We start from the raw sequence: 51,237 nt of genomic DNA, 5'->3' as shown, positions 1-51,237 counted from the left end.
TCGGCCAGGAGCAGTCGGTCACAACGGGCAGATATCGGTTGTGGATTAAACCCGCTATGACCGCTTCTCCACCTGGCTTATCAGCCAGCCGTACCCCTGATCTCGCATCTCGTCCAAAGGAATAAACTTGAGCGCTGCCGAGTTCATGCAGTAGCGCAGTCCGGTAGGCGCTGGACCATCGTCAAACACGTGACCCAGGTGTGAGTCTGCATATCGGCTACGGATCTCAGTTCGGACCGAAAAAAGCCCTCTATCCTCGTTCTCCACCACCCAGTCAGATTGAATTGGTTGGGTAAAGCTCGGCCAACCCGTACCAGAATCATACTTGTCACGGGATGAGAACAGCGGCTCACCGGACACGATGTCGACATAAATTCCTGCTCGACTCTCATCGTCGTATGCGTTTTTATAGGCCGGCTCAGTGCCATCCTTCTGGGTAACGCTATATTGCTCTTCCGTTAACCGGGCCCTGAGCATCTCGTCACTCGGCTTCTTGAAGGTGTCGGGATCAAAGCCATTTACCATGTCTTGCTGCCCGGGAGACTCGTCGCCTTTTGCCGGGCTATACTCGGAAAAATCCACGGCCAGATCCTCGCCCCAGACCTCTTCGATAAACTGATAGCGCCCCGAATTAAAGGTATAGAACTTATAGCGAAGCGGGTTTTTCGTGTAGTAATCCTGGTGATAATCCTCAGCATCATAAAAGGTTTCGAAGGGCACTATCTCGACCACCACTGGCTTGTCATACCGGCCAGAGTCTTCCAGCGCTGCCACAGAGGTTTCCGCAGCCCGTTTTTCAATGTCGTTGTTATAAAAAATGGCTGGCCGGTATTGCGCACCCCTATCCACATACTGACCGTCGGCGTCAGTTGGGTTGGCGGTACGCCACAGCGCCTGGAGCAAGCCGTCGTAGGTAATAACCGTTGGGTCATAATAGACTTGAACTGCCTCTGTATGGCCCGTACGCCCGCTGGAAACCTGTTGGTAGTCCGGCTTGACCTCATCGCCGCCGCTGTAACCGGACACTGCTTCTACCACGCCGGGGATGTTTTCAAAGGCGGCCTCAACGCACCAGAAGCAGCCACCCGCAAACGTAGCAATCGCTAGCTTAGAATCAGCCGGCGCGTATTTTGAAGTCATTTTAGAATTCAAGTCGCTGGCAGCGTTAAGCTGGAACACAGTTAGGGTAATAACGATTGCTGCGGATATCGGTACTAGATAGCGTTTCATGATTGTGTCCTTATGCTGTTTGAATGCTCCCAGTTTGAGTGGGATTGATCACAGCAAAATCCTCGAATTATCACAATTTAGAAACGTTATTTCAGTCTGAGTTGTACATCGGTAGCCGGATGCAAAAAACGGCACCACCACAGACGCGGTTTTCAACACTAATATCCCCGCCCTGTAGCACCATTATTCTGCGCGCAATCGCAAGCCCAAGCCCGGCATGGCCGGCCCCGTCAGAGACTTGGCCGCGATAGAAAGGATCGAAGATATGCTCCAAATCCCGCGTTGGGATGCCCGGACCGCTGTCTTGTACGCACACCTGTGGCAGACCGTCCACCTGACCAACCACCACCTCAATGCGTCCCCCGGCCGGACTGTAAGCAATAGCGTTGCCGATCAGGTTATCCAGTACACGCTCGGTCATGGCCAGGTCCGCGAAGGCAATCGGCATGGTGGGGTCGCCGCTCAGCGTAAGCTCTAGCTGAGTATCGCGCGCTACCTGCCCATGCTTCTGAACAACATCGTGCACCAGTTCGGCAAGTGGAAACGGCTCCGGCGCGGGTTGTTTCTCTCGAGCTTCCAGTGCGGCCAGCTCAAAAAGTTCTTCTACCAAACGGCTGAGACGCCGGCCCTCCCTGAGGGCGATGTCGAGATAACGGTCCTGCTCGTATGGGCTGAGGCGCTCGCGACGCAGTCGCAAGCTTTCGATATAACCCTGCATCGCAGCCAACGGCGTGCGCAGATCATGGGATACCTGGGCCACTAGCTGGCGGCGCTGGACATCTTTTTCGGTCAATTGCTCGATCTGTAACGCAATTCGACTGGCCATGTCGTCGAAGCTCACGCCTAGATAATCAATTTCGTCACGTACTAATGGTCGCCTGTCACGCCACGTCACGCGCGGACTCAGACTCATATTGTTGCTCTCAAACTCCTGCACCAGGCGTGTCAAGGAAGTTAGACGGTGCGTCAGCAATCGGAAAATAACCAGTCCGGTAACCATAGCCACCGCCAGACTGATCAGCAACGCCCAAGCGCTCAATGCCACTAACTGGCTACCCCGAGCCATGGTTTCGGCGTTATCGTATTCCTCTCCGCGCAACACCACATAGAGGTACCCCTCAGGGTCTTCTGCGGTAGGCACAGGCGTGACGGAAAAAACTTTTCGCCGGTCATGGCTGCGGGGATCGTCGCCCAATACCGGATAAAGGCCGACGTTGTTCGTTAGTTGGCGTATGGGATCGAGCGAGACCTGATTGCGCTTGATTTTCGACGGGTCCGCCGAATAAGAGAGGATGCGTCCATCCGGGTCCAGGAGGTAAATTTCGATGCTGGGGTTGATGGTCATATAGAGCGCGAACAACTTCTCAACGGCAACTCTATCGAGTTTGCCCTCGCGGACCAGATTCCTTTCTGATACCAGATTAGTTGCCAGGTCGCGATGCAATGTCTGATTGACTGAGGCACTGTATTCGCGCAACGAGTACAAACTAATAAAAGTATAGAGCAACCCGACGGACAGCAGCAGCACAAAAAGCCCGGCAGCTAGGCGGGTATAGAGTGTTCTCAACATGGATCATTCGAGGAAGCGATAGCCCACCCCCCAGACGGTCTGAATAAACGCCGGCTGAGCTGGGTCTGTTTCAATCTTGCCGCGCAGACGGTTTATGTGCGTATTAACGGTATGTTCGTAACCTTCATGGTTGTAACCCCACACCGAGTCCAGCAGCTGAGCACGACTGAACACTCGCCCGGGATGCCGCGCAAAGTGCCAGAGTAAGTCAAATTCGCGCGCGGTGAGATCAACCGCCTTGTCCCCAACTAACACCCGACGGCGCATTGGGTCGATACGCAGACCGCCCGCGACCAGCTCTTCATCGCAGGCTTCTAGCATCGGCGCCGACGCCATAGCATCCACCCGCCGGAGCAAAGCCTTAACACGTGCAGACAATTCGGCGACACTGAAAGGCTTAGTCAGGTAGTCGTCGGCACCCATTTCCAAACCCAGCACCCGATCCAGTTCGGTACTTTTAGCTGTCAAAATCAATACCGGAACATAACCCGGCCCAGAGCGAATTTCACGGCATACCGACAGACCATCCAACCCGGGCAACATCAGATCAAGCACCACCAGATCGATGCCTCCAGCACGAAAACGGTCTAGCCCTGTATTACCCCGATCACACAGAATCGGATTCAGGCCAAGCTCGGCCACATGAATGCAGACGAGCTCACCAATCTCTAGATTGTCTTCAACGATCAATACGTTTCGTGTCATAGACTAAAGGTACCAGACAAGCGCTCCATTAATTCATGGAGTCCGATTTCTGCATGTCCTCGTGATCCATATCGTCGTCCATCTTTTTATCCATGCTGTCTTTCATCGTGTCTTCCATAACCATGCCTTTATGTTCCATATCAGGCTCTGTGGCGTCCGGCATGTCATCATTCATCATCTTTTGATGATCCATCGACTTCTTCATGTCGTCCTTCATCATACCGTCATCGGATGCCATGTCAGCTGCCTGACTAACGCTTGCCATCAGTCCTAACAGGCACATTGCCGCGATTCTTGTCATGTTGTTCATAGTAATTACTCCAAGGATGAACGCTTGCCGATATGACAGGCTCGGTATCATCTTCTGCGTCCATCCTTACGAGACAATCACCGGTTAATAAAGAATGTATCTCGAAAACTTCACGAATGTGTCACGGACGATGGCTGCCCCTTATCACGATGCAGAGCTGAGTTACACCGATGCTCGCGTGTGAGTTGATATCAAGCAAACCCTGTGAATCACATCTGGTTTCATAGACACATTGACTGTCCGCTCCTGGCCGATAGCAGCCAGTACCGAATGGCAGGTAACGAAAGTAGACCTTTAACGCCGGTGGATGTCATAGATGCGAGTAATGACTCGGCGCCATCAGAATTGTGACAGCGCTGAATCAAGCTTGTCCGGCTATTAGAGAGGCTGCCAGTTAAATCACTGAGCCATTATCGCGTTGTATTGTTTCGTGTACTCAGCGTAGGGAAGATTTCTTTTAGAAAGTTCTTCCACTTGCATTTGCTTGTACTGGTCTTTGGACATGGGTGCAGGCGCAAGGGGCGAAATGAACTGGTTGGACTTGTTAGCATCAAGATTGCCCAGACATTGATACTTGGTCACCATCTGGCCGCGCAAACAAGAACCGTATCCATCTCTAGCGTAACAATTCTCGACTTGACCTCCGAACGGTTCAGCGGCGCCATACCCCCAGACCTTACATTTCTGATTCGCAATTTGTTTTGCTTGATTAGTGTCGACAATGGCCTTTTCCATGAACGCGATATCGTAAGCCATATCTACCGTGCCATCAGCCCGGCTTCCACCTGTAGCGTAATACGGTTTCTTTACCGCGCAGCCCGCTACCACGAGCAATCCCAAAATCAGTACGAGAGTTTTTTTCATAATATTCCCTTAATAGACGATGCAGTCCTGTGCGACTGAGGAGAAGTCTACCTCGCAGTTTCTACGAAGGAAACCGTGGATGGGATTTAGCTGTTCCTTATCCGCGCCTGGTCACGGCCATTCCTTTTGGGTGCACCCATCAGCCATCTCGACCAAGCTATCTTTGGGCGCTTTATTGATCCACGAGGGTGGACGGTAAAAAGCCCTATCCTGTCGTTGAAAAAATAGGACCCAAATATGTTCCCCGCAAAGTCATTCTGTCGAAGCTGTAGACATGGGCATAGGGGCTTTCAACACAACGGCCTACAAGGGGATACTTCTGGTCTGGTTTGCCGGGTCGAAGTTCGACGTTGCTTCCACAGATAGGGCAGTCAGTTGAAAACCGAACAAGCCTTGTCCATCGATACTTTTCTTGTCTGAACATCTCCAGCTCGCATCCATCCTCTCTCAACGCTGTGACCCAAAGCGGTGCTTTGACGATGCAGTCGTCTATGACCTGAAACCAAGGGGCGTAAACCTGTTTCCAAATGAACACAAAGCCCATCAGTGTGACGGCGAGGGTGATGAGGCTCGCCATGGTGATAGGTCCTTCGCTTAGGCTGAGACTGAGCAGCATGACCCCAAGCATGGCCACCGAAATTACGCTACCGAGCAGGATGGTACTGAGAAAGGTGATTCCTCTAACGCTAAGGTTGGGCATCATTCCGTCGCGCAGAAACAACCGGGCGGCGAATGACGGCTTTATTGATCCATTTTCGGAGCGGCGGTAGACCACGGTCGATGAGGGAGCCGATTCTTCTTGTGCTGAGATGTTCGCGGGTAACAGTTCGAGCCAGTAGAGACTGACAACACCTCTTCCACCACCAGGCATGTAACCCATACGAAGACGAGGTTCATCTGCCGGTTGAGCGAGTCTCAATGCTCTGTTTAGGACTTTGATGTTGGGAATCCAGTCTTTGGCCCCTTTGTCCCTTTCGGCGAACGTGCCGCAGCTTTTGAGCAGCGCGTCGGCCTCGAAGGTTAACTTTTCGTCTGAATCAGGCCGTTCCAGGGATGAATTCACCATAAACAGCAGGATTTCGTAAGCGCGTCCTCTTGCTGGATTTTCTATGAGATGAGATTTGAGGCGCTGGAGTGCTTCGATCATGCAATTCCCTATGCTAATGATAAATATAGACTTTTTAACCTGAATTACCGGATTTCGGCGGTTATTGGAGGTTTTCTTCTCCGCATATTATCAATCTTGAGGCCTTCTTAACTCCAGAGGAAAGCCTAATGACTATGACAGTTGCAGTAGATGCCAATGGACGAGTAGTTTCGATAATCGAAGTAGTGCGCGGTTTGGGTTGCAAATGCCGATGTATTGAATGCGACGAAACCGTGATTGCGCGTAAAGGCCAGCAACGGATCCACCATTTCTCACATGCTTCGCAGAAAATTCCCTGTGAGGTGACGCCCGAGAGTTTCTTGCATCGATACGCCAAGCAGGTTGTAAAAGAAAGTTTGGGGTTGCAGTTGCCCCCGCAGCCAGGACATGTTCCTGACTCTGAAGATCAAAGCTCTTGGTGGGATTTTGAGTCGGTCAAAGAGGAGGTCTGGATGGGTGATTTCAGACTTGACCTGATCGCAGAGCTGTCAGATGGCCCATTGCTAATCGAGTTCGCATGTACCTCTTTCGTTCTGGATGAAAAGCAGGTGCGGATCGAGCGTGCTGGCATTCGTGCAATCGAGATCGATCTGAGTGGCTTGTGCGTTCAACCTTCATCAGAGGGGATGCTAGGGCTCAAAAATGCGATTCTGCATGACACTGACTTGAAGCGGTGGCTTTACCCACTAGCTCCAGCAATTGACCTGGTTTGTGAATCCCCGCTGTCGTTTACGGAAACCATCGTGGAGTATGATCGGATCCCAAAATTTCCCGAGCGAGTGAGATTCACAATTCAGGGTTTGTGGGTGGATCTTCGGGTCCTTGAGCATGGGTCTGTAGTGTTGAGGTCTGTCGCATACAGTCCATTGATCGTTGACCTGCTCAAGCGGCTTGCTCGGCAATACAGCGGCCACTATGTAGCCAAGTACAGGAACTGGATGTTCCCCTCTTGGGCGAGAGGACTACTTCAGCAGGCGCTTGAGGCTTTGGCTGATAGTGACAACTCCATTCCCGCACAAGCGCTCACCCTCCGTCATGACGAGCCGCTCGTGAATGGCGCTCAGCTTGGAATCAGCCGTTACCTGGATGGTCGGTTGGTTCTTAAGCAATACCAGACAGGCCATGCACCAGCGTGCCTGCCTACAGGTGAGTTTCGAATTCGGCATTTCGGTACCGACTTGGACTGCGAGACACTGGAAGGCTTTTTCGAGGCCAGTGCAGTTGAACTTCTCTGTGTTGAGGTACTCCAGATACAGGGACAGGCAGATTTCGTTTACAAAGTTCGCCGTTGATTAGTGATTAAACCTTACTAGAGGGGCTCGTTGAGAGCGGCACCGTTTCGTAAACGATTGGTAGTCTGGGGATGGCTGATCCCGCTTTGTGTAATATTGGTAACGTCCTACATCGAATTGTTGGGACCATGAACATGGACGTACCACAGCCTTACGACTTCGTCAGCGACATTCTGAATCGCTCCAGGTTCAGTAGACACATGCTGAGTGCAGGCCAATTCAATGCCTGGGCTTGTCATGCATAGTGGGGGAAGTCCAGCATTGATAACCGGCTAGTTATCAAATAAATGTGATGCTGACATACTCGGTCTTGCGTTTGCCACACAAGGAGGTGCCGATGAGCCTACATGAACAGCAGGCACGCTTCAGGCGATTGCTCTCGGAGCATGCTGCATGGCGTCTGCTACACGCAGAAAATGCGCCCATTATCCTCGCCTTCATTAATGATCTCTTTGCTCAAGACAGCGAAGTGCCATTCGGCAAGGCACGTGTGGCGTTAGAGGCTGAACTGCCGACCTGGCAGGAGATTTTTGGCTTACATGACAACGCAGGCACATATCTGCGCCAGTGGATTCAAGCTGGGTGGTTACGCGAACTGGATGACAAGCTCACTCGAACCGATGCCTTCGAGTTGGCATTGCGTTTTGCCCAGAGTTTGGATCAGCGAGATAGCAATGCTACGGCTTCGCACCTGCGTATTGTGCAGGACGCCGTACGGGGTTTGGCTGTCGCACTGAGCCCAAACCCGCAAGAGCGAATCACCCTGCTAACCGCCCGGCGCCTGGAACTCGACCTGGAGATCGAGCGATTGCAGATGGGTGATGTGCCGGAACTAAGCGTGCCAGAGCAGCGTGAACGCATTCGGGGCCTGTATCAGTTGACATCCGTGCTCACAGGCGACTTTCGCCGGCTGGAAGACGAGATTCGTCAGCTAGATCAGCGCATGCGAGTCCGCATGATCGAGTCGGAGTCTGGGCGTGGTGAGGTAGTGAAAGCGTTGATGGAACATGAAGGCGCGCTACTCCTGACCGATGCGGGACAGGCCTTCGATGGCTTCTATCAATTGCTCTGTGATCAGAATCGAATCACTGAATTTCGTGAGCAAATCCGCTCGATATTGGCTCGTCCGGCATCCCAGCATCTGAAGTCGGACGAGCTTCGTTATCTATCTCATCTGGTCCGCGAACTAGGCAAGGAAAGCGAACGGGTATTCCAGGTTCGACGCCGAACCGAGGAAAACCTTCGGGCTTTTGTGGAAAGCGGCGCTCAACAGGAACGCCGTGCAGTTGAACGCCTGCTTCGGCAGTTAGAACGGTTGGCGGTGAAATTTAAGGACCAGGAGCTAAATCTTCGCGAGCCTTTAGCAGTGGATTTACCAACGGGCAGTCTTCGCATTCGCTCACCGTCCAGTATTCATTTACGACTTCCAGAAGAGCGCCTGGATACTCGCCAAGTGGCCGCGAACACTAATAGTAATGTCGCCAGTCTCGGCATGCTGGATCACCTCAATACGGTCAAGGTGCTTGAGGTTGCGCAGGATATGAAGCGATTACTCACTGAGCATGGCCCCATGACGGTGGCGAGTGTTGTTCGCCACCGTCCTATCTCGGGAGGGATTGAGGAGTTAGTAGCCCATGTTCGGGTCGCTAAGGCGATCAGGGCTGTGATGCTAGAAAGCTCAGAAAGCCTAGTGGTCTTGGATCGGACCGGCAATTGGATTCGAGCCAATATTCCCTCATTGCTGATGTCCGCCGAGCAGTTTCCTGCGGATCTGGAGGAACTCGCTTTATGACCGAGGAAGAGCAACATTCCCAGCAGGCCCCTGCCCTATTCGATCAGCACCGAACGAGTCTTCCTGAGGATTCGACAAGCCATGGCGAGGTGGAGTCCTTTGAAGAATTCCCGACTGAACTACCTGCTGATGAGGCTTCCGAAGTTGGCATGCCATTTGAGGCACGGCGCGCTCTGGTGTTGCTGCTTCGGCAAGGGGTGGTGATGGCCGATAGCAAACGTTTGGCATTCGAAGCGCTGTGCCGACACGAGGGCCTAATCGCAGAGCATTTGGGCAACATGTTCATGCGCATGTTACTGGACATGAAAGGCGGTATCGCCATCCTGCTCCAGCAAGACGCAGTGGAGCAGGACGAGGAGACGGACGAAGCGTCACACTTGATCAACAAGCGCACGCTCAGCCTCTACGACACGCTCCTGTTACTGGTGCTGCGTAAGTACTACCAGGAGCGCGAAACTGCGGGCGAGCAGAAAATCATCATTGATAGCGAGCGGATCGAGGCACTGATGACACCCTTTTTGCCGCTGACTTACAGCTCCCGCTCCGAGCGGAGGACGCTCAATGGTGCACTTGCCTTGTTGAAAGACAAGCGTCTTATCAGTGCGGTCCGTGGGGATGACGAGCGATTTGAGATCACCTCGGTGATCCGCTATGTCGTCAATGCAGATTTTCTTGAGCGCCTATTGAAAGAGTATGAGCGGCTAGCCAGTGACTCGGGCGCCAAAGCAGATGAGGGGGTGCAGGATGCTTGAGGCAGGCGAGGTAAGTCTGAGTGAGCTGTTCAGTACCGGCCAGATCCGTCTAGCCCAGCTGTCGGTATACAATTGGGGTTCCTTCCATGGGCTCCATTCCGCGAAGATTGATCCCGATGGCACCCTCATTACCGGTGACAACGGAGCGGGCAAGTCCACTCTCATCGATGGGTTGATGGCACTCTTGCTGCCCTCCAATAAGGCATCGTTCAATATCGCGGCTGCTCAAGGTGATCGTACGGATCGCACGCTGATGTCGTATGTGCGAGGCAACTATGGCAAGGCCCATGATGGTAGTGAGACGGCTACATTGCTTAAGCGCCCAGGGGCCACCGCAACGGGGCTTAGGGCGCTTTACCAAGCGGAGGATGGTTCGAAGGTCACCTTGGCTGCCCTATATTGGATTACTCAGGCCAGTAATTCACTCGACCACCTCAAGCGTCTTTTTGTTGTGGGTAAGCGCGATGTGCGTTTGGAGGAGCTGTTGCATCTCTTTGGGGAGGGCAATGCTCGTGTGCTGAAGCAGCACCTCAGGGAGGACCCGCAGGTCGAGGCATTCGATTCGTTTACTGAATATCAAGAGACCTATGCTCGCCTTCTGCGCATGGAGAACCGCAATGCTCCCGCCCTTCTTTCCCGAGCGTTGGGTTTGAAGAAGATTGATGACCTCACCAGCTTGATTCGTGACCTGGTACTGGAGCCCAGTCAGGTCAAGGAGTATGCGAAGCATGCTGTGAGTGAGTTTGATGACTTGGTAGGTGTCCATAACGAACTTGATGATGCTCGCCGCCAACGAGATGCATTGATCGAATTACCAGAGACAAGCCAGGCGCTGAATCAAGCCAGGGAGGAGATGCGACGGACTTCAGGTGAGCTAGCCGGTCTGCCAATCTACTTTGGTGAACAGTGCTCCCGGCTTTGGGGGCTTCGCCTGAAGCAATCCGAGGCGGAGCTGTCTCAGTTGGCAGAGGAGATGACCCGTCTTGGAGCATTGGAGGAGCAAGCATCGGGAAGGGTACAGGCACTGTTCCATGCTTACCAGTCGCAAGGTGGTGAGCGGCTGGAGGGATTGCGGAATGATCTGAACTCAGCGACCAAGACTCATGATGACAGCGTACGCGATGCGCGCCTGTATCAGATGGATACACGAGTTCTAAGTTTGCCTGACACATTGTCGCTTGATGCATTCAAACAAAATCAGGTGAAAGCGCAAATGGAGCTGGCTGATATGCCGGCGCTGCGCAAGGCGCGCCAGGATCAGTTCGCCTCCTCGGCAGCGGACCTTTCCAGTGGGCAAACACAGCTCAAGGAGCTGGCAGATGAAATCAAAGACATGGAGTCGCGACCTGACTCCAACATTGATCCCTCCTATCAGAAGCTTCGTGACCAACTGGTAGGGAGCTTGTCGCTTGATCCTGCGGAAGTTGTTTTCGTCGGTGAGCTGATTGATGTCCTGGAGGAGCATCGACCCTGGCAAGGCGCCATTGAGCGGGCGCTGGGTGGGCACCGCACCACGCTGCTGGTGCCTGATGAGCGATATCGCTTGGTGACCAAGTGGTTGAACACTCGCCATACAGGGCTCCATGTAAGGGTGCAGGTCGTCCGGCTGAACCAGCATCCGCAAATTGCTGAGTTTCTACAAGATGGCTTCCTAAAGATGCTTGGTTGGAAACCGCACCCTTATCGTGATTGGCTGAAGAAGCACCTCTCGCGTTTCGACCTGCACTGTGTGGCGTCGACCGAAATACTGGACCAGACTGACTTCTCGATGACCATTCAGGGGCTGGTGCACCTGGATAAAGGGCGATTTGAGAAGAAGGATCAGCAGCGCATTGATAACCCTCGCTTCTGGTGTTTGGGATTCAGTAACAAGGGACGTCTGTCGGCGTTAAGGAGGGACCATATTGAGCTTGAGGTCGAGACCAGAAACCTGGCCCAGCTTACAGCGGATGCGCGGAACGCCATGGACGACCTCGAAAAGCATCTTCGGGTTTGGGAGCGCATTGCCCATCTCACATGGGCGGCAATTGATATCCAGGCAGCTCAAGATCGGATGCAGTCTCTTAAGGACGATCTGGACGCGCTTGAACGACCGAATAGCGAGCTTGGGGTGGCGAAGGCGCGCTGGGAGCAGGCAGGAGCTGAACTGAGGGGGATTCAAGGCCAGAAAGAACAAGTCAACAAGAAGGTCGGGAGACTGGAGGGTGACAAAATCAAGGCAAATCAAGAACAGGCGCTGGCGTTAGATGCTGCTCGGGCCGGTTTGCCGGATGAGGTCAGAGAGTTGCTTTCTAAGCGTGCGGGGCAGCTCAATCTTGAAGATTTGGAGATCGTTTCGGAGCTTGCGAATCGTCACCGTGCTGATCTAGAGGATGCCCGCAAGGGGACTCACAGCCGAGAAATTAAAGCATCAACTAAAGCCAGTGGGATCGTTTCCGAGTTCAAAATAAAATGGCCTATCATCGCAAATGATTGGCTCGCAGGCGCTGATGCTCTGGAAGAGTATGTCGATCACCTCGCCCACTTGGAGCAGGAGGGGCTGCCAGATCTAGTCGAGCGGTTCCGGGAGCGCTTGAACCGTAACGCAACCCAATCGCTTGCCCGAATCAGTCAAACGATTCAGTCCGAACGTGAGGACATCAGGGATCGTATTGAGACGATCAACAATGTTTTGGAGCGTACGGAATTCAGACAAGGAACTTACCTCCGATTGGGAAGCCGGGCAGAAAACTTTGATCATGTGAAAGCGTTCAATGGGCAGCTAATGCGTGTGCTGGCGAGAGCTGGTAGTGACGATCATGACGCTCGATTTGTCGATCTGAAGGAGCTGATCGAGAAACTGGAAAAGGCTACCAACCCTGCAAGTTCGGGCAATTTGGAGAGTTTGCGACTGCTGGACTCGCGCTACCAGCTTTCCTTCTTCGCTGAGGAAGTAGAGAAAGGCAGCAAAAAAATACGCGATGTACTGGAATCTTCCAGCGGTAAGTCAGGCGGGGAAAAAGAGTCGTTTGCCGGCACCATCGTGGCTGCTAGCTTGGCTTACGTGCTGACGCCCGATGGCAGTGACCGTCCGCTCTACTGCACCGTCTTTCTGGATGAAGCGTTCTCTAATACCGCTGAGGCGGTGAGTCGCCGGGTGCTCAAGGTCTTCCGAGAACTGAAAATCCACGTGAATCTGATAACGCCCTACAAAAACCTTAACCTTGCGCGTGAATCGGCGCGTTCACTATTAATTGCTGAGCGGGATCAGGACACGCATGAGAGCCGGCTCTGCGAGGTCACCTGGGCGGAAATTGACGAGCAGCTGGCACGTCATGAACAGCAGGGGATACAAAAGGCAGCTAGCTCGCTGGGCATTGAAGTGGACCGAGCGTTGTGAGGGATTGGGGACGACTTCCAGGTGATGCTATTGAGGACCTGCGCCGGCTGGAATGGGAGCACACAGGCCGGCTGCGGGAGCGACTCTTGGGTAGGCGACCCTTTCCAATCCCATGCTTGCTGAAGCCTCCTACCGGTAATCAGGCGCTTGAGGATCTTGACCATTTCCATGGCTACATCGCGGCCTGGCGCAAATGGCCGTGGCCGCATCAAGTTACTTGGGTGACGAAACGATTTCGACAACTGGGTCAATTTGAGGTCCCGGTCAGGCTGGAGATCGAGTCAACGCAAGCCCTCATCGCTGCGCTGGGGGATGAGGCTGTTGAAAGAAGCAGGGGCTGGGCTGAGCGAATGGAACCATTGCTCTCGTTGGATAAGGCTCTATTCACTACCCTCATCAATCGGCTTGAGGAGCTGGACAGGCTCTCCATGACTGATATTCACTTATTGGCCAGCGTATTGCCACAACTCCAGCGTGGAATGGGCCGCCGTCGATACTTGCGGGCCCTACCACTCCAGAAGGTGGATACTAAGTTCGTGGAGCTGAACCAGAGCCTAATTACCGCTCTGCTGGATGTAATACATGGTCAAGAGGTTTCCGTCCATGGTGGGTTAGAGGCTTGGTTGGAGTGCCGCGTCACGCCATCTAACTGGCTTCATGTGAAGCCACTATGTCCTGAAGTGAAAGGTCGTTTGGCTGGGCTTGACCTTGTTCGACTGTGCTTTGAGCAACTGACGACCTATTCGTTGCCAGCTAGCAACGTGCTGGTGATTGAGAACCTCCAGGCTGGCTACGGGCTTCCTGAGTTGCCAGACACGATTGCGGTGTTCGGTGGAGGAGCCAATACGGCCTGGCTTCAAGCCGAATGGTTAAAAGACAGGCGGGTAGGCTACTGGGGTGATATCGATACATGGGGACTGAAGTTTCTCGCCGATGCGCGACTCAGGCAGCCCCATGTTGAGGCCGTGATGATGGATCTGAAGACGCTGCTCACCCATGTGGAGAGAGGAGTAGACGAAGACCGATTAGCTGGGTTACCAGCATACGGTTTGACCCCTGCCGAGCGGAGCCTTTTTGACGAACTACGCTTCGGTCGGCACGGGGTTGGCCGACTAGAACAGGAGCGTTTGTCTCAAGATTACGTAGAGCAGGGACTTGCCGAATGGATTCAAGCTTCTGCTGCGGTATAGTTATAAATGACTACGCACCTGAACCCCAAAATACGGTGTCGTGATGTGGTCTATAAGGGAATTTACAGGCAGGAGGCTAGCGAATGGACGAAAGAGATGAACTCTTCGCATCTATGTATCCAGCTCTTCAAGAACCAAAAGACCATCAGCCTGCCCTGTTCTAATGCCCAAGAAAAATTGACGGCAGTTACGGGGTAGAGCCCGTCAGTGATAAGCGGCAAACAGCAGATCAAGCTCGATAGTCTCAATTGCACAGTTTGAGTCTCTCATTATGGACGAAATCACTACCCTGCCTTCGGAAGCTATACTTGATCTGCAACGAACCGTGCAGCGTAAGCTGGGGCGTTGCATGTTGCAGTTGCAGCAGTACGAGCTACTGCTCAAAGCGATAGTGGCTCATAGCGAACTGAGTGGCACTACGGAACGTCTTCAGGCTGTTCGCGATGATAGGGTTGCCTGTGCCCATAAGAAAACTCTTGGCGCCTTGGTGGGGATGCTGACTGAGAGCTATCTGAAGCCCCCAAACTCATCCGATGAGCCGCAACAAGCAGAGGATGAACCGAGTGACCGGGTATGGTTTAGCGTCCGATATCAGATGGAGTTGCCTGAGGAGCGCTATGCCGAGACCAAGATTGCTCTCAAGGAGCTCGTCAACCTACGTAACGAGTTAGTGCACCATTTCCTTCAGCGCTTCAATCTCTGGTGTTTGGATGGCTGTATCGCCGCTGAAATGTACCTTGATGAGAGTTATGAAACCATCGACGGGCACTATCTAACGCTGAGTCAGTGGGCTAAGTCCATGGACGATGCTCGGCGGCTTATGGTGTCCTTTATGCAAACCCAAGAATATAGAGATCTCGTTATTCACGGTATTGTGCCAGGCGGCACCATACATTGGCCTAGCAGTGGAATAGTTGCCTGCTTGCGTGAAGCAGAAATCAATCTGGCTCAAGCGGGCTGGACACCTCTTTTCGACTCGATTCACTGGATTACCAAGACCTACCCAGAGCATACGCCTAAGCGCTATGGGTGTGGCAGCTGGCGTCACGTCATCCATGAGTCACAGCAGTTTGAAGTTCGAAAGCAAAGCCAATCCGATAATGGCCCCACAGTGGTTTGGTATCGTAGTCGCCAGAGCGGAGCCTTGAAGGAACACGACTAAGCAATGAACCAGTCGCTGGAGAAGCGCGGTTTCGAGCCGCCGCCAGTAATTAGGTGAGTAGCTCCTGGTTTCGTAGCCACCCCCATGCCTGATGATCTAGGTAGCCAAGAGGTTCAAATGAGCAATCCCCAGAAAATGACATTTATTGCGTTTATTTCGCAGTAGAATGTCATTTAATGTGGCGCAGTCATGACATTAATCGTTTCCCCTAATCTCGGAAACGCCCTATTTACGGGGGGGGCTGAATGACACTTATAGTGCCCATCGACATCGCCCAGTTCGATATTACAGCTAGCTTGAAACAGACCCCCAGTAGCGACATGTTACTGGGGGTTTCTTTTTATTATCAATGGCTTAGGGCGTCTTTTGCGGTGTCCGAGTCCTTTGGTCAAATTGACGGTTTGGTGATCGATGACTAGGTTGTATGCAACCAACAGATAAAGGAGTCGATGCATGTCCAGTCCGGAACACAAGCAAAAAATATGGAATATGATCAAGGGTATCAAGACAGGAATGCTCAACACCCGACATGGTAAGGAGTTGCGCTCGCGCCCGATGACCCTCGTGCAGCAAGAGTACGACGGTACTCTCTGGTTCTTCACCGACCTTGATTCGGAAAAGGTCTTTGAAGTAGAAGGCGATAACGATGTCTGCGTCTCTTTTGCCGATACGCAGAACGATACGTACGTCTGCCTGACCGGTGTAGGTAGGGCGATGAAGGACAAGAACCTGATCGACAAATATTGGAATGGCTTTGTCAGCGTCTGGTTTCCCGAGGGTAAGGAGTCGCCCAACGTGGGTATGCTGGAGATCAAGGTGCAGAAAGGCGAGCACTGGGATGCGGACACCAGCACCATGGTCAAAAGTTATAAAATGGCAAAGGCCAAACTCAAGGGCGAGCTGCCTGATATCGGTGAGCATGAGAAATTCGGCTCATAAAATAGCCGTTGAGAGATTTGAGGCTGCGGCGTGTCATACACGGCCGCAGTGTTAAATGTGATTAACGGAAGTCGTCGGTCAGGTCCGAGTCGAAAGACGTTGATGGCACCGACTCAGCCGATTCAGCCGGCTTGGCCTGGGCTGGGGCCAGATTGGCAGTTGGAGCAGGTTTCGCAGCGGCCGTAGCGGTGCCGGAAGTCTCCATCCGTGTACGTAGAATCAGGTCGTTGCGCGAATCTGCCAGGCGCACCGCCTCTTTCAGAGTGATCGCCTTTTCGGTAACCAACTGGAATAAGTGCTGGTCATAGGTTTGCAGCGCCTTGTCGTCGGTCGCACGTGTCATTGCATCGCGTATGTCCTGGATTTCACCCCGGGCAATCAGGTTGACGATATAGGGCGTTCTGATCAGCACCTCTACAACCGGTAGGCGGGGTTTGTCGATGCCTTTTGCCAGACGCTGACCGATGATTGCTGCAAGGTTCATCGAGATATCAGCGAGCAACTGCTGGCGGGCATCCTCCGGGAACATATTTGCCATCCGGTCCACAGCCTGCACCGTATTGGTTGCGTGCATTGTCGCCAGCACAAGGTGACCGGTTTCGCTGTAGTGCAGCGCATGCTGCATGGTTTCCCGGTCACGAATCTCGCCGATCATGATGACGTTCGGCGCTTCGCGTAGCACATTGTGCAGCGCATCCTTGAAACTGTGGGTATCGAGCCCGACCTCCCGCTGGTCGATGATCGATTCCTTGTGGTGATGCAGAAATTCGATCGGATCTTCGATGCAGACAATATGGCCCGCCCGGTTTGTGTTGCGATAATCCAGCATCGCCGCAAGGGTAGTGGACTTGCCCGACCCGGTTGAGCCGGTCACCAGAATCAGCCCCCTGTCGAGCATGACGAGCTTTTCCAGCACCGCAGGCAGACCCAGGTCGGCAAAGCTGGGAATCTGATCGTTGATGTAACGTACGACCATGGCTACTTCGCCGCGCTGCAGGTATACATTGGCGCGGAAACGCCCCGTGCCGGCGATGCCGACAGCCAAATTCATCTCCAGGTCGCGCTCGAACTCGTGCACCTGGCGTTCGCTCATAAGCTCGTAGGCCATGACCTTCACGGCGCCCTTGCCCAGTGGCTCAGACCCCAGGCGGACATATGAGCCGTCGCATTTTGCCGTGGGAGGTGCGCCTACGCTGAGAAACAGGTCGGAGCCCTTGAGGTCAGCCAGGCGACGCAGATAGTCATTGATACCCATGGTTTAAGGCCTCCTGGCAGCAGTCTTCCGAAGAGCGGTCAGCTTTGAACTACCGTCGCGAGGGCCTGATTGATCCAGGCTTCGGTTTGTTTGTTGAGCTCCACAATAGCACGGGGATCCTTGCCCTTGGGATACAGCGCGGGTCCGATCATGACGCGGATGGTTCCTGGTTTCTTGCCCCACCCCACCTTGGGCCAGAACTCACCGGCGTTGTGTGCAACGGGAACCACCGGTGCGTCGTTCATGCAGGCCAGCGCTGCACCACCGCGGGAAAACTTGACCGGCTCGCCCGGCAACTTGCGGGTACCTTCGGGGAAAACCAGAATCCAAATGCCTTCAGCCAGGCGTTTACCACCGAGCTGGCTCAGTTGCTTGAGTGAATCGCGTCCCTTCGCGCGGTCGATCGCGATTGGCTTGGCGAGCGCAAAGGCCCAGCCGAAAAAAGGCACATACAGTAGCTCTTTCTTGATCAGCTGGGTTTGCGGGCGGAATACCTGTTGCAGAAAAAAGGTCTCCCAGGTGCTCTGGTGATTGGCCAGGATCACGCCGGCCCGGTCAGGAATGTTTTCCTCGCCGGTCACTTCATAGCGTATGCCGACGATATGTACCGTCAGCCAGATAGCCACCCGGCTCCACCAGCCGACGATCAGGGTGAAGCGCCAGCGATAGGGCAGCCAGGGCGCAATGATCAGCATCAGCAGGCCCCAGAGGCCGGCACTGGTAGCAAGCAGGAAATAAAACAGGACGACGCGCAGGGGCATCAATGACATGGGTCACTATCCAGAAGATGGTCGGCCACAGCGGCCAGGTTATCGAATACAAGTGTACCTGCAGGCAGCGGCTTGAGCTCGGTCTCAGCGCCCTTTCCGGTTCTGACCAGGAACGGCGAACAGCCTACGGCCGTACCTGCCTGCAGATCGCGCAGACTGTCGCCGACAACGGGTACGCCGGCCAGGGGTAGCTGGAAATGTTCGGCTATCTGCCGGAACAGCCCGCTGCGGGGTTTACGACAGTCACAGAGATCATCGGGGCCATGGGGACAGAAGCGGATCAGATCCACCCTGCCACCCTGCTCGGCAACGCGTTGCTGCAAGGCGTCATGCATCTGTTGCAGCGTAGCCTGGTCGAAATAGCCGCGCGCGAGCCCTGACTGGTTGGTGGCGACCGCAACGAGCCAGCCGGATTTGCTCAGTCGGGCAATGGCCTCGATGGAGCCCGGAATCGGGATCCACTCGGCCAGGCTCTTGACGTACTCATCGGAGTCCTCATTGATGACGCCATCGCGGTCCAGAATGATCAGTTTGCTCATGCCCTCACCTTTACCGCGATCAACCCAGCAACGAGATATCGGCCACGCCGAGAAACAGCCCACGCAGGCGCGCCAACAGGGCGTAACGGTTGGCTCGCAACAGGGCGTCTTCTGCGTTGACCAATACCTCGTCGAAGAAGGTATCTACCGGGTCACGCAGCGCGGCCAGACGCTCCAGGGCCACGTCATACTGACGCTGGGCTGCCAGCGGAGCTACCTGCTGCTCTGCCTCGGCAATGGCGCTGGCCAGCGCGCGCTCCGCGGGTTCGTGGAGCAGTTGCTGGTCGATTTCGTTACTGATCTCCATCTCGGCTTTCGCCAACAGGTTCGAGACGCGCTTGTTGGCTGCGGCCAGGGCCTCGGCTTCCGGCAGGCTGCGAAAATGCTGAACCGCCTGCACCCGCTGGTCGAAGTCCAGCGGTGAGGCAGGTGAAAGCGTCCGCACTGACTGGTACACCGCGACGTCAATGCCCTCGTCTTCATAGCGGGCGCGCAGGCGGTCGAAGATGAAATCCTGGACCTGGGCTGCGAGATCAGGGGCGGTCTTGATCTGGTCAGCATATTGCTCGACCGCAACAGCGATCGCCGCGTTCAGATCCAGTTCCAGACCCTTCTCGATCAGGATACGCAGCACACCCAGCGCTGCGCGGCGCAGCGCGTAGGGATCCTTGCTACCGGTGGGTAACATGCCGATGCCGAAGATGCCGACCAGGGTGTCCAGCTTGTCGGCCAGCGCCACGGCGGCACCGGTCTGGGTTGTCGGCAACTCGGCGCCGGCACCACGGGGCATGTACTGCTCGTTCAGGGCCAGCGCCACGTCCTCATGCTCACCGTCATGGCGCGCATAGTAATAGCCGGCGATGCCCTGAAGCTCGGGGAACTCGCCAACCATTTCGGTAGCCAGATCGCACTTGCTCAGCAGGCCTGCGCGCGCGGCGCGATCGGCGTCGCCGCCGATCTGCTCGGCAATGAACTGCGCCAGCGCGGATACGCGTTTGGCCTTGTCGTACACGCTGCCAAGCTGGGCCTGGAACACCACGTTGGCCAATTGGGTGTTGCGTTCTGCCAGCGGGTTTTTCTTGTCCTGGCGGAAGAAAAACTCGGCGTCGGTGAGCCGTGGGCGAACGACCTTCTCGTTGCCGGAAACAATCTGCGCGGGATCGCGGCTTTCGATGTTGGCAACTGTGATAAAGCGCGGCAGCAGCCTGCCCTTTGCATCGAGTAAACAGAAGTACTTCTGATTGTCTTGCATGGTCGAAATAAGCGCTTCCTGCGGCACATCGAGGAATCGCTCCTCGAAGCTGCAAACCAGCGGTACCGGCCACTCGACCAGCGCGGTCACTTCGTCGAGCAGGTCATCAGGCATGATTGCGGTGCCCTGCTCCGCTGCCGCAAGCTCTTCGACCCGGGCGCGAATGAGCTCACGGCGCTCGGCGAAATCGGCGATCACATTGGCATCGCGCATCTGCTCTGCGTAATCTGCCGGCGTCTTGATGCGCAGCGGCTCGGGATGATGAAAGCGGTGACCACGAGAACTGCGATCGGCGTTCTGGGAAAGAATTTCGGCGGGTACGATGGAATCGCCCTGTAGCATCACCAGCCACTGGGTAGGACGCACGAATTCGGTCTTGCGCTCGCCCCAGCGCATGCGCTTGGGAATAGGCAGACCAGCCAGGGCGGTGTCGACAATGGCGGGCAGCAACTGGGCAGAAGCCTGCCCGGGAATGCTCTGCACATAGCGCAGTTTAGCGCCACTGCGGTCCAGCTCCGCGACGTCGACGCCGCATTTGCGGGCGAAGCCTTCGGCCGCCTTGGTGGGCTTGCCTTCAGCGTCGAATGCGGCCTGTACGGGTGGGCCGTCCAGTTGATTGCTGCGATCGGGTTGCTGGGTTTCCAGTGCATCGACGAGGATGGCCAGGCGGCGCGGGGCGGCATAGTAGCGTGCGGCGGCGTAGCTCAGTCCGGCATCCTGCAGGCCCTTCTCGACGCCGGCCAGAAAGGCTTCGGCCAGACGCTTGAGGGACTTGGGGGGCAGCTCTTCAGTGCCCAGTTCAACCAGAAAATCCTGCTGCATTATTCGGCCTCCTTCAATTTGGCCAGGACTTCATCGCGCAGTCCAGCTGTTGCCATCGGGAAACCGAGGCGGGCGCGGGCCAGCAGATAACTCTGGGCAATGGCACGGGACAGCGTGCGTACGCGCAGGATGTAACGCTGGCGCTCGGTCACCGAGATGGCGCGCCGGGCATCCAGCAGATTGAACGTGTGGGAGGCCTTGATCACCATTTCATAGGCCGGTAATGGCAGCTCGGCGGCCATCAGGCGGTTGGCTTCACTCTCGTAGAAATCGAACAGTTCGAGCATCTTCTCGACGTTGGCGTGCTCGAAGTTGTAAGTCGACTGTTCCACCTCATTCTGATGGAACACATCGCCATAGGTCACCTTGCCGAAGGGGCCATCGGAATACACCAGGTCATACACCGAATCCACACCTTGCAGATACATCGCCAGGCGTTCCAGGCCGTAGGTGATCTCGCCGGTCACCGGGTAGCATTCGACGCCGCCGACCTGTTGGAAATAAGTGAACTGGGTAACTTCCATGCCGTTCAGCCAGACCTCCCAGCCCAGACCCCAGGCGCCCAGTGTCGGCGACTCCCAGTTGTCTTCGACAAAACGCACATCATGCACGCTGGTATCGATACCGATATGCTTCAAGGAATCCAGATACAGTTCCTGCATATCCGCCGGATTTGGCTTGAGTACCACCTGGAACTGGTAATAATGCTGCAGACGGTTCGGGTTCTCGCCGTAGCGGCCGTCGCCCGGACGGCGACTGGGTTGCACGTAAGCGGCATGCCAGGCTTCCGGGCCAATGGCGCGCAGGAAGGTGGCGGTGTGAAAGGTACCGGCACCCATTTCCATATCGTAGGGCTGGAGCAGGACACAGCCCTTCTCTGCCCAGTAACTCTGCAGGGCAAGGATCAGTCCTTGGAAGCTTTGGGTGGCTGGGTTGGTCTGAGTCACGTTGTCTGTCCGATTTGGCATTTTGAGAAAGGGCGCAGTATACAATCAGACGGGGCCGGACATACAGGCGTGGAGCCGCGGCGTGGCATAGTTAGTTGGGGTAATCATGGGGAGGATGCATGGATTTGGTAGCTGAAACGGCAGAACAGGCCAATTCGCGATGCGCCTGGTGTTCCAATGACCCGGTTTACCAGCACTACCATGACACTGAGTGGGGCGTTCCGGAGTACGACGGCCGGCGGCTGTTCGAGAAGTTGCTACTTGATGGTTTTCAGGCGGGTCTTTCCTGGATCACCGTGTTGAAGAAGCGCGACCGTTACCGGCAGGTATACCAGGGTTTCGATCCACAGTTCATGGCGCAGCAGAGCGACGAGGACCTGCTGGCTTTGCTCGAGGATCCGGGCATCATCCGCAACCGATTGAAGGTCAGGGGGGCGCGGCAGAACGCACAGGCATGGTTGCGACTGGCCGAGCAGACGGATCCTGGTCAATGGCTCTGGCAGTTTGTCGGCGGCGCTCCCAAGGTGAACGATTTCGCCGATATCAGTGAGGTGCCGGTGATGACCGAACAGGCCCGCGCGATGAGCAAGACGCTGAAACAGGCGGGCTTTACCTTTGTCGGTCCGACCATCTGTTATGCGTTCATGCAGGCCACCGGCATGGTGATGGACCACACGCGGGACTGTTTCCGCCGTGTGGAGCTGACCCGGCCCTGAGGCGCGCTGCATGACACGACGAACGCTGCATTGCTGGTTGCTGTCCTTATGCGGCTACAATTGGGTTTTCGAACGGGCGGAGAGTATCTGTGGAGCGGTTCAAGGGCGCAGTCATTGTTGGATTTCTCAGATTATTTGCATTACTTCCGTTCAGGCTGGCCCAGCGATTGGGCGCGGCTGGCGGCTGGTTGTTATGGATAACGCCCAACCGTTCCCGGGAAGTGGTAAGGATCAATCTCGCTCACTGCCTGCCGGAGATGCCGGAAACTGAACGCGAGCAACTGGTGCGTAGCACGCTGCTGGACAGCGGCCGCAGCTTTGCCGAAAGTGCCTGCGCGTGGATGTGGGAGCCCGAACGCACGATCGGGCTGATTCGGGAAGTTGAGGGTGCAGAGTTGCTGCATGAAGCTCTGGAGCGCGGAGCCGGTGTGGTCTGTATCACCAGTCACCTGGGTAACTGGGAGGTGCTCAATCATTGGTATTGTTCACAATGCTCACCGGTCATTTTCTTCCGTCCGCCCAAGCAGCCAGCGGTGGATGCGCTTCTGCGCCGACAAAGGGCGCAGTTGGGCAACAGGGTCGCGCCCTCGACCCGCGAGGGCATTACGATGGTCATGCGCGAAGTACGCAGTGGCGGTGCGGTGGGTATTCCGGCCGACCCCGAGCCGGCAGTGAAAAGTGGCGTATTCGTGCCTTTTTTTGCGGTATCGGCGCTGACCAGCAAATTCGTTCCCAATCTGCTGCGTGGCGGCGATGCCCGGGCGCTGTTCCTGCACTGCGTGCGACTCCCGGATGGCGCCGGATTCAAGGTGATTGTGGAAGCAGCGCCCGATGCGCTTTACAGTAGTGATGTGACGCAAGCGACGGCGTGCATGAGTGCCGTGATTGAAAGCTATGTGCGGCGCTGGCCAAGCCAGTACATGTGGAGCATGAAACGCTTCAAGAAACGCCCGCCGGGCGAGAATAAATGGTACTGATTCACCAGGTAGTCATCTGACAGGGACCCGAGCATGACAAATCAGCGGCAACACCCGCGCACCCCGATGAAATGCAGAATCCGCATCAGCCATCCGGATATCGGCAATGTGTATGGACAGACGCGTGATCTGTCCGATGGCGGCGTATTCGTCGAGAATCCCGACCTTGCCGCTTTGGCTATCGGCACCATCGTCGAGGGTCAGGTGCAGGACATGCCAATCGAGGCGCCCATCCTGAGGATGATCGTGCAGCGTCATATTGCCGGGGAAGGGGCAGGAATGGCGTTTCTCGATGAGGAAGAGGAACAGTAACCAGGTCCCTCTTCTAGCGGGCCCAGAACATCGGGGTGAACAGCACCAGCAGGGTAAACACCTCAAGACGGCCGAGCAGCATCGCGAAGCTGAGGATCCATTTTACCGTTGCACTGAGCTCGCCGTAGTGTGCCGACACCTCTCCCAGTCCGGGGCCGAGGTTGTTCATGCAGGCCGCCAGCGCGGAAAACGCGGTGACAAAGTCCAGGCCGGTGCTGAGCAGGATCAGGAACAGTACCGCGAAAGCGAACACGTATACCGCACAGAATCCCCATACCGCTTCCACCACCCGGTCAGGCACCGGCTTGTTGCCCAGTTTGACCGGGAATACTCCGTGGGGGTGGATCAGCTTCTTGGTCTCCCGTGTACCCTGCTTGTACAGCAGCAATACCCGGATGACCTTCATACCGCCACCGGTCGAGCCGGCGCTGGCACCGATAAAGCTCGCGTACAGAAGCAGGAACGGCAGCACCGTTGGCCACGCGGAAAAATCGGTCACGCCGAAACCGGTGGTGGTGGCTATGGAAACCGTCTGGAACGCTGCAAAGCGGATAGACGTCCAGATTTCATAGGTCTGGAAGTGAATCAGTATCACGCAGCAGACAATGAACAGTGAAACCAGAATCAGAACATAGGCCCGGCACTCCGGATCCAGCCAGTAATTGGCGATCGAGCGGAAGCGCCAGGCAAGAAAATGCAGCGCGAAGTTGATGCCGGAAATGAACATGAACAGGATGCAGATGAACTCGATCAGCGGGCTGTCGAAATAGCCGATGCTCGCGTCGTGGGTAGAGAAGCCGCCGATCGCCACTGTCGAGAATGCATGGCCGATTGCGTCGAACAGGCTCATGCCGGCGGCCCAGTAGGCCAGCGCACAGGCCAGGGTCAGCCCGGCATAGATGTACCAGAGCACCTTCGCCGTCTCGGCAATGCGCGGGGTAAGCTTGTTCTCTTTCAGCGGCCCGGGCATTTCGGCCCGGTACAGCTGCATACCGCCAACGCCGAGCATTGGCAGGATGGCTACCGCCAGCACAATGATACCCATGCCCCCGAACCACTGCAGCTGCTGACGATAGAACAACAGGGAGCGCGGCAGCGTATCCAGGCCGGTGATTACAGAGGCGCCGGTGGTGGTCAGACCGGAAAAGGACTCGAAGACCGAGTCGGCCACGCTCAGGTTGGGCATGTCCAGCAGGTACAGCGGTACCGCACCGAAAAGCCCTAGAACCAGCCAGAACATCACCACGATCAGATAGCCGTCGCGAATACGCAGTTCGTTGCGCTGGCGGCGCGCCGGCAGCCAGATCAGCAGTCCGGCCAGTGCAGTGATACCGAAAGCCACGATGAAGGCTTCCATTGCCTGCTCGCCGTAGTACAGGCCGACGATCGCTGCCGGCAGCATACTGGTGGAAAACAGCATCAGCAGAATGCCGAGGATGCGCTGGATCTGGGTGTACTGCATGCGCCGGTTACCTGCGAGCCAGTGTCAAAGGGATCATCATCAGAAGAATGTCAGGCCGACCTGGAACAGGCGCTCGACGTCGCGGATATGTTTCTTGTCGATCACGAACAGGATCACGTGATCCTCGGATTCGATCAGCGTGTTGTCATGGGCGATCAATACCTGTTCGCCCCTGACGACCGCGCCTATGGTTGTACCTGGCGGCAGATCGATCTCACCGATCATCTTGCCGACCACCTTGGATGACCGGGAATCGCCATGGGCGACTGCCTCGATAGCCTCGGCCGCACCGCGGCGCAGCGAGTAGACATTGACGATGTCGCCGCGGCGTACATGGGTCAGCAGCGTGCCGATCGTCGCCTGCGACGGTGATATCGCGATATCGATCTCGCCACCCTGGACCAGATCCACATAGGCCGGGTTGTTGATCAGCGCCATCACCTTGCGCGCGCCCAGCCGTTTGGCCAGCATCGAGGACATGATGTTGGCTTCGTCGTCGTTGGTCAGGGCGCAAAAGATATCCACGTCCTTGATGTTCTCTTCCAGCAGCAATTCCTTGTCCGAGGCGCTGCCGTGCAGCACGATGGTCTTGTCCAGGTTCTGCGAAAGATAGTCGGCGCGCGACTTGTTCTTTTCGATGATGCGCACCTGGTAGCGGTTTTCGATCGCCTCGGCCAGACGCTCGCCGATGTTGCCGCCACCGGCGATCAGTACCCGCTTGTAGTTCTTCTCCAGACGGCGCAGCTCGCTCATGACGGCACGAATATCGTGGGTCGCGGCGAGAAAGAACACCTCGTCATCGGCCTCGATGATGGTGTCACCCTTGGGGATGATCGGCCGATCCTTGCGGAAGATCGCAGCCACCCGGGTATCCACGCCGGGCATGTGCTGGCGCAAAAAGCGCAGCTCCTGGCCGACCAGCGGGCCGCCATAATAGGCCCGTACTGCAACCAGCTGCACCTTGCCGTCGGCGAAGTCCAGCACCTGCAGTGCTCCGGGATGCTCGATCAGGCGCTTCACATAGGTGGTTACGGCTTGCTCGGGGCTGATCAGCACATCGATCGGTACCGATTCGTTATGAAACAGGCCGCCGCGCGTCAGGTAGGCCGACTCGCGGATGCGGGCGATCTTGGTCGGCGTACGGAACAGCGTATAGGCCACCTGGCAGGCGATCATGTTGGTTTCGTCACTGCTGGTCACCGCGATGAGCATATCGGCATCGTCGGCGCCGGCCTGGCGCAACACGGTGGGGAAAGACCCGCGACCGACCACGGTGCGAATATCCAGACGGTCGCCGAGTTCGCGCAGTCGGGTGCTGTCGGTATCGATCACGGTGATGTCGTTGGCTTCGCTGGCCAGCTCGGCGGCCAGACTGCTTCCTACCTGGCCGGCTCCGAGAATAATGATTTTCATGTTCCAGGCGTCCCCTTATCTTGCGCAGTGTAGCCTGTGACCGTGGGGCTGGCGCTTATTTTTACCAGCTTGGCCAGATAGAAACCGTCATGACCTTTATCGTCAGGGAGCAACTGGCGACCATGAGGTTGCTTCAGGCCGTATGGGCCTGCTACTGGCAGCTCCCTGGCAGCGGACTGGCGCTCGAGAAACGCGGCAATGACCTGGCTGTTTTCTTCTGGCAGCACCGAGCACGTTGCATATACCAGGATGCCGCCGACATCGAGCGTCTGCCAGAGCGCATCAAGCAACTCTCCCTGCAAGATCGCCAGGGCCGGAATGTCGTCGGCCTGGCGTGTCAGCTTGATATCCGGATGGCGGCGAATCACTCCGGTGGCCGAACACGGCGCATCCAGCAGAATACGCTGAAAGGGTTGGCCGTCCCACCAGGCTCCCAGTTCACGCGCGTCGGCGGCCTTCAGCTGAGCATGCAATCCGAGGCGCTGAAGATTGTCGCGCACCCGTTGCAGTCTCTTGGGCTCCAGGTCCAGCGCGATCAACTCGTCGAGACCTGGCTCCTGTTCCAGAATATGACAGGTCTTGCCGCCCGGAGCACAGCAGGCGTCCAGCACCCGCTGGCCGGCAGTCAGTTCCAGCAGGGGCACGGCCAGCTGCGCGGCTTCATCCTGTACGCTCACCTCGCCGGCCGCAAAGCCCGGCAGTTGCTGAACGTCGCAGGATTGTTCCAGGGTTATGCCCTGGGCACTGAATGGCGTGGCCCGGGCGGATAAGCCGGCCTCAGCCAATTTCATCAGATAGCTTTGCTGATCGATAGCCCGCTGATTGACCCGCAGCGTCATGGGAGGGTGGGCATTGTTGGCGATGCAGATGGCCTCCCAGTACTCAGGCCAGGCTTGTTTCAGGTGTTTTTGCAGCCAGCGTGGGTGGGAAAGGCGGATAGTCGGATCGCGCTCCAGTGCGGCGAACAGCTCGGTGTGTTCGCGTTGGGCCCGGCGGAGTACCGCATTGAGCATTCCCTTGGCCCACGGTTTTTTCAAGACTCTGGCGCTATCGACCGTCTCGTCGATGGCAGCGTGGGCCGGTATGCGCGTGAACAACAGTTGATACAGACCGACCAGCAGCAGCGCATGCAGATCGCGATCGGCCGCCTTCAGTGGTTTGTCCAGCAGCGCGTTGGCCAGACCATCAAGACGTTGAAACCAGCGCGCGGTACCAAAAGCCAGTTCCTGTGCCAGCGCCTGGTCACGATCGCTGACGTGCTGCAATTGAGCCGGCAAACTGGTTCCCAGTGACGCCTTGCCGGCCATCACGGTAGCCAGCGCATTGGCTGCTGCCAGGCGTGGGCTCATTGTCCGTCGCCCAGCTGCATGCCGGGTGCGAACTGCTCGCGGCGGGCATTGTAGAGATCGGCGAAGGACAGCGGCTTGCCGCCCGGAAGCTGCAAACGGGTCAGGCGCAACGCCCCGCTGCCGCAGCCCACCAGCAACCCGGTCTTGCTGCACTCGAGTATGCGTCCTGGTGCGCCATGGTCGCCGGTTGGCGTGGCGGCAAGCACTTTCAGTGACTGCTGCTCCCAAATGGCATGTGCCAGCGGCCAGGGATTGAATGCCCGGATCAGCCGGTCCAGCTCGATCGCTGGACGTTGCCATTCGATACGGGCGTCGGCTTTGCTCAGTTTGCGGGCGTAGGTCGCCACACTGTCATCCTGCGATTCGGGACGCGCTTCGCCCCGCGCCAGTTGACCGATTGCCTGGATTACGGCCTTCGGCCCAAGTTCGGCCAGTCGATCATGCAGGCTGCCGCCGGTATCCTGGGCCGAGATCGGTGTGCTGACCTTGAGCAGCATCGGGCCGGTATCCAGCCCGGCCTCCATCTGCATCACGGTAACCCCGGTTTTGCTGTCACCGGCCTCGATCGCGCGCTGAATCGGTGCCGCGCCGCGCCATCGCGGGAGCAATGACGCATGACTGTTGATGCCGCCCAGGCGCGGAATATCAAGTACCGCCTGGGGCAGGATCAGGCCATAGGCGACCACCACCAGTAGATCCGGATTGAGGGCGGCCAATTGTTCTTGCGCCTGCGGATCGCGCAGGCTGACAGGCTGGTATACCGGCAACCCGTGCTGGAGGGCCAGTTCCTTGACGGCGCTGGCCTGCAGCTTATGTCCGCGCCCGGCCGGCCGGTCCGGCTGGCTGTAGACCGCAACGATGTTGAGGTCGGCGTCGAGCATCGCTTGCAGGTGCGCCGCGGCAAATTCGGGTGTGCCTGCAAATACGATGCGAAGATCTGAAGAATTCATGCTGCTCCTGGTGCGGCCAAACAAAAAGGCTTGCCGAAGCAAGCCCTTGGGTTCACTGCCAATGCCTCAGGCACTGGCCTGCTGCTTGTGTAGCTTTTCCAGTTTCTTGCGAATCCGGTCGCGCTTGAGGTTGGACAGATAGTCGACAAACAGCTTGCCGTTGAGGTGGTCGCATTCGTGCTGGATGCATACTGCCAGCAGTCCTTCGCAGACTTCCTCAAAGGGCTCACCATCGCGGCCTATTGCGCGCACCCGGACACGTTCCGGCCGGGTGACGGTTTCGTAGAAGCCGGGGACCGACAGGCAGCCCTCCTGCATCTCTTCCAGGTCTTCAGTCAGTGGCTCCAGTTCGGGGTTGATGAATACCCGTGGCTCGCTACTGTCTTCAGATATGTCGATCACCACCACGCGCTCGTGGACATTGACCTGACTGGCAGCCAGACCAATGCCTGGAGCCTCGTACATGGTCTCGAACATGTCATCCACCAGTTGGCGGATCCGGTCGTCAACCAGATCAACGGGCTTGGCTACCGTGCGCAAGCGTGGGTCGGGAAATTCCAGAATGTTTAATATGGCCATGTCAGTTTGTGATGCAGTTGTGGAATAAAGCTAAATTGTGCTGCTAAGATGATGAGCAGCTTGGAAATAACACGGGTCTGGCATGTCTAATGCGTCTTCAGACCGATGCTGGCCTCTATAATAAAGGGATTCATGTCATGAGGAAAACATTAGTCGGCCTTCTGTTGCTCTCGATGAGCTTTTGGGTGCAGGCGCAGGAGCCGGTATTCAGGGATGGCCATCCACAAACCTATGAGGTGGTGAAGGGCGATACCCTTTGGGATATTGCCGGGCGTTTCCTCAATTTGCCATGGAAGTGGCCTGAAGTCTGGCATGCCAACCCTCAGATCAGCAATCCGCATCTGATTTATCCCGGCGACCTGATCTCCCTTGTTTATATCGATGGCCAGCCGCGCCTGACCGTGGGCCGAGGTCATGGCGGGACCATCAAGATGTCCCCCACCGTGCGTTATGAACCCATCGCCGAAGCTATCCCGACCATCCCGCTGGAGGCTATCGACGCGTTCCTCAGGGCCGGACGCATCATCGATGATCCCAGTGTGCTCGAGTCCGCTCCTTACATCCTGGGTGGCGAGAGCCAGAGCGTAGTGGTGGGAGCTGGCAGCCGCGCTTATGCTCGGGGTGAAATCGACCCGGCGATACGTGCCATGGGTATCTTCCGTCGCGGCGAAGCCTATCTCGATCCGGTCACCAGCGAATTCCTCGGCATCCACGCCCAGGAAATAGGTAGCGGCGATGTGGTCGACGTCCAGGACTCCATCATCAGTCTTGATGTAACCCGCAGCAACCAGGAAGTACGCGTCAATGACCGCCTGCTGGAGACCGAAGAGCGTCCTATCACCTCGACCTTCTTCCCCAGCGAGCCGGATAGCGAAGTTAACGGTCTGATCATCGGGGTGCCCAATGGCGTCACCCAGATCGGCCAGTACGATGTGGTCATTATCAACAAGGGCCTGCGCGACGGCCTGGAACAGGGCAGCGTACTAGCGATCTACAAGACCGGCGAACTGGTGCGTGACCGCATCCAGAACGAGCGGGTGCAACTGCCCGACGAGCGCGCCGGCATGCTGATGGTGTTCCGTCCCTACGACAAGCTGAGTTACGGCATCGTGCTGGATGCCAGCCGTCAGATGGAGATCATGGACAAGATTCGCAACCCCTAACCTCTCCGGCGCTGCCTCCCCTGCGGCGCCGGTTCCGATCAAGGATGATCAATGCCCGCTTCTACCACGACCTCGCTGCAGGCGTGGCTGACTCTTTCCATGCTGGATGGGGTCGGGCCACTGACGCTGACGCGTCTGCTGCAGCATTTCCCCGATCCCGCCCGCGCTCTCGACGCCGATCTCCTCACCCTGCAGTCACTCGGGTTGCGGCCGGCTGCGCTGGATATCATTCAGCGTCATCAGCAGGGCGATGCAGCGCTCGGCGCAGGCCTGGAGGCGGTAAACTTTTGGCTTCAGCAGCCGGATTGTCAGGTGCTGTGCCTTAACTCGGCGGATTATCCCGCCCAGTTACGGCGAATCGCCGATCCGCCACCGTTGTTGTATCTGCAAGGTAACGCTCAACTGCTGCACGAACCGCAACTGGCAATGGTTGGCTCGCGCCATCCCGGTCCCCATGGCGCCGCTACCGCACGTCAGTTCGCCCGCAGCTTCGCCGAGAGTGGTCTGGTGGTGACCAGTGGCATGGCGCTGGGCATCGACGGTGCATGCCATCAAGGTGCGCTGGACGCAGGCGGCGAGACCATCGCGGTGTGGGGTACGGGACTGAACAACTGCTATCCGAAACGCCATGGCGCCCTCGCCCGCGCGATTGTCGATCAGGGGGGATTGCTGGTCTCCGAGCAGCCGCCAGATGCTGCGGCGCACGCCGGACAGTTTCCCAGGCGCAATCGAATCATCAGCGGCCTCAGTCTGGGTACGCTGGTTGTCGAGGCCAGCCTCAACAGCGGTTCGCTGATCACCGCGCGTCTTGCTCTCGAGCAGAACCGCGAAGTGTTCGCGATGCCCGGCTCGATTCACAGCGCCCAGGCCCGTGGCTGTCACCAGTTGTTGCGCGAGGGCGCGCATCTGGTCGAGACCGTGCGGGACGTGCTTGAAGTACTTCGCCTGCCGCTGCTTGCAGCTATCGAGGCGCAGCCAGAGCCTGGGGACATTGCAGGCCAGAGCGCTCCGGCCAGTCCGTTGTGGCCACTGATCGATCACAACCCGGTCAGTGTCGACTGGCTCGGCGAACAAAGCCGATTGCCGGTGGAGCGGGTGATGCAGGAGTTGATGGAGCTGGAACTCGATGGCCGTATTCAGCATACCCCCCATGGCTATTCACGCCTGAGCTGAGCCGTTACCCTTGAGCCGGACGCGCTGCTCGGCTACTGTCTCACTTCGCAAATCTATTCAGAGCATCTCCGAAGCCGGCAACGCCTGCGGGGTTGCCGTGGTCATTGGGGAGGTGGCATGTTGGCACGCTGGCGATTGGTACAAATCAACCGGATTTTGCATGCCGGGGGCGTAATCGCGTATCCCACCGAGGCAGTCTGGGGGCTCGGCTGCAATCCCTGGAAGGCCGAAGCAGTTGAACGCCTGCTGGAGCTCAAGGACCGGCCGGTGGAAAAGGGGCTGATCCTGGTTGCCGGCGATATCGAGCAGTTCGATTTTCTGCTCTGGGATTTACCTGACGGACTGCTGGCCAAGTTGCAGCTGTCCTGGCCTGGACCCAATACCTGGCTGGTGCCCCATCGCGAGCGTTTGCCACCATGGATTACCGGCGTGCATCAGACTGTCGCGCTGCGGGTCAGCGACCATCCGCTAATCCAGCAGATGTGCAAAGTGACCGGCCCCCTGGTGTCCACTTCGGCCAATCCGACCGGCCGTCCGCCGGCGCGCTCGCGGCTGCGTATCGAGCAGTACTTTCACGATACGCTGGACGCGGTAGTACCCGGTACCTTGGGTGCGCAGCGCAATCCCAGTATCATTCGCGACCTGCAGACAGACCAGATCATCCGCCCCGCCTGAGGTTAACCCGTGAAAGATATGCCCGATGCCACCGATGTGGCCGCCGTAAAAGACTATCTGATGAATCTGCAGGACCGCATCTGTGCCGCCCTGGAAGGCGCAGATGGTGTCGGCCGCTTCGCCGAAGAGCTATGGGACCGCCCTGCCGGCGGCGTTGGGCGTTCGCGGATTCTGGAAAAGGGCGGTTTGCTGGAAAAAGGCGGGGTAGGCTTTTCACATGTATTCGGCGACGGCATGCCCCCCTCCGCGACGGCCCATCGTCCGGAGCTGGCGGGACGGAGTTTCCAGGCCATGGGCGTATCGCTGGTAATGCACCCGGAAAACCCCCATGTGCCGACCTCCCACGCCAATGTGCGCTTTTTCGTCGCGGAAAAAGAAGGAGCGGACCCGGTCTGGTGGTTTGGTGGCGGTTTTGATCTGACCCCCTACTACGCCCACGAGGAAGACTGCGTTCACTGGCATCAGGTGGCCCGTGATGCCTGCGCGCCTTTTGGTGAAGATGTCTACCCGCGCTACAAGGCCTGGTGCGATGAATATTTTTACCTTAAGCACCGACAGGAGCAGCGCGGCGTTGGCGGGCTGTTCTTCGACGACCTCAATCAGTGGGGCTTTGAACGCAGTTTCGAGTTTCTCCGCGCAATCGGTGATGCCTATATCGACGCGTACCTGCCGATCATCGAACGTCGACGTACAGCCGCATATACTGCCGAGCAGAAGGCTTTCCAGGAATACCGCCGGGGGCGCTACGTGGAATTCAACCTGGTCTACGACCGCGGTACGTTATTCGGCCTGCAGACTGGCGGACGCACCGAGTCGATCCTGATGTCACTGCCGCCGGTGGTGCGCTGGGACTACAACTGGCAGCCTGCAGCGGGAACGCCGGAGGCGCGGTTGACCGACGAGTTTCTGGTAGCGCGTGACTGGCTCGGCGGAGGTCGCTAGTGGATCGTTATGCCGTAATCGGCAACCCTATCGGACACAGCAAATCGCCGCAGATACACCGGATGTTTGGCGAGCAGACCGGCGAGGCGATCTCCTACGAGGCCCTGCTGGCGCCGCTCGACGACTTTGCCGGCACCTTGCACCGCTTTCTGGCCGACGGGCTCGGGGTCAACGTGACCGTACCCTTCAAGGAGCAGGCCTGGGCCCTGGTTGACCGACACACGCCGGCAGCCGAGCGTGCCGGCGCGGTGAACACTATCCAGCGTCTGGCCGACGGCACTCTGCTGGGGGACAACACCGATGGCAAGGGTCTGGTACGCGACATCGAGCACAATGCCGGGTTGAACCTGGCCGGGCTGAAGATCCTGCTGGTGGGTGCCGGAGGCGCGGCTCGGGGCGTTGTACAGCCGCTGCTTGCGGCCGGGCCTTCACAGCTTTGTATCGTCAACCGCACCGTCAGCAAGGCCGAGGAACTGGCTGCGCTGTTTGCGGACCAGGGTCCGGTCAGTGCCGCGGGTTTCCAGTGGATCGAAGAGCCGGTGGACCTGATCATCAATGCCACCTCGGCCAGCCTGGCCGGCGACCTGCCGGACATTTCGCCCAAGCTCATTCGCGCGGGACATACCTGGTGCTACGACATGATGTACGCCAGCGAGCTCACCGCATTCAATCGATGGGCTGCGGAGCAGGGGGCCGCGCGGTGTCTGGATGGGTTGGGAATGCTGGTAGAGCAGGCAGCCGAAGCCTTTCTGCTCTGGCGCGGCGTCCGCCCGGATACCGTGCCGGTGCTCAAGGCGCTACGCTAGCGGGATTGTCGAGTTCCAGCTCGACAAGGAGATTGACCGCTACTCTGCTTGGCCGAGTTGGAACTCGGCCCTCCCGGAATCAGGTCCGAGCGTCTCGTACCGCTTCGGCCAGATCCGATACCAGGCTAAGCACATCCTTGACGCCCTGCTCCGGCGTGCTCGCATTGGCGATGCAATCCACCAGCGCCGACCCCACCACCACGCCCTCGGCATCCACTGCAAAGCGTGCGGCCTGCTCCGGCGTGCGCACCCCGAAGCCGACGCAGACCGGAATATCGGTTTGCTGGCGTATCGCGCCGATCGCATCGCGTACCGTGGCGTTGTCAGCCTGGCCGACGCCCGTCACGCCGTTGAGCGATACGTAGTACAAAAAGCCACTGGCGCGGTCCAGCACGGCCGGCAGGCGCTTGGCATCGGTGGTCGGTGTGGCCATGCGAATCATGTCCAGCCCGGCTTCGCGGGCCAGCGGGCCGAGTTCGCTGTCGTGCTCGGCGGGCAGGTCGACCACCAGCAGACCATCAACACCGGCCTCCCGGGCATCGCGCATGAAGGCTTCCGGTCCGTAGCGGTAGATCGGATTGTAATAGCCCATCAGTACGATCGGCGTAGTCTGGTCTTCAACGCGAAACTGGCGGACCATCTCCAGTGTTTTCAGCTGCGTCTGGCCGGCTTTCAGCGCGCGTACGGCCGCGGCCTGGATGGTCGGACCGTCAGCCATCGGATCGCTGAAGGGCATACCCAGTTCGATAATATCCGCGCCCGCGGCGGGTAGCTGCTTGAGCAGGGAGAGGCTGGCGTCATGGCCAGGGTCTCCGGCGCAGATGTAGGTCACCAGGGCTGCGCGGTTGGCGCTCTTGAGTTCGGCGAAGCGGCCAGCTAGGCGTGAAGTCATGCCTTTTCCTCCATTAGACGCAGTACGGTGGGCATATCCTTGTCGCCGCGCCCCGACAGGCAGACGATCATCAAATGGTCCTTGGGCAGGTGCGGCGCGCGCTTGGCTACTTCGGCGAGCGCGTGGGCAGTTTCCAGCGCCGGGATGATGCCTTCCTGGCGGCAGCACACATGGAATGCTTCCAGCGCTTCGGTATCGGTCACCGCGGAGTAATCGACCCGGCCCTGCTCATGCAACCAGGCGTGCTCGGGCCCGATGCCCGGGTAATCCAGGCCAGCAGAAACCGAATGCGCATCGGTAATCTGGCCATCGGTGTCCTGCAGCAGGTAGGTGCGATTACCGTGCAGTACGCCCGCAATACCCCCCTTCAGGCTGGCAGCATGCTTGCCACTGTCGAGACCCTCCCCGGCCGCTTCTACGCCAATCAGCTGTACCCCCGGATCATCCAGGAACGCATGGAACAGGCCCATGGCATTGGATCCGCCGCCGATACAGGCAACCAGACTATCGGGCAGACGTCCTTCACGTTCGACTATCTGCGCGCGTGCCTCACGGCCGATGACCGCCTGGAATTCGCGAACCATGGTTGGATAGGGGTGCGGACCGGCGACGGTGCCGATCATATAGAAGGTGTTTTCGACGTTGGTCACCCAGTCGCGCAGGGCTTCGTTCATCGCATCTTTCAGGGTGCCGGTGCCAGATGTGACCGGTACGATCTCGGCGCCCATCAGGCGCATGCGCGAGACGTTGTCGCGCTGACGTTCGATATCGGTGGCGCCCATGTAGACCACGCAGGGCAGACCGAAGCGTGCAGCCACGGTGGCGGTCGCCACCCCGTGCATGCCGGCGCCGGTCTCGGCGATGATACGCGTCTTGCCCATGCGCTTGGCCAGCAATACCTGGCCGATGCAGTTGTTGATCTTGTGCGCGCCGGTATGGTTCAGCTCCTCGCGCTTGAAGTAGATCTTCGCGCCGCCGTACAGTTCGGTCAGTCGCTCGGCGTAATACAAGGGACTGGGACGGCCGACAAACTCGGCCTGGAAACGGTCCAGTTCAGCGAGAAAATTCGGTTCGGCAAGCGCGGTGTTGAAGGCCTCTTCCAGATCGAGGATCAACGGCATCAGCGATTCGGCAACGAAGCGACCGCCGAACGAGCCGAACTGGCCCTGGGCATCGGCGCCGCGGGTAAAGGTGCTGGTGTTCTGCATGGTCGGTACCTTGCTCTAGGGTGGCTTTGCAATGCGGCCACAATAGGGCAGGCAGCGATGGAAAAAAATCGATAAGATGGCTACGACCTGTGAGAAAAAGTGACATATCGCCATGAGCCGAGACCTACCTTCCCTCAACGCCCTGCGTGTCTTCGAGACGGCTGCCCGGCTGGAAAGCGTGAGCCAGGCGGCAGAGGTGCTGCATGTGACCCATGGCGCAGTAAGCCGGCAGATCCGCACGCTGGAATCAGAGCTGGGCGTCGCTCTGTTCGAAAAGGCCGGGCGTGGTGTGCAGCTGACCCCAGCCGGTCGCCGCCTGCGTGATGCCAGCCGCGAGGCACTGGACAGTTTGCGCACGGTTTGCGCGGAGATCAGCCAGACCCAGGCGAGCGCCCCTTTCCTGCTAGCCGTTCCTGGAAGCCTGCTGGCGCGCTGGTTCATCCCGCGGCTGGACAGGCTGAACGCCGAGCTGCCCGAGTTGAATCTGCACCTGTCAGCCAGCGAAGGCGAAATGGATCCACGCAAGCCGGGGGTCAGTGCCACATTGCTGTTTGCCGAGCCGCCCTGGCCGGCCGACATGCAGGTGTATCCGTTGCTGGCCGAGTGCATTGGCCCGGTCTTCAGTCCGCGTTACGCCCGCGCAGCAGCGCTCACAGACAAGCCAGCCAGTGCGCTGGTGAACGAATCGCTGCTGCATACCCTGTCGCGCCCCGGCGCCTGGGATGACTGGGCCAGAGCCAGCGGTCTCGAGCCCCGGAGCCTGCGCCAGGGGCAGGGTTTCGAGCACCTCTATTACCTGCTCGAAGCGGCATTGTCTGGCCTGGGGGTAGCGATCGCGCCACAGCTACTGGTGGCCGACGATATTGCCAATGGCCGACTGCTGGCGCCCTGGGGCTTTGTTGAAACATCGAACCAGCTCGCGCTGTGGAGCCCCGAGCGCCAGCCGCAAATGCAGGTTCGCCAGCTGGCGGACTGGCTTGGGGCCAACCTGTGAGGGCCGGCGTCATTGCTGTGCTGATGTCGTTGCTGCTCGCCGGCTGCAGCAGCATCGCCTTCGTGCAGCACTCCTGGCAGGGACAGCGTGAGGTGATGGCACTGAGTGTGCCGATCGCCGATCTGCTCGACAACCCCGACACTGATCCGGCGCTGAAAGCGCGGCTGGCCGAGGCGCTGGCCGCCCGGCGTTTCGCCAGCAGCGCCCTGGGTCTACCGGACAACCAGAGCTATACCCGCTACAGCGCACTGCCCCGCCCGTACGTGCTCTGGAACCTGTTTGTGGCGCCCGAGCTCTCCCTCGAGCCGGTGCAGCACTGCTACCTGTTTACCGGGTGCCTTGCTTATAAAGGCTATTTTTCCCTGGCGGCTGCGCAAGCGGCTGCGGACGACTGGCGCAAGCAGGGCATGGAGGTCTTTATCGGTGACATTCCGGCCTATTCCACCCTGGGCTGGTATGACGATCCTTTGCTTAGCTCTATGCTCCACTGGGATGATGATTACGTGGCAATGACGCTGTTCCACGAGCTCGCGCATCAGCAGTTCTACGTGAAGGATGACACCGCTTTCAACGAGTCCTTCGCCACTTTTGTGGGGCGTGAAGGCCTGCGCCAGTGGCGTGCTAGCCGTGGCTTGCCGCCGCCGGATCCGGCACTGGAACGCGAGCAGGCGGAGTTCACGCAACTGATCATGGCCGCCCGCGAGCGGCTGCAGGCACTGTACGCCACTGATCTGCCGGACGTGGCCAAGCGCGCCGCAAAGGAGAAAGAATTTACCCGGCTGCGCAGTGAATACGATCGTTGGCAAGCGGAGCGATGGCCCGACAGTGCGCGCTTTGACGGCTGGTTTGCCGGTGAGCTGAACAACGCCAGCCTGTTGCCCTTCGGCATCTATGATCAGTGGGTTCCTGCGTTCGCCGAACTGTTTCGGCGAGTCGATGGAGACTGGCAGCGCTTCTATCTGGAAGTCGAGCGTCTTGGCAGTGCGCCGATGGCCGAGCGATCCGCGATCCTTGATACCCTTGGTGGCACCCTTGTTGATACCCAACCGCATACCGGAGAGCAAGATCGATGACCCTGCCCACAATCGTTCACAGGCCTGGCCGCAAGGCGCTGACGCAAAGCCACATGGCGCGCTACCGCGACTGGCTGCAGGCCGCCGACGAAACACCGCTCGCCGACTATCAGGCATTGCATGCCTGGTCGGTCGCAGATATCGAGCGGTTCTGGCAGAGCATCTGGGACTACACCGGTGTGATCAGTGCCAATGAACCGGGACCGGTATTGCAAAGCCACGCCATGCCTGGCGCCCGGTGGTTTCCCGAGGCTCAGCTGAATTTTGCCGAGAACCTGCTGCGCCACGCCCTGACCAGTGACGCATCCCGACCGGCCGTGCATGCGCGCTCGGAAACTCGAGCGGACTTTACTCTCAGCTGCGCCGAACTGTTGGCGGAGGTCGCGGCACTGGCGGCCTGGATGCGGGAGATGGGCATAGAGCCGGGCGACCGCGTGGCCGCCGTGGTGGCCAACATCCCCGAGGCCATCATCGGCATGCTCGCCTGCGCCAGCATCGGCGCAGTATGGTCCTCGGCTTCGCCGGATTTCGGCAGCGCAGGCATTCTCGACCGCTTCGGTCAGATCGAACCCAGGCTGCTGATTTGCGTGAACGGTTACGGCTATGGTGGCAAGGTGTTCGACCGCACCGCGCAGGCGCTCGAGTTGCAGCGCAGCATGCCCTCGGTTGAGCATCTGTTGATGATCAACAATGTGCCGGACATCGCGCTGCCTGCAGCGGTAGTGGATTGGCAGGATGTGCAACGCCGGCATGCCGGGGCACAGCCGGAATTCGCCGCACTACCCTTCGACCATCCGCTTTATATCCTCTACTCATCCGGCACCACCGGCGTGCCCAAATGCATCATGCACGGGGCCGGCGGCACACTGCTGCAGCACAGCAAGGAGCTGATCCTGCATGGCGATCTGGGCCCGGATGATGTGCTGTTCTACTTCACCACCTGTGGCTGGATGATGTGGAACTGGCTGGCCTCGGGGCTACTGACCGGTGCCGAGCTGGTGCTGTTTGATGGCAATCCCGGCTATCCGGATATGGAGCGCCTGTGGCAACTGGCCGAGGATTACCGCGTCACGCATTTTGGCACCAGCGCGAAATTTCTCGGCGGTTGTCGCAATGCGGGTCTGCAGCCAGGCCGCAGTTTTGATCTGGACCCGATGCGGGTGCTGCTGTCGACCGGCTCGCCGCTGCTGCCCGAGGACTACGACTGGGCCTACAGTGCGGTAAAGACGGACATGCTGCTGGGATCGATATCTGGCGGTACCGACATCGTCTCCTGCTTCGTTGGTTGCTCCCCTCTGCTACCGGTGCGTCGCGGAGTGATCCAGTGCCGCATGCTGGGCATGGATGTGCAGGCGTTCAATGACGAGGGCCAGCCGGTAATTGGCGAGCGTGGAGAATTGGTCTGCCTGCAGCCGGCACCCAGCATGCCGCTGGGCTTCTTCAATGACAGCGATGGTAGCCGCTACCGCGCCGCCTACTTCGAGCGCTTCGAGGGTGTCTGGGCGCATGGCGATTATATCGAGTTCGATGAAGAGGGCGGCTGCATCATTCACGGACGCAGCGATGCAACCCTCAACCCCGGCGGCGTGCGGATCGGTACCGCGGAAATCTACCGGCAGGTCGAGACCCTGGACGAAATCGCCGACAGTCTGGTGGTCGGCCAGGATTGGGACGGGGATGTGCGCGTGATTCTGCTGGTGGTGATGAATAGCGGTCAGACGCTGGATGAGCCCCTGCGCCAGCGTATTCGCCAGCGCATCCGCGACAACGCAAGCCCACGGCATGTGCCGGCCCGGATCGAGGCTGTCGAGCAGGTGCCTTATACGCGCAGTGGCAAGAAAGTCGAGCTGGCCGTGGCGAAAATCCTGCGCCGCGAGCCAGTGACCAACCGCGAGGCGCTGGCCAACCCCGAAGCGCTGGAGCAGATCGCGGCAATAGAGGCGCTCTGGTGTTAGTCAGCGCTGGCTGTGCGGCTGACTAATCCCAGTCTGGCGCGAAATCGGGATCGGCAATACGCTCATTGCGCTCCAGCGCAGCAATCGCCGCCATGTCTTCCTGGCTCAATTTCAGATCGCCAGCGCGCAGGTTGTCCTGCAGGTGCTGGCGCTTGGTTGAAGACGGGATGACCACATAACCCAGTTGCAGCAACCAGGCCAGCGTGACCTGGGCCGGGGTGGCTTCGTGGGCCTGGCCGATTGCCTGCAATACCGGGTCCTTCATTACCTTGCCCACCGCCAGCGGCATGTAGGCGGTCAGTTGAATGCCATGTTCGCGGGCGAATTCGGCGACCTTGCGGTTGTGCATGAACGGGTGGATCTCGACCTGGTTGGTGGCGATATTCTCCCCGCCGACCAGATCGATTGCTTTGCTCAGGTGCTCGATAGTGAAGTTGGATACGCCGATCCGCTTGGTCAGGCCCTGCTCCTTTGCCTCCAGCAGCATCGGCAGATACTCTTCCATCGGCACCTTGTCATCGGGTGAAGGCCAGTGGATCAGCGTCATGTCCACGTGATCCATCCGCAGCTTGCGCAGGCTTTCCTCGAGGCTGGGGATCAGTTTGCGCGGTGCCAGATTGGCAATCCAGATCTTGGTAGTAATGAACAGCTCGTCGCGGGGTACTCCGCTGTCAGCGATTACCTGGCCAATTTCCTGTTCATTTTCATATATTTGCGCAGTATCTATATGCCGGTAGCCGAGGTGCAGCCCCTGGCTGACCGCATCGCTGACCTCCTCGCCCTTCAGGCGGTAGGTGCCCAGGCCGATTGCGGGAATGCCCATGTATTTTTCTCCTGATAATCGATGGATTAGCGTGCTCATTTCCTGAGTACACCTTAGACCAGTACGCGTATGCCATGGAAGTGGCGACCTTCAGACGCTAATCTGTCGGGCAGAACACACAACGATACGAGGAACGTTCATGTCTCTCCAGAACCTGCTGGGCACCCGGCTGCCGATCATCCAGGCGCCCATGGCCGGCGTGCAGGACAGTCGGCTTGCCCTGGCGGTCTGCGGCGCGGGAGCGCTGGGATCGGTCCCTGCCGCGATGCTCGGAGCAGACGCGCTGCGCGCAGAATTGCAGATCATGAGTGAGCAGAGCGCCGGGCCATGGAACGTGAATTTCTTCTGCCATACCCCGCCCGAGCCGGATGCCGAACGCGAGGAACGCTGGCGCGAGGCCCTGGCGCCCTGGTACCGCGAGATGGGGCTGGATCTGGCGGATGTCCGTGCGGGCGGAGGGCGCAGACCCTTCGATGCCCAGGTGCTGGAAATCCTGCGCGAGTTCAAACCACCCGTGATCAGCTTTCACTTTGGCCTGCCTGATGCGGAACTGGTGGCAGAGCTGAAGCGCTGGGGAACGGTTGTTCTATCCTCCGCTACCACCGTGGCTGAAGCCCGCTGGCTTGAGTCTCGCGGAGTCGATGCGGTGATCGCCCAGGGCCTGGAGGCCGGCGGTCATCGAGGAATGTTTCTGAGCGAGGATGTAACTACCCAGGTGGGCACCCTTGCCTTGCTGCCGCAAGTGGTCGCCGCGGTTGGCGTACCGGTAATCGCCGCCGGCGGGATCGCCGATGCCGCCGGTATCAGCGCGGCGATGGCGCTGGGAGCCTCTGGCGTGCAGATCGGTACAGCTTTCCTGCTCTGTCCGGAAGCGACAACCAGCCAGGTTCATCGGGCGGCGCTGGCCAGCGAGGCAGCCGCCCATACCACGCTGACCAATGTCTTTTCCGGCCGCCCGGCCCGCGGTATCGTCAATCGGGTGATACGCGAGCTGGGACCGATGAGTCCGCTGGCGCCAGAATTTCCGTTGGCTGGCACCGCGATCACACCTCTGCGCAAGGCGGCCGAGAGCCAGGGCAGCGGCGATTTTTCGCCGTTATGGTCCGGGCAGAACGCCAGCGGCTGTCGGGCTATCCCCGCCGCGGACCTTGTTGGTCAACTGACGGGGATCGCTAGGCCTGAATGAGAAAGATCAGCAGCCGGCTGAAAAGAATGCTCGTTACAGACTGTTGTTCACATGGCCGCCATCGACATTGATGACGGTGCCGGTCATGAAGGATCCGGCTTCGCTGGCGAGCAGCAGCAAGGGTCCGCTGAGTTCTTCCAGCTGCCCCAGCCGTCGCATGGGCACCGCCTGGCGGACATAGTCCTGGCCCTTTTCCGAGGCGAAATAGTCATCGTTCATCTCGGTACGGAAATAGCCCGGCGCGATAGCGTTGACCCGGATATGGTTGCGCGCCAGCTCCATTGCCATGGCCTTGGTCAGCTGCACCACGCCCGCCTTGGCTACCGCGTAATGGCTTAACCCCTGGCCCACGCGCAGGCCGAGAATCGAGGCGATATTGATGATACTGCCGCCCTGTTCGTCAGCCGCCATGGCCACGCTCGCCCGGTGGGCCACGCGCCAGGCGCCATCCAGGTTGGTATCCAGCATGCTGCGCCAGTTGCCCTCATCCATCTTCAGGAACGGCACCGCGTCGCCGATGCCGGCGTTATTGACCAGAATGTCGACGCGGCCAAAATGCTCCTCAGCCTGGCTGAATCCGGTATCGATACTTTCGGCATCGGTCACATCCATGGTGACGGCCAGCGAGTCATGACCCTGGCCGCGTAGGTCGTCAACCAGCGCCTGGAGACGCTCGGCACGGCGTGCGGCAACCACCACCCGGGCGCCCGCGGCGGCCAGAATATGCGCAAAATGCTCGCCCAGCCCGCTGGAGGCGCCAGTAACAAGTGCCGTCTTGCCGGCAAGATCGAAACGATTTGAAGTCATGCATGCACCCCTTTTTTCTGATGGGGCAAAGTATCGGTCATGCGGGCCCTTTGCTCCAGCCCTGCGAACTCAGCCCCCGCTTGAAAACATTATATTTTTATATATAGTGTTACTCACGATCTCACGATGGACATGCACCATGCAGTCAACAACTGACACAATCGACATGCAGCGCCTGCGCGGCTCCGCGGACAAGGCTCAGGCCCTGCTCAAGGCGTTGAGTAATCGCGACCGGCTGATGCTGCTCTGCCAGTTGGTCGATGGCGAGCGCAATGTCGGTGAGCTGGAGGCCAGCCTGGGCATCGTTCAACCAACACTTTCCCAGCAATTGGGCGTATTGCGGCGCGAGGGCCTGGTCGCGACCCGCCGGGATGGCAAGCTGGTCTACTATCGTATAGCAAGCGACGAGGCGCTGGCGGTGATCACCACGCTTTACCGGCTGTACTGTGAGGAGCAAGCAGAATGATCATTGACTGGGCGCATTTCACTCCCTGGAGCGCATTACTCGGCGGCATCATGATTGGTGTCTCTGCCGGGATGCTGATATTACTCAATGGCCGAATCGCCGGGATCAGCGGTTTGTTTGCTGGTCTGCTGACACCGCTCTCATCCGGATATGGCGAGCGCGCGGCCTTCATTGCAGGCCTGGTGCTGGCACCCTTGCTGTACTGGTGGCTGCAGGAGCGCCCCGAGATTGTGATCGAGGCAGGGCCGCTTGCGCTGGTAATTGCCGGCCTGCTGGTCGGTTTCGGTTCGCGGCTGGGTTCGGGCTGTACCAGTGGTCACGGTGTCTGCGGCCTGGGGCGGCTATCCCCGCGCTCACTGGTGGCGACGCTGGCGTTCATGGGTAGCGGTTTCGCTACGGTGTTTTTGCTCCGCCACCTGTGGGGAGGCTGAAGATGCGATTTCTGACAGCGTTGCTGGCTGGCCTGCTGTTCGGTCTGGGCCTGGTCATCTCGGGCATGGCCAATCCGGCCAAGGTACTGGGGTTTCTCGATCTGTTCGGCCGCTGGGATCCGTCCCTCGCTCTGGTCATGGTCGGCGCGATCGCCGCGGTTTTCTTGCCGATGCAGTGGGTACAGCGTTCGGGCCATACCCTGCGCGGCGAGCCAGTGACCCTGCCGGGAACCCGGCAGATCGATCCACGGCTGATAACCGGCAGCATCATATTCGGTGCCGGGTGGGGGATTGCCGGGTTCTGCCCTGGTCCGGCGCTGGTTGCACTAGGCGCGGGAATGCCGCAGGCCTTGCTCTTCGTGTTGGCGATGCTCGGTGGTATGGTCCTGTTCAATCTATATGACCGCCGCGTGAATGCATGATCGATAATCCCCGGCTGCAGCCCCCCGGCGATCCCGGCCTGCTCGGATGGTTGCGGCATTATCGCCTGGCCTGGCTCAGTGGTGACCTGACCGCCGGCCTGGTGGTCAGCGTGATGATCATTCCGCAAAGCATGGCCTACGCAATGCTTGCCGGCCTGCCGGTACAGATCGGCCTGTATGCCAGTCTGTTGCCGCTGCTTGCCTACGCCCTGTTCGGCAGCAGCATGAGCCTGTCGGTCGGCCCGGTTGCGGTAACCGGACTGATGACTGCCACCCTGCTGGCGCCGCTCGCCGCCATTGGCAGCGGTGCCTACCTGCAGCTGGCGATCTGGCTGGCGCTGATGTCAGGCGTGATGCTTTTTGCGGTGGGTTTGCTGCGGCTGGGTTTTCTTGCCAACTTTCTCAGCCACCCGGTTATCAGTGGCTTCATCAGCGGCGCCGCTATCCTGATTGCGATCAGTCAGCTGCCCCATTTGCTCGGCTTGCCCGCCCTGCCAGGCAGTCCAGAGCAACTGCTCGACAGCTGGCAGCCGGTCAACACCTGGGTGCTGGGGATCGGGCTGGTCTCGCTGGCCTGGCTGTTATATGCCCGTAGCCTGCTGGGCAGTCACCTGCGCGCGCTGGGATTGCCCGATGTGGCCGCTACCCTGCTCGCACGGCTCGCGCCCATTGTGCTGGTGATTGCTGCGCTGCTGCTGACCATCGGCGGCGATCTCGCTACACGAGGTGTGCCGGTGGTCGGTTTTCTTCCGGCCGGCCTACCCGCCTTTTTCTGGGCCACACCGGAGTGGTCGGATTTGCGTTCGTTGCTGTTGCCTGCGGCGCTGATCAGCCTGGTTACCTTCGTTGAGAGCGTCTCGATCGCCCAGTCCCTGGCCCGGCGCAAGCGCCAGAGCATTGATCCCAATCGCGAATTGCTGGCCCTTGGCGCGGCCAACCTGGGTTCCGGCCTGACTGGTGGCTTTGCCGTTGCCGGCGGCTTCTCACGCTCCATGGTCAATATCGAGGCCGGTTCCAACACGCCACTGGCCGGGGTGATCGCGATGCTGATCATCGGTGCGATTCTGTTGACCATCGCGCCCTTGTTCGCCCATCTGCCGCTGGTCATTCTGGCGGTCGTGATCCTGGTGGCGGTAACGCCGCTGATCGATCTGGCCAGCCTTCAGCGCGCCTGGCGTTATGACCGGGCGGAGGGCCTGACGCTGTTCAGCACCGCTGCCGGTGTGCTGCTGCTGGGTATCGAGGGCGGGATTGCGCTGGGTATCTGCCTGTCGATCGCCGCCCAGTTGTGGCGGGGAAGCCGGCCGCATATCGCGATCGTCGGACGCGTGCCGGGGACCCAGGATTTCCGTAATACCAAGCGCCATCTGGTGGAAACAGAACCGCATCTGCTGGCGCTGCGCATCGACGAGAACATCTTCTTCGCCAACACCAAGGCCATCGAGAATGCGCTCTACCGTGCGTTGCGGGACTATCCCGATACCCGTGAGGTGCTGCTGATCCTGTCTGCGGTCAATCACATCGACAGCACCGGTCTGGACATGCTCAGCGAGCTGACCGAGGGTCTGGCGGACAAGGACATTCACCTGCATCTGGCCGAGGTGAAGGGTCCGGTGATGGATCATCTGGAGGAGACGGACTGGATCAACGAGCAGGTGGGCGAAGTTTTCCCCAGCACGCATATCGCTTTTAATACGCTGGGTAGCCAGAAACGCCCGGCGAGCAGCGATCTGAGAGTCTGAGTGTGCTCTGGCGCTAGCTGATGTCGTTGGGCGCCAGCGCAACCGATTTCATCACCGCATGGCAGCGATCACCCACCCGCAGGCCGAGCAGCGCGACCGAACGACAGGTTACCCGCGCCAGCAGGCTTTCCTCACCCATGCGCAGTACTACCATGGCATCACTGTCGTCGCGGCTGGTGATGGCAGTGATCGTGCCGTGCAGAATGTTCATCGCCGACAGGCCTATGGGGCGCTCGCGCGACAGAATCACATCCTGCGCCTCGATACGCACGCGTAGCCGGGTACCGGGCGCGGCAGCATTGCGTGGGATGAACAGCGCGCCGCCAGCGGTAGTCAGTTCACTCAGACCGTCGCTGTGATGCGCGCATAGCTGGCCGCTGAGGATCGCACCGGCATCACGCAGGCCCAGAGCGATATGCGGATCGCAGAGTATCTGCGCCGCGGGCCCGACCTGACCCACGCGACCGGCCGACAGGGTAACCACCGTGGTGGCCAGCCGCGCGACTTCTGCCAGCGAATGACTGACGTACAGCATGGGTATCTGCAGCTCATCGCGCAGGCGCTCGAAGTAGGGCAGTATTTCGGCCTTGCGAGCATCATCCAGCGCTGCCAGGGGCTCGTCGGCCAGAATCAGTTCCGGGCCACATAGCAGCGCCCGGGCAATGGCCACGCGCTGCTTCTCGCCGCCCGAGAGCCCCGCCGGCCTGCGCGCGAGCAGCGGGCCGATGCCAAGCATCGCGATGATCCGCTGCAGATCGGCCGGTGCGGCCGAAGAGGACGCAAAGCGGCGGCCGTAGAGAATGTTCTGCCGGACCGTCATGTGCGGGAACAGCCGATCATCCTGGAATATGTAGCCGATCCGCCGTTTGCGCACCGGCAGGCTTTGACCTCTGGAGGTGTCGAGCAACACGCGATCGTTCAGCTCGATCCGGCCCGCATCCGGCCGCAGCAGGCCGGCTACAGCATTGATGATACTGCTCTTGCCGGCGCCAGATTCGCCGAACAGCACCGTCAGCCCGCGCGGCGCCTGAAAGCTTACATCCAGCGCAAAATCACCCAGTTGATGCTGGATTTCCACGGCAAGTGTCATCGGCCGGCGATCCTCCGTGCGACTCGCTGCGCCAGCACCTCGGAGAGTAACAGCGCCGCCATCGCGACAATCACCGAGACGATAGCCAGCCGCGCCGCCATTGGCTCGCCGCCGGGCACCTGCAGGAAGGCATGAATCGCCGAGGGTATGGTCTGGGTCTGGCCGGGAATATTGGAGACAAAGGTAATGGTCGCGCCAAACTCACCCATCGCCTTGGCGAACGCCAGGATGGTGCCGGCAATGACGCCGGGCAGGATCAGCGGCAGCGTGATCGTGATGAACACCCAGGTATGCCCGGCGCCCAGGGTGCTGGCCGCCTGCTCGAGCTTCGGATCTACCGCCTCGATCGCCAGCCGCATTGCCCGTACCATCAGCGGGAATGCCATGATCGCCGCGGCCAGCGCAGCGCCGGTCCAGTTGAACGCCAACACCACGCCAAAGCTTTCCTCCAGCCATTGCCCTATTGGCCCGCGCCGGCCGAATCCGAGCAGCAGCACATAACCGGTCACCACCGGCGGCAGGATCAACGGCAGATGCACCAGACCGTTCAACAGCTGCCTGCCCGGAAAGCGCCAGCGGGCCAGCGCGTAGGCCGTCAGCAGACCAACCGGCAGGCTGAGCAGGGTGGCCCAGAAGGAGACGCGCAGGGACAATGCAACCGCCTGCCATTCTGCCGGGCCGAGCCAGTCGGCGAACATCAGTCTGCCACCTGGAAGCCCGCCCGGCGGAACTCTGCCCGGGCCGTCTCGCTGGTCAGAAATTGCAGAAAGGCCTGGGCCTGTGGATGCTTGCTTTGGGTGGTCAGGGCTGCCGGATAAATGATCGGCTCGTGGCTATCCGCAGGAAAATGGCCCACCACTGATACCCGGGGCTCTGCCAGTGCGTCGCTGGCATACACGATACCCAGCCTCGCCTCCCCGCGCGCAACCAGCGCCAGGGCTGCGCGCACGTTATCGGTCTGGGCGATCTGGCTGCGGACCTTCGGCCAGGCGCCCAGCCGGGTCAGGGCCTGTTTGCCGTAGATGCCGGCAGGCACCGCGGTAGTCATGGCCATCGCCAGCATGCCGTCGCCGAGTAGCGCGTCCAGTGCGAAGCCAGGCTCTATGGCTATCGGTGGAGTGTCAGGACCGTGGGCAATCAGCACCAGGCTGTTGGTCAGCAGTGCCAGCCGGCTTGCGGGCTGGATATCTCCGGAGGTTGCCAATGCGTCCATCCACAGGCTGTTCGCCGAGATGAATAGATCAGCCGGTGCGCCCTGCTGGACCTGCCGCGCCAGTGCCGAGCTGCCCGCGTAGGATAGCGACACTGGTTGGCCGCTGCGGGCCGTCCACCGAGCTGCGACAGGTTCCAGCACACCGCCGAGGCTAGCCGCGGCGAATACCTGCACAGGCTCGGCAGCGACCGCCCTGGTGCTAAGCAGGGCAGCCAGGGACAACGCGATTACCGGCAGGAGCAGGAGGGCTGTTTTCATGCAGCCAGTTTGGCGGCTGACTGTCGCGCTGGCAATTGCCCATGAGGGGTAGGTGTGTTTGTCATCTGTAATGGCGTTGTCACATCACGGGAATAGCCTTCGGGTGCCCATCCCGTCGTGAGGTGACCATGCTCTCCACTGTTCGTACCCGCATCCTGTGCTTTGCCTTTCTGTCAGTCAGCGCCCTGGCCGCCCTGGCCGTGTTGTCGCTGCTGATCATCAACAAGGCGGAAACCGCTTCCAATCGCCTGATTACTGCCGGTCTGCAGGAGTCCTGGATGCTCGAGGATCTTGAGCAGGATCACCGGGAACTGCAGGATCTGGCCTACAAGATAAAAGCGCAGCTGCTGCTCTGGGACGAAATAGAACCCACCTTCGAGGCATTGGCGGCATCGTTGCCGGGGCGCTGGCAGGTAATCGAGCAGAGCCCGCAATTTAGCGCATGGGCCGAAGCCCACCGTGGGGAATTCCAGAACGTGCAGGAGCTTCTCGCCAAGCTCGCCCCCGGTATTCGCGAGAAGAGTTACTACAGTGTTGGCCAGGTGGTCGACTTCGCCCTGTTTCCGACTCTCGGACCGATGCTTGCCGCGATCGATGAAAGAAAGCGCGCCAGCCGTAACACCATTCAGCAGGACTCGGAGCAGCTGCTGGCCTATCTGAGCGACCAGCAGGCCACCCTGATTACCGGCACGGCGGTTTTTCTGATAGCGATCATCCTGATGACGCTCTGGCTCAGGCGCACGGTCATTGTCCGGCTGCAGAATATCGAAAGCGATATCAAGCAGATGGACGCCACTTCCGATCTCAGCCGCCCGCCGGTGGTGACCGGACAGGACGAAGTGGCCGGCGTAGCGCGGGCACTGAATGGTCTGGTCGGACGCTTCGATCAGTTTGTCGGCGACATCCGGCATTCCGCCGCGGGTTTGAATCAGCGCTCCGTGACACTGGACCAGGAAGCTGAAGCCTTGCAGGCCGCATCTGAAATAACCCGTGATCAGATCGAAAAGGTCAGCCATTCGATGGGCGCTATCGCCGGCCAGGCCTCAGAGATCGAATCCGCCACCGAGGTATCGGCGGCCACCATACGTGAAGCCGTGCAGGCCAACGCCCATGTGCAGCAGGGTCTGCAAAGCAGTGAAGCGGCGGCCAACAACGCCATTGATGTGATAGGCCGCGTCTCGGGCTCGATCCAGGCCCTGAGCGAATCGACCAGCAAGATCGAACAGGTCATCGGCGTGATTGCTGCCATCGCCGACCAGACCAATCTGCTGGCGCTGAATGCGGCCATCGAAGCAGCCCGGGCCGGAGAGCACGGGCGTGGATTCGCCGTGGTAGCGGATGAAGTCAGAACCTTGTCCCAGCGCACCGCCGACTCCACCCGGGAAATCCGCCAATGGGTGCTGGATCTGGTCGAAGGCGTCACTGGCGTCGACGGCTTGCTGGATGAGATGCGTGCAGCCGGCGCCAGCAACCGCAGCAATCTGGACCAGCTCAAGACCCACCTGACGCGCCTGGCAGACCAGTTTGTCGAAATGGAGTCCGGCAGCCAGCAGGTGTCCCGTTCGGTCTCCCTGCAACGCGATGCGCTGGACCTGATCGAACAACGCTCAGCCATGTTGCGCGAGAGTTCGCAGGTGTTGCTCGGCAGCGTGAACAACTCGCGGGAAGTCAGCGAATCCCTGCGTCAGGAATCCCTGTCTATGCGCCAATTGACGGAGCGGTTTCGGTCGGCGGCGGTATAGCTGCTGGATCCGGTGAGCCGAATAGGTTCTGAAGCCCGATTTAGCTCCCCTTCGGTAGAAGATCCATACCCAGCTTTTCGTGAAACGTGACGCAGGTATCAGCCCCGATAACGCTAATTCGCTATGATCCTCGCCTGACATCGGTCGGACTGAAACGTACAGGGAGCGTTGGCATAGATGCATAGCATAGGGATAGGCTCGAAAACCTCTACCGACGGCGCCGTTATCGAGGGTAATGGCGGCGTCATGTTTGATGGGCTGGTAGCCAGCTCCGTTGGCCACCAGGCCACCTGCCCGGCCTGCAAAAAGGGCATCGGCCCCATCGTCGCAGTCGGGCCCCGCACCGCAAACCTGCCAGCCGGCCCAGCCGCCAGAGCCGGTGACTATGTTGCCTGCGGGTGTCCGCCTGGAGCGAACGTACTGGTGGCACCGGGGACGGTCAGTATTGGTGGGTGACCAAATGGACGGTCAGCAAGAATTGGGGTCAGATGACGATTTTCG

At 58.9% G+C, this 51,237-nt stretch carries 48 protein-coding genes; 25 read left to right on the top strand and 23 right to left on the bottom strand.

Annotated elements, in window-relative coordinates:
• Window positions 1–54: 54 nt before the first annotated feature.
• The 6 genes from msrB to ABYA88_RS05220 all read right to left on the bottom strand — a co-directional run bounded on the left by msrB (window position 55) and on the right by ABYA88_RS05220 (window position 5,826).
• Window positions 55–1,230, bottom strand: a complete 1,176-nt coding sequence (gene msrB, locus ABYA88_RS05245) for a peptide-methionine (R)-S-oxide reductase MsrB (RefSeq protein ID WP_373185915.1) — start codon at window positions 1,228–1,230, stop codon at window positions 55–57.
• Between the two features lie 91 nt (window positions 1,231–1,321).
• On the bottom strand, window positions 1,322–2,800 hold the full coding sequence (locus ABYA88_RS05240; RefSeq protein ID WP_373185914.1) for a sensor histidine kinase: 1,479 nt from the start codon (window positions 2,798–2,800) through the stop codon (window positions 1,322–1,324).
• Between the two features lie 3 nt (window positions 2,801–2,803).
• On the bottom strand, window positions 2,804–3,505 hold the full coding sequence (locus ABYA88_RS05235) for a winged helix-turn-helix domain-containing protein (protein WP_373185913.1): 702 nt from the start codon (window positions 3,503–3,505) through the stop codon (window positions 2,804–2,806).
• A gap of 28 nt (window positions 3,506–3,533) precedes the next feature.
• On the bottom strand, window positions 3,534–3,815 hold the full coding sequence (locus ABYA88_RS05230; protein WP_373185912.1) for a hypothetical protein: 282 nt from the start codon (window positions 3,813–3,815) through the stop codon (window positions 3,534–3,536).
• A 399-nt stretch (window positions 3,816–4,214) separates the two neighbouring features.
• Window positions 4,215–4,679 carry a YecR family lipoprotein gene (gene yecR, locus ABYA88_RS05225; protein ID WP_373185911.1) on the bottom strand — a complete coding sequence of 155 codons (465 nt, stop codon included), beginning with the start codon at window positions 4,677–4,679 and terminating at the stop codon, window positions 4,215–4,217.
• Window positions 4,680–4,884: 205 nt separating this feature from the next.
• Entirely contained in the window at window positions 4,885–5,826 is a 942-nt protein-coding gene (locus tag ABYA88_RS05220; RefSeq protein WP_373185910.1) for a hypothetical protein, read from the bottom strand.
• A 128-nt stretch (window positions 5,827–5,954) separates the two neighbouring features.
• Here ABYA88_RS05220 and ABYA88_RS05215 point away from each other — a divergent pair, with 128 nt between their 5' ends.
• The 7 genes from ABYA88_RS05215 (at window position 5,955) to ABYA88_RS05185 (ending at window position 16,332) form a co-directional block, all read left to right on the top strand.
• Window positions 5,955–7,118 carry a competence protein CoiA family protein gene (locus ABYA88_RS05215; RefSeq protein WP_373185909.1) on the top strand — a complete coding sequence of 388 codons (1,164 nt, stop codon included), beginning with the start codon at window positions 5,955–5,957 and terminating at the stop codon, window positions 7,116–7,118.
• A gap of 337 nt (window positions 7,119–7,455) precedes the next feature.
• On the top strand, window positions 7,456–8,910 hold the full coding sequence (locus ABYA88_RS05210; protein WP_373185908.1) for a DUF3375 domain-containing protein: 1,455 nt from the start codon (window positions 7,456–7,458) through the stop codon (window positions 8,908–8,910).
• Window positions 8,907–9,662 carry a DUF4194 domain-containing protein gene (locus ABYA88_RS05205; RefSeq protein ID WP_373185907.1) on the top strand — a complete coding sequence of 252 codons (756 nt, stop codon included), beginning with the start codon at window positions 8,907–8,909 and terminating at the stop codon, window positions 9,660–9,662. The genes ABYA88_RS05210 and ABYA88_RS05205 overlap by 4 nt, the downstream gene beginning before the upstream one ends.
• Complete coding sequence (locus tag ABYA88_RS05200; protein WP_373185905.1) at window positions 9,655–13,041, top strand: ATP-binding protein; 3,387 nt, start codon at window positions 9,655–9,657, stop codon at window positions 13,039–13,041. Before ABYA88_RS05205 ends, ABYA88_RS05200 begins: the two co-directional genes overlap by 8 nt.
• The gene (locus ABYA88_RS05195; RefSeq protein ID WP_373185903.1) at window positions 13,038–14,231 is read left to right on the top strand and encodes a DUF3322 domain-containing protein; all 1,194 of its coding nucleotides are present in this window, start codon (window positions 13,038–13,040) and stop codon (window positions 14,229–14,231) included. The genes ABYA88_RS05200 and ABYA88_RS05195 overlap by 4 nt, the downstream gene beginning before the upstream one ends.
• A 271-nt stretch (window positions 14,232–14,502) precedes the next feature.
• Entirely contained in the window at window positions 14,503–15,393 is an 891-nt protein-coding gene (locus ABYA88_RS05190) for an OST-HTH/LOTUS domain-containing protein (protein ID WP_373185901.1), read from the top strand.
• Window positions 15,394–15,846: 453 nt separating this feature from the next.
• Window positions 15,847–16,332, top strand: coding sequence for a pyridoxamine 5'-phosphate oxidase family protein (locus ABYA88_RS05185; protein WP_373185899.1), 486 nt, complete (start codon window positions 15,847–15,849; stop codon window positions 16,330–16,332).
• A 61-nt stretch (window positions 16,333–16,393) separates the two neighbouring features.
• Here ABYA88_RS05185 and ABYA88_RS05180 read toward each other — a convergent pair whose 3' ends face one another.
• From ABYA88_RS05180 to glyQ, 5 genes are read right to left on the bottom strand one after another with little or no spacing between them, the layout of a single operon-like run.
• Entirely contained in the window at window positions 16,394–17,587 is a 1,194-nt protein-coding gene (locus ABYA88_RS05180) for a PilT/PilU family type 4a pilus ATPase (protein WP_373185897.1), read from the bottom strand.
• A 38-nt stretch (window positions 17,588–17,625) separates the two neighbouring features.
• Entirely contained in the window at window positions 17,626–18,357 is a 732-nt protein-coding gene (locus tag ABYA88_RS05175) for a lysophospholipid acyltransferase family protein (protein ID WP_373185895.1), read from the bottom strand.
• Entirely contained in the window at window positions 18,348–18,896 is a 549-nt protein-coding gene (gene gmhB / locus ABYA88_RS05170; RefSeq protein ID WP_373185893.1) for a D-glycero-beta-D-manno-heptose 1,7-bisphosphate 7-phosphatase, read from the bottom strand. The genes ABYA88_RS05175 and gmhB overlap by 10 nt, the downstream gene beginning before the upstream one ends.
• A gap of 19 nt (window positions 18,897–18,915) precedes the next feature.
• A complete protein-coding gene (glyS, locus tag ABYA88_RS05165) occupies window positions 18,916–20,973 on the bottom strand; it encodes a glycine--tRNA ligase subunit beta (protein ID WP_373185918.1) in 2,058 nt (685 codons plus the stop codon).
• Window positions 20,970–21,917, bottom strand: a complete 948-nt coding sequence (gene glyQ / locus ABYA88_RS05160) for a glycine--tRNA ligase subunit alpha (RefSeq protein WP_373185891.1) — start codon at window positions 21,915–21,917, stop codon at window positions 20,970–20,972. Before glyQ ends, glyS begins: the two co-directional genes overlap by 4 nt.
• Window positions 21,918–22,036: 119 nt before the next feature.
• On the opposite strand from glyQ, the gene ABYA88_RS05155 reads away from it, so the two are divergent.
• The 3 genes from ABYA88_RS05155 (at window position 22,037) to ABYA88_RS05145 (ending at window position 23,922) form a co-directional block, all read left to right on the top strand.
• Window positions 22,037–22,633 carry a DNA-3-methyladenine glycosylase I gene (locus ABYA88_RS05155; protein ID WP_373185889.1) on the top strand — a complete coding sequence of 199 codons (597 nt, stop codon included), beginning with the start codon at window positions 22,037–22,039 and terminating at the stop codon, window positions 22,631–22,633.
• 89 nt (window positions 22,634–22,722) lie between these two features.
• The gene (locus tag ABYA88_RS05150; RefSeq protein ID WP_373185887.1) at window positions 22,723–23,610 is read left to right on the top strand and encodes a lysophospholipid acyltransferase; all 888 of its coding nucleotides are present in this window, start codon (window positions 22,723–22,725) and stop codon (window positions 23,608–23,610) included.
• Between the two features lie 33 nt (window positions 23,611–23,643).
• Window positions 23,644–23,922 carry a PilZ domain-containing protein gene (locus ABYA88_RS05145; RefSeq protein ID WP_373185885.1) on the top strand — a complete coding sequence of 93 codons (279 nt, stop codon included), beginning with the start codon at window positions 23,644–23,646 and terminating at the stop codon, window positions 23,920–23,922.
• Between the two features lie 13 nt (window positions 23,923–23,935).
• Here the strand turns inward: ABYA88_RS05145 and ABYA88_RS05140 are convergent, their stop codons facing one another.
• The 5 genes from ABYA88_RS05140 to def all read right to left on the bottom strand — a co-directional run bounded on the left by ABYA88_RS05140 (window position 23,936) and on the right by def (window position 29,675).
• Window positions 23,936–25,384 (bottom strand): TrkH family potassium uptake protein, encoded by a 1,449-nt coding sequence (locus tag ABYA88_RS05140; protein WP_373185883.1) that lies wholly within the window; start codon window positions 25,382–25,384, stop codon window positions 23,936–23,938.
• Between the two features lie 39 nt (window positions 25,385–25,423).
• Window positions 25,424–26,797 carry a Trk system potassium transporter TrkA gene (gene trkA / locus ABYA88_RS05135; RefSeq protein ID WP_373185882.1) on the bottom strand — a complete coding sequence of 458 codons (1,374 nt, stop codon included), beginning with the start codon at window positions 26,795–26,797 and terminating at the stop codon, window positions 25,424–25,426.
• Window positions 26,794–28,146 (bottom strand): 16S rRNA (cytosine(967)-C(5))-methyltransferase RsmB, encoded by a 1,353-nt coding sequence (gene rsmB / locus ABYA88_RS05130; RefSeq protein WP_373185881.1) that lies wholly within the window; start codon window positions 28,144–28,146, stop codon window positions 26,794–26,796. The genes trkA and rsmB overlap by 4 nt, the downstream gene beginning before the upstream one ends.
• The gene (gene fmt, locus ABYA88_RS05125; RefSeq protein ID WP_373185879.1) at window positions 28,143–29,096 is read right to left on the bottom strand and encodes a methionyl-tRNA formyltransferase; all 954 of its coding nucleotides are present in this window, start codon (window positions 29,094–29,096) and stop codon (window positions 28,143–28,145) included. The genes rsmB and fmt overlap by 4 nt, the downstream gene beginning before the upstream one ends.
• Before the next feature lie 66 nt (window positions 29,097–29,162).
• Complete coding sequence (gene def, locus ABYA88_RS05120; protein ID WP_373185877.1) at window positions 29,163–29,675, bottom strand: peptide deformylase; 513 nt, start codon at window positions 29,673–29,675, stop codon at window positions 29,163–29,165.
• Between the two features lie 137 nt (window positions 29,676–29,812).
• Here def and ABYA88_RS05115 point away from each other — a divergent pair, with 137 nt between their 5' ends.
• The 5 genes from ABYA88_RS05115 (at window position 29,813) to aroE (ending at window position 34,434) form a co-directional block, all read left to right on the top strand.
• Window positions 29,813–30,838, top strand: coding sequence for a LysM peptidoglycan-binding domain-containing protein (locus ABYA88_RS05115; RefSeq protein WP_373185875.1), 1,026 nt, complete (start codon window positions 29,813–29,815; stop codon window positions 30,836–30,838).
• A gap of 51 nt (window positions 30,839–30,889) precedes the next feature.
• Window positions 30,890–32,011, top strand: a complete 1,122-nt coding sequence (dprA, locus tag ABYA88_RS05110; RefSeq protein ID WP_373185873.1) for a DNA-processing protein DprA — start codon at window positions 30,890–30,892, stop codon at window positions 32,009–32,011.
• Between the two features lie 117 nt (window positions 32,012–32,128).
• Window positions 32,129–32,686, top strand: a complete 558-nt coding sequence (locus tag ABYA88_RS05105) for an L-threonylcarbamoyladenylate synthase (protein ID WP_373185872.1) — start codon at window positions 32,129–32,131, stop codon at window positions 32,684–32,686.
• An 18-nt stretch (window positions 32,687–32,704) separates the two neighbouring features.
• Window positions 32,705–33,628, top strand: a complete 924-nt coding sequence (gene hemF / locus ABYA88_RS05100; RefSeq protein ID WP_373185917.1) for an oxygen-dependent coproporphyrinogen oxidase — start codon at window positions 32,705–32,707, stop codon at window positions 33,626–33,628.
• The gene (aroE, locus tag ABYA88_RS05095; protein WP_373185870.1) at window positions 33,628–34,434 is read left to right on the top strand and encodes a shikimate dehydrogenase; all 807 of its coding nucleotides are present in this window, start codon (window positions 33,628–33,630) and stop codon (window positions 34,432–34,434) included. The genes hemF and aroE overlap by 1 nt, the downstream gene beginning before the upstream one ends.
• A gap of 79 nt (window positions 34,435–34,513) precedes the next feature.
• On the opposite strand, the gene trpA is transcribed toward aroE, so the two are convergent.
• A complete protein-coding gene (trpA, locus tag ABYA88_RS05090) occupies window positions 34,514–35,326 on the bottom strand; it encodes a tryptophan synthase subunit alpha (protein ID WP_373185869.1) in 813 nt (270 codons plus the stop codon).
• Window positions 35,323–36,534: a tryptophan synthase subunit beta gene (gene trpB, locus ABYA88_RS05085; RefSeq protein ID WP_373185868.1), complete on the bottom strand. Its 1,212-nt coding sequence runs from the start codon at window positions 36,532–36,534 to the stop codon at window positions 35,323–35,325. The genes trpA and trpB overlap by 4 nt, the downstream gene beginning before the upstream one ends.
• Window positions 36,535–36,646: 112 nt before the next feature.
• On the opposite strand from trpB, the gene ABYA88_RS05080 reads away from it, so the two are divergent.
• Genes ABYA88_RS05080 through ABYA88_RS05070 form a run of 3 tightly spaced genes read left to right on the top strand, consistent with a single transcriptional unit; the run spans window position 36,647 to window position 40,556 of the window.
• Complete coding sequence (locus tag ABYA88_RS05080) at window positions 36,647–37,528, top strand: LysR family transcriptional regulator (RefSeq protein WP_373185866.1); 882 nt, start codon at window positions 36,647–36,649, stop codon at window positions 37,526–37,528.
• Window positions 37,529–37,551: 23 nt separating this feature from the next.
• The gene (locus ABYA88_RS05075; RefSeq protein ID WP_373185916.1) at window positions 37,552–38,601 is read left to right on the top strand and encodes an aminopeptidase; all 1,050 of its coding nucleotides are present in this window, start codon (window positions 37,552–37,554) and stop codon (window positions 38,599–38,601) included.
• Window positions 38,598–40,556 (top strand): acetoacetate--CoA ligase, encoded by a 1,959-nt coding sequence (locus tag ABYA88_RS05070; protein ID WP_373185864.1) that lies wholly within the window; start codon window positions 38,598–38,600, stop codon window positions 40,554–40,556. Before ABYA88_RS05075 ends, ABYA88_RS05070 begins: the two co-directional genes overlap by 4 nt.
• A 22-nt stretch (window positions 40,557–40,578) precedes the next feature.
• Here the strand turns inward: ABYA88_RS05070 and dkgB are convergent, their stop codons facing one another.
• Window positions 40,579–41,379 (bottom strand): 2,5-didehydrogluconate reductase DkgB, encoded by an 801-nt coding sequence (dkgB, locus tag ABYA88_RS05065; protein ID WP_373185862.1) that lies wholly within the window; start codon window positions 41,377–41,379, stop codon window positions 40,579–40,581.
• A gap of 139 nt (window positions 41,380–41,518) precedes the next feature.
• Between dkgB and ABYA88_RS05060 the strand changes: the two genes are divergently transcribed.
• Window positions 41,519–42,565 (top strand): NAD(P)H-dependent flavin oxidoreductase, encoded by a 1,047-nt coding sequence (locus ABYA88_RS05060; RefSeq protein ID WP_373185860.1) that lies wholly within the window; start codon window positions 41,519–41,521, stop codon window positions 42,563–42,565.
• Window positions 42,566–42,598: 33 nt separating this feature from the next.
• Here ABYA88_RS05060 and ABYA88_RS05055 read toward each other — a convergent pair whose 3' ends face one another.
• Entirely contained in the window at window positions 42,599–43,372 is a 774-nt protein-coding gene (locus ABYA88_RS05055; protein ID WP_373185858.1) for an SDR family NAD(P)-dependent oxidoreductase, read from the bottom strand.
• 139 nt (window positions 43,373–43,511) lie between these two features.
• Between ABYA88_RS05055 and ABYA88_RS05050 the strand changes: the two genes are divergently transcribed.
• The 4 genes from ABYA88_RS05050 to ABYA88_RS05035 are packed head-to-tail and all read left to right on the top strand — an operon-like array spanning window position 43,512 to window position 46,433.
• Window positions 43,512–43,838 carry an ArsR/SmtB family transcription factor gene (locus tag ABYA88_RS05050; RefSeq protein ID WP_373185856.1) on the top strand — a complete coding sequence of 109 codons (327 nt, stop codon included), beginning with the start codon at window positions 43,512–43,514 and terminating at the stop codon, window positions 43,836–43,838.
• The gene (locus tag ABYA88_RS05045) at window positions 43,835–44,269 is read left to right on the top strand and encodes a YeeE/YedE family protein (RefSeq protein WP_373185854.1); all 435 of its coding nucleotides are present in this window, start codon (window positions 43,835–43,837) and stop codon (window positions 44,267–44,269) included. The genes ABYA88_RS05050 and ABYA88_RS05045 overlap by 4 nt, the downstream gene beginning before the upstream one ends.
• A gap of 2 nt (window positions 44,270–44,271) precedes the next feature.
• Window positions 44,272–44,691, top strand: a complete 420-nt coding sequence (locus ABYA88_RS05040) for a DUF6691 family protein (RefSeq protein WP_373185852.1) — start codon at window positions 44,272–44,274, stop codon at window positions 44,689–44,691.
• Complete coding sequence (locus ABYA88_RS05035; protein WP_373185850.1) at window positions 44,688–46,433, top strand: SulP family inorganic anion transporter; 1,746 nt, start codon at window positions 44,688–44,690, stop codon at window positions 46,431–46,433. Before ABYA88_RS05040 ends, ABYA88_RS05035 begins: the two co-directional genes overlap by 4 nt.
• A 13-nt stretch (window positions 46,434–46,446) precedes the next feature.
• Here the strand turns inward: ABYA88_RS05035 and modC are convergent, their stop codons facing one another.
• Genes modC through modA form a run of 3 tightly spaced genes read right to left on the bottom strand, consistent with a single transcriptional unit; the run spans window position 46,447 to window position 48,994 of the window.
• Window positions 46,447–47,523, bottom strand: a complete 1,077-nt coding sequence (modC, locus tag ABYA88_RS05030) for a molybdenum ABC transporter ATP-binding protein (RefSeq protein ID WP_373185848.1) — start codon at window positions 47,521–47,523, stop codon at window positions 46,447–46,449.
• A complete protein-coding gene (gene modB / locus ABYA88_RS05025; RefSeq protein WP_373185846.1) occupies window positions 47,520–48,221 on the bottom strand; it encodes a molybdate ABC transporter permease subunit in 702 nt (233 codons plus the stop codon). Before modB ends, modC begins: the two co-directional genes overlap by 4 nt.
• On the bottom strand, window positions 48,221–48,994 hold the full coding sequence (modA, locus tag ABYA88_RS05020; protein WP_373185844.1) for a molybdate ABC transporter substrate-binding protein: 774 nt from the start codon (window positions 48,992–48,994) through the stop codon (window positions 48,221–48,223). Before modA ends, modB begins: the two co-directional genes overlap by 1 nt.
• Before the next feature lie 128 nt (window positions 48,995–49,122).
• Here modA and ABYA88_RS05015 point away from each other — a divergent pair, with 128 nt between their 5' ends.
• A complete protein-coding gene (locus ABYA88_RS05015; RefSeq protein WP_373185842.1) occupies window positions 49,123–50,736 on the top strand; it encodes a methyl-accepting chemotaxis protein in 1,614 nt (537 codons plus the stop codon).
• Between the two features lie 177 nt (window positions 50,737–50,913).
• On the top strand, window positions 50,914–51,192 hold the full coding sequence (locus ABYA88_RS05010; RefSeq protein ID WP_373185841.1) for a PAAR domain-containing protein: 279 nt from the start codon (window positions 50,914–50,916) through the stop codon (window positions 51,190–51,192).
• Window positions 51,193–51,237: the final 45 nt, after the last annotated feature.

The sequence above is a fragment of the Halopseudomonas sp. genome, assembly GCF_041579695.1.
GTDB lineage: Bacteria > Pseudomonadota > Gammaproteobacteria > Pseudomonadales > Pseudomonadaceae > Halopseudomonas.
This window is presented reverse-complemented; position numbering and strand designations above follow the sequence as displayed.

Coding starts and splice junctions, on each gene's coding strand:
- modA (WP_373185844.1), bottom strand. CDS start 48,994: ATGAAAACAGCCCTCCTGCTCCTGCCGGTAATCGCGTTGTCCCTGGCT.
- ABYA88_RS05075 (WP_373185916.1), top strand. CDS start 37,552: ATGTCGTTGCTGCTCGCCGGCTGCAGCAGCATCGCCTTCGTGCAGCAC.
- ABYA88_RS05210 (WP_373185908.1), top strand. CDS start 7,456: ATGAGCCTACATGAACAGCAGGCACGCTTCAGGCGATTGCTCTCGGAG.
- modB (WP_373185846.1), bottom strand. CDS start 48,221: ATGTTCGCCGACTGGCTCGGCCCGGCAGAATGGCAGGCGGTTGCATTG.
- ABYA88_RS05070 (WP_373185864.1), top strand. CDS start 38,598: ATGACCCTGCCCACAATCGTTCACAGGCCTGGCCGCAAGGCGCTGACG.
- modC (WP_373185848.1), bottom strand. CDS start 47,523: ATGACACTTGCCGTGGAAATCCAGCATCAACTGGGTGATTTTGCGCTG.
- ABYA88_RS05235 (WP_373185913.1), bottom strand. CDS start 3,505: ATGACACGAAACGTATTGATCGTTGAAGACAATCTAGAGATTGGTGAG.
- hemF (WP_373185917.1), top strand. CDS start 32,705: ATGCCCGATGCCACCGATGTGGCCGCCGTAAAAGACTATCTGATGAAT.
- ABYA88_RS05010 (WP_373185841.1), top strand. CDS start 50,914: ATGCATAGCATAGGGATAGGCTCGAAAACCTCTACCGACGGCGCCGTT.
- trkA (WP_373185882.1), bottom strand. CDS start 26,797: ATGAAAATCATTATTCTCGGAGCCGGCCAGGTAGGAAGCAGTCTGGCC.
- ABYA88_RS05205 (WP_373185907.1), top strand. CDS start 8,907: ATGACCGAGGAAGAGCAACATTCCCAGCAGGCCCCTGCCCTATTCGAT.
- ABYA88_RS05040 (WP_373185852.1), top strand. CDS start 44,272: ATGCGATTTCTGACAGCGTTGCTGGCTGGCCTGCTGTTCGGTCTGGGC.
- ABYA88_RS05140 (WP_373185883.1), bottom strand. CDS start 25,384: ATGCAGTACACCCAGATCCAGCGCATCCTCGGCATTCTGCTGATGCTG.
- ABYA88_RS05180 (WP_373185897.1), bottom strand. CDS start 17,587: ATGGGTATCAATGACTATCTGCGTCGCCTGGCTGACCTCAAGGGCTCC.
- trpA (WP_373185869.1), bottom strand. CDS start 35,326: ATGACTTCACGCCTAGCTGGCCGCTTCGCCGAACTCAAGAGCGCCAAC.
- ABYA88_RS05045 (WP_373185854.1), top strand. CDS start 43,835: ATGATCATTGACTGGGCGCATTTCACTCCCTGGAGCGCATTACTCGGC.
- ABYA88_RS05050 (WP_373185856.1), top strand. CDS start 43,512: ATGCAGTCAACAACTGACACAATCGACATGCAGCGCCTGCGCGGCTCC.
- ABYA88_RS05155 (WP_373185889.1), top strand. CDS start 22,037: ATGGATTTGGTAGCTGAAACGGCAGAACAGGCCAATTCGCGATGCGCC.
- yecR (WP_373185911.1), bottom strand. CDS start 4,679: ATGAAAAAAACTCTCGTACTGATTTTGGGATTGCTCGTGGTAGCGGGC.
- dprA (WP_373185873.1), top strand. CDS start 30,890: ATGCCCGCTTCTACCACGACCTCGCTGCAGGCGTGGCTGACTCTTTCC.
- ABYA88_RS05115 (WP_373185875.1), top strand. CDS start 29,813: ATGAGGAAAACATTAGTCGGCCTTCTGTTGCTCTCGATGAGCTTTTGG.
- ABYA88_RS05080 (WP_373185866.1), top strand. CDS start 36,647: ATGAGCCGAGACCTACCTTCCCTCAACGCCCTGCGTGTCTTCGAGACG.
- ABYA88_RS05105 (WP_373185872.1), top strand. CDS start 32,129: ATGTTGGCACGCTGGCGATTGGTACAAATCAACCGGATTTTGCATGCC.
- ABYA88_RS05145 (WP_373185885.1), top strand. CDS start 23,644: ATGACAAATCAGCGGCAACACCCGCGCACCCCGATGAAATGCAGAATC.
- def (WP_373185877.1), bottom strand. CDS start 29,675: ATGGCCATATTAAACATTCTGGAATTTCCCGACCCACGCTTGCGCACG.
- ABYA88_RS05200 (WP_373185905.1), top strand. CDS start 9,655: ATGCTTGAGGCAGGCGAGGTAAGTCTGAGTGAGCTGTTCAGTACCGGC.
- trpB (WP_373185868.1), bottom strand. CDS start 36,534: ATGCAGAACACCAGCACCTTTACCCGCGGCGCCGATGCCCAGGGCCAG.
- ABYA88_RS05230 (WP_373185912.1), bottom strand. CDS start 3,815: ATGAACAACATGACAAGAATCGCGGCAATGTGCCTGTTAGGACTGATG.
- ABYA88_RS05055 (WP_373185858.1), bottom strand. CDS start 43,372: ATGACTTCAAATCGTTTCGATCTTGCCGGCAAGACGGCACTTGTTACT.
- gmhB (WP_373185893.1), bottom strand. CDS start 18,896: ATGAGCAAACTGATCATTCTGGACCGCGATGGCGTCATCAATGAGGAC.
- ABYA88_RS05215 (WP_373185909.1), top strand. CDS start 5,955: ATGACTATGACAGTTGCAGTAGATGCCAATGGACGAGTAGTTTCGATA.
- ABYA88_RS05185 (WP_373185899.1), top strand. CDS start 15,847: ATGTCCAGTCCGGAACACAAGCAAAAAATATGGAATATGATCAAGGGT.
- fmt (WP_373185879.1), bottom strand. CDS start 29,096: ATGAATTCTTCAGATCTTCGCATCGTATTTGCAGGCACACCCGAATTT.
- ABYA88_RS05060 (WP_373185860.1), top strand. CDS start 41,519: ATGTCTCTCCAGAACCTGCTGGGCACCCGGCTGCCGATCATCCAGGCG.
- msrB (WP_373185915.1), bottom strand. CDS start 1,230: ATGAAACGCTATCTAGTACCGATATCCGCAGCAATCGTTATTACCCTA.
- rsmB (WP_373185881.1), bottom strand. CDS start 28,146: ATGAGCCCACGCCTGGCAGCAGCCAATGCGCTGGCTACCGTGATGGCC.
- ABYA88_RS05240 (WP_373185914.1), bottom strand. CDS start 2,800: ATGTTGAGAACACTCTATACCCGCCTAGCTGCCGGGCTTTTTGTGCTG.
- ABYA88_RS05220 (WP_373185910.1), bottom strand. CDS start 5,826: ATGATCGAAGCACTCCAGCGCCTCAAATCTCATCTCATAGAAAATCCA.
- ABYA88_RS05015 (WP_373185842.1), top strand. CDS start 49,123: ATGCTCTCCACTGTTCGTACCCGCATCCTGTGCTTTGCCTTTCTGTCA.
- ABYA88_RS05035 (WP_373185850.1), top strand. CDS start 44,688: ATGATCGATAATCCCCGGCTGCAGCCCCCCGGCGATCCCGGCCTGCTC.
- ABYA88_RS05190 (WP_373185901.1), top strand. CDS start 14,503: ATGGACGAAATCACTACCCTGCCTTCGGAAGCTATACTTGATCTGCAA.
- ABYA88_RS05175 (WP_373185895.1), bottom strand. CDS start 18,357: ATGTCATTGATGCCCCTGCGCGTCGTCCTGTTTTATTTCCTGCTTGCT.
- dkgB (WP_373185862.1), bottom strand. CDS start 41,379: ATGGGCATTCCCGCAATCGGCCTGGGCACCTACCGCCTGAAGGGCGAG.